The sequence below is a fragment of the Fusobacterium perfoetens genome (genome assembly GCF_021531595.1).
Taxonomy (GTDB): Bacteria; Fusobacteriota; Fusobacteriia; order Fusobacteriales; family Fusobacteriaceae; genus Fusobacterium_B.
In genome coordinates this window covers 1-57,671 of record NZ_JADYUD010000008.1, presented here as the reverse complement: position 1 = coordinate 57,671, position 57,671 = coordinate 1, and the positions used below count along the sequence as shown (strand labels likewise).

The 57,671-nt window shown below is 29.3% G+C and carries 61 protein-coding genes, 4 tRNA genes, 1 riboswitch and 1 other annotated feature (1 of these 67 running past the window's edge); of the genes, 8 read left to right on the top strand and 57 right to left on the bottom strand.

The features are described 5' to 3' along the window. The 17 genes from I6E17_RS06100 to I6E17_RS06020 all read right to left on the bottom strand — a co-directional run. A protein-coding gene (locus I6E17_RS06100; RefSeq protein WP_176829015.1) for a ribonuclease J crosses the window boundary here: on the bottom strand, positions 1 to 1,549 show its 5' portion. It extends 260 nt beyond the left edge of the window; the window shows 1,549 of its 1,809 coding nt (coding positions 1-1,549); it begins with the start codon at positions 1,547 to 1,549; its stop codon lies off the left edge, out of view. A gap of 29 nt (positions 1,550 to 1,578) precedes the next feature. Then, positions 1,579 to 3,381: a penicillin-binding protein 2 gene (gene mrdA, locus I6E17_RS06095; RefSeq protein ID WP_176829014.1), complete on the bottom strand. Its 1,803-nt coding sequence runs from the start codon at positions 3,379 to 3,381 to the stop codon at positions 1,579 to 1,581. Continuing rightward, complete coding sequence (locus I6E17_RS06090; RefSeq protein WP_235236185.1) at positions 3,378 to 3,797, bottom strand: hypothetical protein; 420 nt, start codon at positions 3,795 to 3,797, stop codon at positions 3,378 to 3,380. Before I6E17_RS06090 ends, mrdA begins: the two co-directional genes overlap by 4 nt. Before the next feature lie 39 nt (positions 3,798 to 3,836). Next, positions 3,837 to 4,826 carry a LytR C-terminal domain-containing protein gene (locus I6E17_RS06085; protein ID WP_176829012.1) on the bottom strand — a complete coding sequence of 330 codons (990 nt, stop codon included), beginning with the start codon at positions 4,824 to 4,826 and terminating at the stop codon, positions 3,837 to 3,839. Then, the gene (mtaB, locus tag I6E17_RS06080; protein WP_235236184.1) at positions 4,816 to 6,129 is read right to left on the bottom strand and encodes a tRNA (N(6)-L-threonylcarbamoyladenosine(37)-C(2))-methylthiotransferase MtaB; all 1,314 of its coding nucleotides are present in this window, start codon (positions 6,127 to 6,129) and stop codon (positions 4,816 to 4,818) included. Before mtaB ends, I6E17_RS06085 begins: the two co-directional genes overlap by 11 nt. Then, entirely contained in the window at positions 6,116 to 6,832 is a 717-nt protein-coding gene (locus I6E17_RS06075; RefSeq protein WP_235236183.1) for an RsmE family RNA methyltransferase, read from the bottom strand. Before I6E17_RS06075 ends, mtaB begins: the two co-directional genes overlap by 14 nt. Before the next feature lie 9 nt (positions 6,833 to 6,841). After that, positions 6,842 to 7,264 (bottom strand): RrF2 family transcriptional regulator, encoded by a 423-nt coding sequence (locus I6E17_RS06070; protein WP_176829009.1) that lies wholly within the window; start codon positions 7,262 to 7,264, stop codon positions 6,842 to 6,844. 5 nt (positions 7,265 to 7,269) lie between these two features. Further along, positions 7,270 to 8,259: a Holliday junction branch migration DNA helicase RuvB gene (ruvB, locus tag I6E17_RS06065; RefSeq protein ID WP_176829008.1), complete on the bottom strand. Its 990-nt coding sequence runs from the start codon at positions 8,257 to 8,259 to the stop codon at positions 7,270 to 7,272. A 17-nt stretch (positions 8,260 to 8,276) separates the two neighbouring features. After that, complete coding sequence (locus I6E17_RS06060; RefSeq protein WP_176829007.1) at positions 8,277 to 8,879, bottom strand: DUF445 domain-containing protein; 603 nt, start codon at positions 8,877 to 8,879, stop codon at positions 8,277 to 8,279. Positions 8,880 to 9,062: 183 nt separating this feature from the next. Next, complete coding sequence (locus tag I6E17_RS06055) at positions 9,063 to 10,553, bottom strand: DHA2 family efflux MFS transporter permease subunit (protein WP_235236182.1); 1,491 nt, start codon at positions 10,551 to 10,553, stop codon at positions 9,063 to 9,065. 9 nt (positions 10,554 to 10,562) lie between these two features. After that, positions 10,563 to 11,765 (bottom strand): HlyD family secretion protein, encoded by a 1,203-nt coding sequence (locus tag I6E17_RS06050; RefSeq protein ID WP_235236181.1) that lies wholly within the window; start codon positions 11,763 to 11,765, stop codon positions 10,563 to 10,565. A 12-nt stretch (positions 11,766 to 11,777) separates the two neighbouring features. After that, complete coding sequence (locus I6E17_RS06045) at positions 11,778 to 13,193, bottom strand: TolC family protein (RefSeq protein WP_235236179.1); 1,416 nt, start codon at positions 13,191 to 13,193, stop codon at positions 11,778 to 11,780. Between the two features lie 148 nt (positions 13,194 to 13,341). Beyond that, a complete protein-coding gene (locus I6E17_RS06040; protein ID WP_235236177.1) occupies positions 13,342 to 13,920 on the bottom strand; it encodes a YigZ family protein in 579 nt (192 codons plus the stop codon). A gap of 9 nt (positions 13,921 to 13,929) precedes the next feature. After that, on the bottom strand, positions 13,930 to 14,673 hold the full coding sequence (locus I6E17_RS06035) for a site-2 protease family protein (RefSeq protein ID WP_235236175.1): 744 nt from the start codon (positions 14,671 to 14,673) through the stop codon (positions 13,930 to 13,932). 17 nt (positions 14,674 to 14,690) lie between these two features. Continuing rightward, positions 14,691 to 15,995, bottom strand: a complete 1,305-nt coding sequence (locus I6E17_RS06030) for a ComEC/Rec2 family competence protein (RefSeq protein ID WP_235236173.1) — start codon at positions 15,993 to 15,995, stop codon at positions 14,691 to 14,693. Positions 15,996 to 16,015: 20 nt separating this feature from the next. After that, positions 16,016 to 17,308 carry an MFS transporter gene (locus I6E17_RS06025; RefSeq protein WP_235236171.1) on the bottom strand — a complete coding sequence of 431 codons (1,293 nt, stop codon included), beginning with the start codon at positions 17,306 to 17,308 and terminating at the stop codon, positions 16,016 to 16,018. A 2-nt stretch (positions 17,309 to 17,310) separates the two neighbouring features. Then, positions 17,311 to 18,501, bottom strand: a complete 1,191-nt coding sequence (locus I6E17_RS06020; RefSeq protein ID WP_235236170.1) for a nucleotidyltransferase — start codon at positions 18,499 to 18,501, stop codon at positions 17,311 to 17,313. A gap of 128 nt (positions 18,502 to 18,629) precedes the next feature. On the opposite strand from I6E17_RS06020, the gene I6E17_RS06015 reads away from it, so the two are divergent. Continuing rightward, entirely contained in the window at positions 18,630 to 19,415 is a 786-nt protein-coding gene (locus tag I6E17_RS06015) for a type III pantothenate kinase (protein ID WP_176828999.1), read from the top strand. A 132-nt stretch (positions 19,416 to 19,547) separates the two neighbouring features. Here I6E17_RS06015 and I6E17_RS06010 read toward each other — a convergent pair whose 3' ends face one another. The 6 genes from I6E17_RS06010 to gdhA form a co-directional block, all read right to left on the bottom strand. Continuing rightward, positions 19,548 to 20,510 carry a hypothetical protein gene (locus I6E17_RS06010; protein ID WP_235236168.1) on the bottom strand — a complete coding sequence of 321 codons (963 nt, stop codon included), beginning with the start codon at positions 20,508 to 20,510 and terminating at the stop codon, positions 19,548 to 19,550. A gap of 89 nt (positions 20,511 to 20,599) precedes the next feature. After that, positions 20,600 to 21,460: a MerR family transcriptional regulator gene (locus tag I6E17_RS06005; RefSeq protein ID WP_235236167.1), complete on the bottom strand. Its 861-nt coding sequence runs from the start codon at positions 21,458 to 21,460 to the stop codon at positions 20,600 to 20,602. A gap of 269 nt (positions 21,461 to 21,729) precedes the next feature. Further along, complete coding sequence (locus I6E17_RS06000) at positions 21,730 to 21,978, bottom strand: hypothetical protein (RefSeq protein ID WP_235236165.1); 249 nt, start codon at positions 21,976 to 21,978, stop codon at positions 21,730 to 21,732. Positions 21,979 to 21,996: 18 nt separating this feature from the next. Then, entirely contained in the window at positions 21,997 to 22,302 is a 306-nt protein-coding gene (locus tag I6E17_RS05995; protein WP_235236164.1) for an AzlD domain-containing protein, read from the bottom strand. Then, positions 22,292 to 22,990, bottom strand: coding sequence for an AzlC family ABC transporter permease (locus I6E17_RS05990; protein WP_176828994.1), 699 nt, complete (start codon positions 22,988 to 22,990; stop codon positions 22,292 to 22,294). The genes I6E17_RS05995 and I6E17_RS05990 overlap by 11 nt, the downstream gene beginning before the upstream one ends. 317 nt (positions 22,991 to 23,307) lie before the next feature. Further along, on the bottom strand, positions 23,308 to 24,654 hold the full coding sequence (gdhA, locus tag I6E17_RS05985; protein ID WP_235236163.1) for an NADP-specific glutamate dehydrogenase: 1,347 nt from the start codon (positions 24,652 to 24,654) through the stop codon (positions 23,308 to 23,310). A gap of 243 nt (positions 24,655 to 24,897) precedes the next feature. Here gdhA and I6E17_RS05980 point away from each other — a divergent pair, with 243 nt between their 5' ends. Further along, the gene (locus I6E17_RS05980; protein ID WP_235236162.1) at positions 24,898 to 25,872 is read left to right on the top strand and encodes a biotin--[acetyl-CoA-carboxylase] ligase; all 975 of its coding nucleotides are present in this window, start codon (positions 24,898 to 24,900) and stop codon (positions 25,870 to 25,872) included. A gap of 15 nt (positions 25,873 to 25,887) precedes the next feature. Beyond that, positions 25,888 to 27,201 (top strand): sodium:solute symporter family protein, encoded by a 1,314-nt coding sequence (locus tag I6E17_RS05975; RefSeq protein ID WP_235236161.1) that lies wholly within the window; start codon positions 25,888 to 25,890, stop codon positions 27,199 to 27,201. Between the two features lie 68 nt (positions 27,202 to 27,269). Here I6E17_RS05975 and I6E17_RS05970 read toward each other — a convergent pair whose 3' ends face one another. From I6E17_RS05970 to I6E17_RS05895, 16 genes are all read right to left on the bottom strand, one after another. Further along, positions 27,270 to 27,509: a hypothetical protein gene (locus I6E17_RS05970; protein ID WP_176828990.1), complete on the bottom strand. Its 240-nt coding sequence runs from the start codon at positions 27,507 to 27,509 to the stop codon at positions 27,270 to 27,272. A 118-nt stretch (positions 27,510 to 27,627) separates the two neighbouring features. After that, positions 27,628 to 28,290 (bottom strand): B3/4 domain-containing protein, encoded by a 663-nt coding sequence (locus I6E17_RS05965; RefSeq protein WP_235236160.1) that lies wholly within the window; start codon positions 28,288 to 28,290, stop codon positions 27,628 to 27,630. Between the two features lie 120 nt (positions 28,291 to 28,410). Beyond that, positions 28,411 to 28,686 (bottom strand): PTS sugar transporter subunit IIB, encoded by a 276-nt coding sequence (locus I6E17_RS05960; RefSeq protein WP_176828988.1) that lies wholly within the window; start codon positions 28,684 to 28,686, stop codon positions 28,411 to 28,413. A gap of 17 nt (positions 28,687 to 28,703) precedes the next feature. Next, entirely contained in the window at positions 28,704 to 29,021 is a 318-nt protein-coding gene (locus tag I6E17_RS05955; protein WP_235236158.1) for a hypothetical protein, read from the bottom strand. 149 nt (positions 29,022 to 29,170) lie between these two features. Further along, positions 29,171 to 29,244: transfer RNA gene (locus I6E17_RS05950), tRNA-Cys, on the bottom strand. 20 nt (positions 29,245 to 29,264) lie between these two features. Next, a tRNA-Phe gene (locus I6E17_RS05945) sits at positions 29,265 to 29,340 on the bottom strand. 7 nt (positions 29,341 to 29,347) lie between these two features. After that, positions 29,348 to 29,424 (bottom strand) — tRNA-Asp (locus I6E17_RS05940). A gap of 4 nt (positions 29,425 to 29,428) precedes the next feature. Continuing rightward, positions 29,429 to 29,504 (bottom strand) — tRNA-Val (locus I6E17_RS05935). 187 nt (positions 29,505 to 29,691) lie between these two features. Beyond that, positions 29,692 to 30,609: an ATPase gene (locus I6E17_RS05930; RefSeq protein ID WP_235236156.1), complete on the bottom strand. Its 918-nt coding sequence runs from the start codon at positions 30,607 to 30,609 to the stop codon at positions 29,692 to 29,694. Positions 30,610 to 30,611: 2 nt separating this feature from the next. Then, positions 30,612 to 31,643, bottom strand: coding sequence for a rod shape-determining protein (locus tag I6E17_RS05925; protein ID WP_176828985.1), 1,032 nt, complete (start codon positions 31,641 to 31,643; stop codon positions 30,612 to 30,614). 1 nt (position 31,644) lies between these two features. Then, on the bottom strand, positions 31,645 to 32,028 hold the full coding sequence (locus tag I6E17_RS05920; RefSeq protein WP_176828984.1) for a Mini-ribonuclease 3: 384 nt from the start codon (positions 32,026 to 32,028) through the stop codon (positions 31,645 to 31,647). After that, the gene (gene cysS, locus I6E17_RS05915) at positions 32,016 to 33,440 is read right to left on the bottom strand and encodes a cysteine--tRNA ligase (RefSeq protein WP_176828983.1); all 1,425 of its coding nucleotides are present in this window, start codon (positions 33,438 to 33,440) and stop codon (positions 32,016 to 32,018) included. Before cysS ends, I6E17_RS05920 begins: the two co-directional genes overlap by 13 nt. A 17-nt stretch (positions 33,441 to 33,457) precedes the next feature. Next, positions 33,458 to 34,639, bottom strand: coding sequence for a hypothetical protein (locus I6E17_RS05910; protein WP_235236154.1), 1,182 nt, complete (start codon positions 34,637 to 34,639; stop codon positions 33,458 to 33,460). A 24-nt stretch (positions 34,640 to 34,663) separates the two neighbouring features. Next, on the bottom strand, positions 34,664 to 35,473 hold the full coding sequence (locus I6E17_RS05905) for a nitrilase-related carbon-nitrogen hydrolase (RefSeq protein ID WP_176828981.1): 810 nt from the start codon (positions 35,471 to 35,473) through the stop codon (positions 34,664 to 34,666). Continuing rightward, entirely contained in the window at positions 35,470 to 36,180 is a 711-nt protein-coding gene (gene ispD / locus I6E17_RS05900) for a 2-C-methyl-D-erythritol 4-phosphate cytidylyltransferase (protein WP_176828980.1), read from the bottom strand. Before ispD ends, I6E17_RS05905 begins: the two co-directional genes overlap by 4 nt. Then, the gene (locus I6E17_RS05895) at positions 36,156 to 38,495 is read right to left on the bottom strand and encodes an endonuclease MutS2 (RefSeq protein WP_235236152.1); all 2,340 of its coding nucleotides are present in this window, start codon (positions 38,493 to 38,495) and stop codon (positions 36,156 to 36,158) included. The genes ispD and I6E17_RS05895 overlap by 25 nt, the downstream gene beginning before the upstream one ends. Before the next feature lie 210 nt (positions 38,496 to 38,705). On the opposite strand from I6E17_RS05895, the gene rpmB reads away from it, so the two are divergent. After that, the gene (gene rpmB, locus I6E17_RS05890; RefSeq protein ID WP_176828978.1) at positions 38,706 to 38,963 is read left to right on the top strand and encodes a 50S ribosomal protein L28; all 258 of its coding nucleotides are present in this window, start codon (positions 38,706 to 38,708) and stop codon (positions 38,961 to 38,963) included. Positions 38,964 to 39,064: 101 nt separating this feature from the next. On the opposite strand, the gene I6E17_RS05885 is transcribed toward rpmB, so the two are convergent. The 12 genes from I6E17_RS05885 to I6E17_RS05830 form a co-directional block, all read right to left on the bottom strand. Continuing rightward, positions 39,065 to 39,817: an IclR family transcriptional regulator gene (locus I6E17_RS05885; protein WP_176828977.1), complete on the bottom strand. Its 753-nt coding sequence runs from the start codon at positions 39,815 to 39,817 to the stop codon at positions 39,065 to 39,067. 20 nt (positions 39,818 to 39,837) lie between these two features. Continuing rightward, positions 39,838 to 40,389, bottom strand: a complete 552-nt coding sequence (locus tag I6E17_RS05880; protein WP_235236150.1) for a LemA family protein — start codon at positions 40,387 to 40,389, stop codon at positions 39,838 to 39,840. A gap of 29 nt (positions 40,390 to 40,418) precedes the next feature. Further along, positions 40,419 to 42,281, bottom strand: a complete 1,863-nt coding sequence (locus tag I6E17_RS05875) for a DUF2207 family protein (protein WP_235236148.1) — start codon at positions 42,279 to 42,281, stop codon at positions 40,419 to 40,421. 112 nt (positions 42,282 to 42,393) lie between these two features. Next, entirely contained in the window at positions 42,394 to 42,918 is a 525-nt protein-coding gene (locus I6E17_RS05870) for a GNAT family N-acetyltransferase (protein WP_176828974.1), read from the bottom strand. A 4-nt stretch (positions 42,919 to 42,922) separates the two neighbouring features. Beyond that, positions 42,923 to 43,297, bottom strand: coding sequence for a thioesterase family protein (locus I6E17_RS05865; protein ID WP_176828973.1), 375 nt, complete (start codon positions 43,295 to 43,297; stop codon positions 42,923 to 42,925). A gap of 141 nt (positions 43,298 to 43,438) precedes the next feature. Next, on the bottom strand, positions 43,439 to 44,962 hold the full coding sequence (gpmI, locus tag I6E17_RS05860) for a 2,3-bisphosphoglycerate-independent phosphoglycerate mutase (RefSeq protein ID WP_235236146.1): 1,524 nt from the start codon (positions 44,960 to 44,962) through the stop codon (positions 43,439 to 43,441). Between the two features lie 41 nt (positions 44,963 to 45,003). Then, entirely contained in the window at positions 45,004 to 45,759 is a 756-nt protein-coding gene (tpiA, locus tag I6E17_RS05855; RefSeq protein ID WP_235236144.1) for a triose-phosphate isomerase, read from the bottom strand. 175 nt (positions 45,760 to 45,934) lie between these two features. Next, positions 45,935 to 46,582 (bottom strand): ComF family protein, encoded by a 648-nt coding sequence (locus tag I6E17_RS05850; RefSeq protein WP_176828970.1) that lies wholly within the window; start codon positions 46,580 to 46,582, stop codon positions 45,935 to 45,937. After that, positions 46,554 to 46,781 (bottom strand): hypothetical protein, encoded by a 228-nt coding sequence (locus I6E17_RS05845; protein WP_176828969.1) that lies wholly within the window; start codon positions 46,779 to 46,781, stop codon positions 46,554 to 46,556. Before I6E17_RS05845 ends, I6E17_RS05850 begins: the two co-directional genes overlap by 29 nt. Next, entirely contained in the window at positions 46,765 to 47,133 is a 369-nt protein-coding gene (locus I6E17_RS05840) for a YraN family protein (RefSeq protein WP_176828968.1), read from the bottom strand. Before I6E17_RS05840 ends, I6E17_RS05845 begins: the two co-directional genes overlap by 17 nt. Beyond that, positions 47,126 to 47,743, bottom strand: coding sequence for a ribonuclease HII (locus I6E17_RS05835; RefSeq protein WP_235236142.1), 618 nt, complete (start codon positions 47,741 to 47,743; stop codon positions 47,126 to 47,128). The genes I6E17_RS05840 and I6E17_RS05835 overlap by 8 nt, the downstream gene beginning before the upstream one ends. A gap of 1 nt (position 47,744) precedes the next feature. Continuing rightward, the gene (locus tag I6E17_RS05830) at positions 47,745 to 48,689 is read right to left on the bottom strand and encodes an RluA family pseudouridine synthase (protein WP_235236140.1); all 945 of its coding nucleotides are present in this window, start codon (positions 48,687 to 48,689) and stop codon (positions 47,745 to 47,747) included. Positions 48,690 to 48,813: 124 nt separating this feature from the next. Then, positions 48,814 to 48,990: riboswitch (Lysine riboswitch) on the top strand. A 120-nt stretch (positions 48,991 to 49,110) separates the two neighbouring features. Here I6E17_RS05830 and I6E17_RS05825 point away from each other — a divergent pair. The 3 genes from I6E17_RS05825 to I6E17_RS05815 all read left to right on the top strand — a co-directional run bounded on the left by I6E17_RS05825 (position 49,111) and on the right by I6E17_RS05815 (position 53,843). Further along, positions 49,111 to 50,640 (top strand): Na+/H+ antiporter NhaC family protein, encoded by a 1,530-nt coding sequence (locus tag I6E17_RS05825; protein WP_235236138.1) that lies wholly within the window; start codon positions 49,111 to 49,113, stop codon positions 50,638 to 50,640. A 212-nt stretch (positions 50,641 to 50,852) separates the two neighbouring features. Further along, positions 50,853 to 52,097, top strand: coding sequence for a pyridoxal phosphate-dependent aminotransferase (locus I6E17_RS05820; RefSeq protein ID WP_235236136.1), 1,245 nt, complete (start codon positions 50,853 to 50,855; stop codon positions 52,095 to 52,097). A gap of 21 nt (positions 52,098 to 52,118) precedes the next feature. Beyond that, positions 52,119 to 53,843 carry a phosphoenolpyruvate carboxykinase gene (locus I6E17_RS05815; protein WP_235236134.1) on the top strand — a complete coding sequence of 575 codons (1,725 nt, stop codon included), beginning with the start codon at positions 52,119 to 52,121 and terminating at the stop codon, positions 53,841 to 53,843. Between the two features lie 173 nt (positions 53,844 to 54,016). Here the strand turns inward: I6E17_RS05815 and I6E17_RS05810 are convergent, their stop codons facing one another. From I6E17_RS05810 to infC, 5 genes are all read right to left on the bottom strand, one after another. Next, a complete protein-coding gene (locus I6E17_RS05810; RefSeq protein WP_176828963.1) occupies positions 54,017 to 54,700 on the bottom strand; it encodes an outer membrane beta-barrel protein in 684 nt (227 codons plus the stop codon). A gap of 179 nt (positions 54,701 to 54,879) precedes the next feature. Then, entirely contained in the window at positions 54,880 to 55,059 is a 180-nt protein-coding gene (locus I6E17_RS05805; RefSeq protein WP_176828962.1) for a dihydrolipoamide acetyltransferase, read from the bottom strand. A 156-nt stretch (positions 55,060 to 55,215) separates the two neighbouring features. Further along, positions 55,216 to 55,566 carry a 50S ribosomal protein L20 gene (rplT, locus tag I6E17_RS05800; RefSeq protein WP_176828961.1) on the bottom strand — a complete coding sequence of 117 codons (351 nt, stop codon included), beginning with the start codon at positions 55,564 to 55,566 and terminating at the stop codon, positions 55,216 to 55,218. Positions 55,567 to 55,601: 35 nt separating this feature from the next. Then, on the bottom strand, positions 55,602 to 55,808 hold the full coding sequence (gene rpmI / locus I6E17_RS05795) for a 50S ribosomal protein L35 (RefSeq protein WP_176828960.1): 207 nt from the start codon (positions 55,806 to 55,808) through the stop codon (positions 55,602 to 55,604). A 29-nt stretch (positions 55,809 to 55,837) separates the two neighbouring features. Then, complete coding sequence (infC, locus tag I6E17_RS05790; protein WP_176828959.1) at positions 55,838 to 56,350, bottom strand: translation initiation factor IF-3; 513 nt, start codon at positions 56,348 to 56,350, stop codon at positions 55,838 to 55,840. A gap of 18 nt (positions 56,351 to 56,368) precedes the next feature. Continuing rightward, positions 56,369 to 56,501 (bottom strand) — a sequence feature (ribosomal protein L20 leader region). Between the two features lie 170 nt (positions 56,502 to 56,671). Between infC and I6E17_RS05785 the strand changes: the two genes are divergently transcribed. After that, the gene (locus tag I6E17_RS05785; protein WP_176828958.1) at positions 56,672 to 57,340 is read left to right on the top strand and encodes a YoaK family protein; all 669 of its coding nucleotides are present in this window, start codon (positions 56,672 to 56,674) and stop codon (positions 57,338 to 57,340) included. Between the two features lie 59 nt (positions 57,341 to 57,399). On the opposite strand, the gene I6E17_RS05780 is transcribed toward I6E17_RS05785, so the two are convergent. Further along, positions 57,400 to 57,671 (bottom strand): FCD domain-containing protein (locus tag I6E17_RS05780; protein ID WP_235236132.1); only part of this gene is annotated, 272 nt, incomplete at its 5' end.

The following is a 57,671-nucleotide window of genomic DNA, read 5'->3' as shown; positions in this document are numbered from 1 at the left end:
CTACAATAATTACTCCGTCCTGTGAAAGTTGCTGTCTGTCTCTTAAAACAGTCTGTCCTATATCTCCAACTCCAAGTCCGTCTATAAATGTTGCTCCTGCACTTACTTTTCCTTTTATTTTGACACCACTCTGTGTTATTTCTATTTTATTTCCATTAAGCCCAAGAAGTGTATTCGCTTTAGAAATTCCTGTTGCAATAGCTGTCTCTATATGTGCCTTAAGCATTTTATATTCTCCGTGAACAGGCATAAAATATTTAGGCTTTATAAGATTAAGCATAAGTTCCTGTTCTTTTTTGCTGGCATGTCCTGATACATGAATTCCTGCAACTTTTTTAAATATAACTTCTGCATCATATTTTAAAAGATTATTTATATTTTTTGAAACTGCTTTTTCATTTCCAGGAATAGGAGTTGCAGATATAATTACTGTATCTCCTTCTTTTATTTTTGTATGCTTATGTATATTCTGAGCTATTCTTGAAAGAGATGCCATAGGTTCTCCCTGTGTTCCTGTACAAAGAATAACTACCTTATTATCTTTTTCATTTTCTACATCAGAAAGAGGAATCATCGTATCTTTTTTTATTTTAAGATATCCCATTTTCTGTGCAACCTCAAATACTTTTACAAGACTTCTTCCATCTATAGCTATTTTTCTTCCATAAGATTCTGCTATTGTTACAATTTGCTGAAGTCTGTGTATATGTGAAGCAAAAGCTGCAACAATTATTCTTCCCTTAGCCTTTGCAAATTCAAGCTGAAATGCAGCACCTACTGTTCTTTCAGAAGGTGTGTATCCTTCTACTTCAGAGTTTGTTGAATCTGCCAGAAGAAGATCAACTCCTTTTTCTCCTATCTGTGCCAGTCTTGCAAGGTCAGTTCCAAGTCCATCAACTGGAGTAAGATCTATTTTAAAATCCCCTGTAAAAAGAGCTGTTCCTGCTGGAGTTGTTACAAGAATTGAATAAGAATCTGCTATTGAGTGTGTTACTCTTATAAATTCTACATTAAAATATTTTCCTACTTTTACTTTTGAACGGTTTTTAACCTCTCTCATCTTAGGAAGATCTCTCATTTTTAAATTTTCAAATTTTCCTTCAATAAGAGCTAAAGTAAGTTTTCCTGAAAAAATTGAAACTTCTTTATCTATTTTTTGATAAAGATATGGTATTGAACCTATATGGTCTTCATGTCCATGAGTTACAAAAAGCCCTTTTATCTTACTTTTATTATTCTCTACATAAGAAAAATCTGGAATTACAAGATCTATTCCTAAAAGTCCTTCTCCAGGAAATCCAACTCCACAGTCTATTATAATTATCTCATCTCTGTATTGGACAAGAGTCATATTTTTTCCTATTTCATCTAGTCCTCCAAGAGGAATAACATACATTTTTTCCTCTTTATTTTCTTTTATTTCTTTAATCTCTTTTATATTTTTTACCTCTTTTATTTCACTATTTTCAGAAAGATAAACTGCTTTTTTTCTATTTTCTGAAACTTTTCCTTTTCTACTTTTCTGCTGTTTCTTTACTGTCTTTTCCATTTTGCTCCCTTTTATCTCGTAAATAAGAATTATTTTTCACCATATAGGGATAAATACTCATCTATAAATGCTTTTGCTACACCTCCAGCAACAGCTCCTCCACTTCCTGCTCCTTGAAGAAGCACTACAAAAACTATTTCTGGATTATCTGCTGGAAAATATCCAGCAACCCATGCATGGGTTTCTTTAAATTGTGAGTTCTGTGCTGATCCACTCTTTGCAGCAATTTTTAAACCTTCTGTTCTCAGTATTTTCCCTGTTCCATTCTTTTCTTCCACTACTCCTATCATTGCATTTTTAAGTAATCTATAATATTCCTTAGGATATTTGACATCTACATTTTTTATTTTTTCTGTTTCCTCTTTAGTTTGTCCATCTGTTATGTAATCTACAAGCCTTGGTCTGTAAGCATATCCCTGATTAGCTAAAACAGAATAAGCCTGTGCTACCTGAAGAGGTGTTGCTGTCATATATCCCTGTCCTATTGCAAAGATAATTGTATCACCTGTATACCATCCTTCTTTAAACCTTTTCTTTTTCCATTCAGGAGATGGGACAAGACCACTTTTTTCTCCAGGAATATCAATTCCTGTTGGTCTTCCAAATCCAAAATTTTTAACATTTTTTGTTATTACTCCAGAGCCATATTGATGAGCTGCTCTATAGAAATAAACATTGGCAGATTCAATAATCGCTTTTCTTAAATCAACATAACCATGTCCTGTTCTTTTCCATGATCTCCACTGCCATTCACCTATTCTGTAAGCTCCATCATCATAAAATTTTTCATAAGGATCTAATCCTGCTTCTAAAAATGAAAAAGCCACAAATGGTTTAAACACTGATCCAGGAGGATATTCTCCTGAAATAGATTTATTTGTAAGAGGTTTTCTTTTGTCATAAAGAATTTCATTCCATAAGTCAGAAGGAATTGTAGAGCTGAAAGTATTTAAAGGATAAGTTGGATAACTTACCATAGTAAGAACTTTTCCATCTTTTGGATTTAATGCAATCATACTTCCAACAAGTTTTCTTTCCTTAAATACATTTTCCATATATCTCTGAAGTCTCATATCAATTGTCAGATGAACATCTTTACCTTTTACTGATGGCTTATTTTTTATAACCTTCTGGACAATTGATCTTGCATTTACTTCAAAATATTCAAACCCTTTTTCTCCTCTTAAGACTTTGTCATATTCTTTTTCTATTCCCTCTTTTCCAATGACATCTCTGTCATCATATCCCTCATCTTTTAAAATTTCATATTCCTTATTTGAAATTTTTTTAACATATCCTATAACATGAGAAGCTGTTTCATCTTCTATATATTTTCTTTTGAAATATGTTTCTATATTAAGATAAGGAAATTCATTTTTTCTTTCAAGTATCTTGTGAGCAGTTTCTTCGTCTAAATCTTCCATTATGGTATTTTCTCTTGTGTACATAGAAATTTCCCCATACTTTATTCTTTTTTCAATATACTCCTCACTGCGACCTGTAAGAGAACTTAAATCTTTTAAAATTTTATCATTGTATTTTCTTTCATTCAGATAATTAAGCCTGTAACCTATTTTATTTGTAGCAACTATTTCTCCATTTGCATCAACAATATTTCCTCTTAAGGCATCAACTCTTACAAATTTTACACGGTTATTTTCAGCCTTGTATTTATACTCTTCTCCCATGTAAATCTGAAGATAACCCATTCTCACTACAAGCAGAAAAAATATCCCTACTATTGCAATTTTCACTATCCAGCATCTGTCAGAATTATTTTCTCCCAGTCTCACATGCTTCATTTTTCTGCTTTTTAAATCTTTCAGTCTCATTGTTTCACTGCACCTGCTTTAGTTTTTTTATACAGTTTCATAAAAAGTAAATTGAAAAGATTATAAAAAACAAAAGGAACAAAAATTCCAATGTAATCTAAACCTTTTTCAAAAACCAATGCCCATAAAATCTGTTCTGCAACAGAAAATATCACAACATTTATATAGGTATATTCCAGATGCTTTAATATCTGATAAAAAATTATATAAAACAGAGCAAAGAAAAAAAGTATTTCAACTATTCTTTCAGTCTGAAGAGAGTAAATAACTCCCATAACAGCTGCCAAAATAATTGATTTTTCTGTTTTGAGATTTGTCAGATACAATAAATAAGGCATAATAAATATTCCATTAGATATTTGTATGGAAATGCTTCCCACTATAAAAATTAAAATCAGGTAAATTATATCCAGCATTCTCTTTTCCCTCTGCTCTTTATTTTAAACTTACATAAATTATTCAACAACTACAACAATTTTGTTTTGTAAATCATTTTTTTCAACAAATTTGTCAATTCCAAGTTTTTTTCCTATTTTGTATGCTATATAGTAATCCTCTTTATTGTAGTTAATAAGAGTATCTGTACCTTTTACTGCTTCTTTTTTCTGTGTTACATCATTATAACCATCTTTTTTAAGAGTATCTGCATAAATACCTGCCGTTGCACTGTCTCCAACTACTTCAACATTAAATATTTTTCTTTCTTCTTTTCCAAGAACAAACACAACATTAGCAAGTGTAGGTATTGTAGCATCTTCTTTTATTTTAAAATATTTTTCATTAATAGACATTACAAGCTCTTCAACTTTTTCTTTTGGAAGATCATTTACTATAACATAACTTTGTTCCCCGTTTGTTTCATAGTTTGCTGCATTAAATTTAACTCCCAATTCTTTACGAAGCTTTTCTCCAGTTCTTCTTGCATGTCCTGCTCTTCCATTTGCATTTAATATATCAACTATTATATTTTCATTTGCAATATTTTTCATATCTTTCTCTCTTAAAAGATCATCAAACATAGATTCCATATTTGAAGTTAAAATATGTCTTCTGTCATTTATCATAACTTCTGGAATATTTCTTGCATTTTTAACATTAATGTCTACTTCTCCAAACTTTATAACTTTATATTTTTCAACTTTTTCAGGAAGAACTCCATTTACTCTGTTTAAAATTTCTTCATAGTTTTTAACTTTTATTAAATCTCTGAAACTTATATCTTTATCAACTTGAATGTCAAAAGGAATTTTTATTGCAAGTTTATCTTCATAAACTACAAATATATTATCCTTTCCTATAATCATATATCTGTCCCACTCTTTTATATCTTTGTTTCCACTTATAAGATTATAAATTAAAGTTCCTGTAAGCACAACTAAAACAATGAAACCTCCAAGAACATATTTTACTCTTGGATTTGACGATTTATTTCTGTTAAATTTCACCTGTCAACAACTCCTTTTCACACCCAGTAATTTTTACATTAACTTCATCATTTACATTTAAAATTAAATCTTCCCTATCTTTTATTTTTACTCTCAGATAATTTTCACTGTATCCATAGTATCCGTTTCCTTTTTTCTCTTCAATAAGAACATTCAGAACTTTTCCTATATACTTTTTCCTTACCTCTACAGCACTTTCTTTTTCAGAGTTTTCTAAATCTGCTGCCCTTCTTTTCTTTTCAGCAGGAGATACTTTATTTTCAAAAGAAGCTGCAAGAGTATTTTCTCTTTCTGAATAAGGAAACACATGAAGTGTAGAAAAACCTATTTCTTTTATCATCTGTTTGCTGCTTTCATACATTTCTTCTGTTTCTCCAGGAAAACCTACAATAACATCTGCTGTATATTCTATATTAGGTACATTTTCTCTTAAAAGAGAAAGTCTTTCTCTTATAAGCGATGTTCCATATTTTCTTCTCATTCCCTTTAAGACTTCATCATTACATGACTGAAGAGATATATGAAGATGTGGCATTATTTTTTTATTATTTTTCATTATTTCAACAAATCTGCCATTAATCTTATCAGGATACATAGAACCTATTCTTACTCTTGTAATTCCTTCAACTTTAACTACAGCTTCAAGAAGATCTTCAAAAGTTATCTTTTCATCAAAATCTTCTCCATATGCACCAAGATTTATTCCTATAAGAATTATTTCTTTAAAACCTTCTGCTGCTAATTTTTCTGCTTCTTCTATTATATTTTCAAGTTTTCTTGATCTGCTTTTTCCTCTTCCAAAAGGAATTTTGCAGTATGAGCAAAAATTATTACATCCATCCTGAATCTTTATATAAGCTCTTGACATTTCTCTGTATGTTGAAAATTCAAGTTCTTTATACTCATTTTCTTTAAAAATATCACTAAGCACAACATGAGAGGAAGATGATTTCCCCTCTATATTTTCTATAAGGTCTATAACCTCTGTTTTATTACTGTTTCCTACAACATAATCAACTTCATCTATTTCAAGAAGCTCTTTTCCATTTGTCTGAGCATAACACCCTGTAACAATAACTTTTGATTTGTCGTTTGCTTTTTTAGCTCTTCTTAGAATATTTCTTGTTTTCCTATCTGCTACAGATGTAACTGTGCATGAATTTATAACATAAAAATCTGCACTTTCTTCAAATGGCACTTCTTCATATCCAAGTTTTATAAGTTTATTCTTAAGGCTCTCTGTTTCATATTGATTTACTTTACAGCCTAAAGTATAAAATGCTACTTTTTTATTGAAACTCATTTACTAATATTCCTCCTACTACGATAGAAGCTGTCTCTGCTCTCAATATATTTTTTCCAAGTGTAACTATTCTTATATTTTCAATTGATTTCAGATATTCTATCTCGCTTATATCAAAGCCCCCTTCAGCTCCTATTAAGTACAGAACTTTCTTTGGTACAGTTTCAAGTCCTTTTAAAAGATTTTTTAAACTGTACTCCTCCTCACATTCATAAGGAACAATTACCAAATCATACTGTGAATAATCTACATCTTTTAATTTTTTTATATTTTCTATTTCAAGAAGCTTTACTCTTTGACATTGTTTTGTTGCTTCTTTTACAATAACATCCCATTTATCTTTTTTCCCATTTAGTTTTACAATTGTTCTTTTAGTTTCAAGGGGAATTATTTTATCAACACCTATTTCTGTAAGTTTTTGAATACTAAGCTCCATCTTATCATTTTTGATTATACTTAATCCAGCTGTTATTTCTGTATTTTTTATTGTTGTATCTTTCTTTATCTCAACAATATCAAGAGTGATTTCTTTTTTATCAATAACAGCTACCTTACAGATATATTCATTTTCACCATCAACAGCTCTTACAGTTTCTCCCTCTTTAACCCTGAAAGAGTTTTTTAAATGATTAACATCATTTTTATCATCTATTATAATTTTATCAAGATTAATATTTTTACTCTCTATTATAACACTTATCACAATAAACTCCTATATCATATCTCTGTTTTTTATAAGTTCTGCCAGTGTTGTACTTTTTAAAATTTCTTTCATAGCGCTGTCTAGTTTTCTCCAAATGCAACTATTATTGCAATTTTCTTCATTACAGTCCTTTGTTTCTTTTACATTTTCATTGCAGTTTATAACTTTTGTGTCATCATCAAGAATTTTATAGAGCTTATAAAGAGTTACACTTTCAGGCTCACTCATAAGTCTGTATCCTCCGTTAGGCCCTCTTTTTCCCTCAATTATATTTTCATTTTTAAGTTTATAAAGAATCTGTTCAAGGTATTGAACTGAAATATCCTCTTTTTCTGAAATTTCTTTTATTCTTACAAGTCTTCCTTTAGAACTTTCATCTGCTATATAAACAAGTGCTTTTAAACCATATCTTACTTTTGTACTTATTTTCATTTTTTCTACTCCTTAATTTCAAAATGTTCCTTTGCTTTATTGGTTACCATTCTCCCTCTTGGAGTTCTTTTTATATATCCTGTTTTAACCAAATAAGGTTCATAAACCTCTTCTATTGTTCTTTTATCTTCTCCTAGAAGGAGTGAAAGAGTCTCTATACCAACTGGACCTCCTCCATAATTTTTCATTATTGAAAAAATAATATTTCTGTCAAGTTCATCAAGACCTTCATTATCAACTCCTAAAAGTCTTAACGCTTCTCCTGCTATTCTTTTTGTAATAATTCCATTTCCTTTTATTTCAGAATAATCTCTTACTCTTTTTAAAAAACGATTTGCTATTCTTGGTGTTCCTCTGCTTCTTCTTGCAATCTCAGAAGCTCCTTCTCTTTCTATTTCTACTCCTAAAACTTTTGCTCCTCTTATAAGAATCTGTATAAGTTCTTCTTCTGTATAATATTCCATTCTATGACTTACACCAAATCTGTCTCTCAACGGAGAACTTAAAAGCCCTGCTCTTGTTGTTGCACCTATAAGAGTAAATTTTGGAAGTTCTATTCTTATAGATCTTGCAGCTGGCCCTTTTCCAATTATTATATCCAGCTCTCCATCTTCCATAGCAGGATAAAGAATTTCCTCTACTGAAGTATTAAGCCTGTGTATTTCATCTATGAAAAGAATGTCATTTTCTTCAAGAGATGTAAGTATAGCAGCTAAATCTCCTGCCTTATCAAGAACAGGACCTGAAGTAATTTTAAGATTTACATTCATCTCATTGGCAATTACACCAGCAAGAGTTGTTTTTCCAAGTCCTGGAGGTCCATATAAAAGTGTATGGTCTATACATCCTCCTCTTCTTTTGGCTGCTTCAATAAATATTCCCATTTTTTCTTTTAAATTTGTCTGACCTATATATTCTGAAAATCTTTTTGGTCTGAGACTTTTCTGAGAATCTGTTTCATTGGCAAGCTCTTTGTCTGTAACTATTCTGTCCATTAAAAATCTCTGCTCCTTTAAATAAATGTTACAACAGCAAACTGTACAAGTCCTATTACTCCTCCAAGAACTGCTCCTATATACTCAATATGCTTTAATTCTTTCTTTGCAAGAGTAATTATTATTTCCTCAATTTTTTCCAAAGAAAAAGCATTTACTTTTTCAACTATAATACTTTTAATATCTACTTTACTTTCAAGATATTCTGCAAAAACTGTCATCATCTCATCTTTATTTTCTAAAATGCTTTGTTTTATAATATTTCTTATTTTATCAAGCATAGACTCACTCAAAAAAAATGCTGCCATTGGAAAATTTTTAATAATCTCCTCTTTCAGCCTTGATTCAAGTATTCTATCTACAACAGCACCTATATTTTCTTCTATATCTTCAGATGATATTTTTGATATTATATCTTTTATAGACACAAGTTCATTATTAACAACTTCTGCAATGCTATTTCCTATTTCATTTCTTCTTTTAGGAAGCAGTCCTTGTATTTTGAAAAAAATTAAATTAACTTCTTTATATGGTCTGAAAAGCATTTTGATAGCAATAAAATTAGTTATCCATCCTATCAATGCTCCTATTAAAACCAGTAAAAAACATTTAAGTATCATTTTGCCATATTCTCCCATTATATTCTTTATCTATTTTATAAATTATTATATCATTTAACACTGTTTTTTTAAAGTTTTTTATTGGGTTTCATTACTTTTATAAAATTATTTTTTATTTCATTTCTGATTTCAAAAAATAAAAAATCACAGGCTCATATTTTTAAATCAGAGCCTGTGAAAATTTTACTTATTTGTTTTTCTTGCAAGCATTACAAGAGGAATTAAAAGCAGAATAAGAACTCCACTTCCAATTATTATATCATTTACTCCCATTATAGCAGCTTGCTCTGTAATTATATTATTTATTACAACAAGTTTATCTTGAAATGTTCCTGCTGTATTATGAAGATAAGATATAAAATTTGGATTTCCTGTATTTACTGCTGCCACCATATCCTGATGATGTATTGCCATTCTGTGATTCCAAAAATTTACAGAAAGAGATGTACCAAAACTATTTCCTATATTTCTCATAAAATTATAAAGTCCTGAAGCTCCTGCCATTTCTCTGTCTGAAATTTCAGAAAGAGTAATTGTATTAAGAGGCAAAAAGAAAAAACCAAGACCTATTCCTGAAAGAAATCTTGAAAAAGCTATATACCCTGCTGTTACATCTGGAGTGTAGTTTCCTGTTGCAAAACTTGAAATTGTAAAAGATATAAATCCAAATACAACAACCTTTCTTGCATCAAATCTATTAAGCTGTGTTCCAAGAATTGGAGCTATAAACATTATAGCTATTCCAAGAGTTGAGGTTGCCATACCACTTTTAAAAGCTGTGTATCCCATATAGTTTTGAAGCCATAAAGGAATTACCACAACAGAAGCGAAAAAAGCAGCTGATCCTATTGAAATACTCAGTGCTCCAACAGTAAAATTCCTGTTTAGAAAAAGTTTTATATTTACCATAGGATCTTTATGATACCATTCCCATATTGTAAGAAGAGTTAAAAATACAAAAGCCAGTATTGCAAGAACTACTATTGTTTTACTTGAAAACCAATCAAGGTCATTTCCTTTATCAAGCATTATTTGAAGAGATGATATTCCTATTGTTAAAAATATAAGTCCTACTATATCTATAGGAGCTTTTTCTGTTTTATCTTTATATCCTCTCTTCTTAAAGATATAATAAACTACATATGTAGATAAAATTCCAAAAGGCACATTTATATAAAAACATCCTCTCCATGAAAACGAATCTGTTATCCATCCTCCTATCACTGGACCAAGAACTAGAGCAAGAATTATTGTCATAGACCATATTCCAAGAGCAACAGCCTTTTTATCTTTAGGATAAAATCCCATCATAAGAGTTTGTGAAAGAGGAATCATACTTGCTCCAACTATTCCTTGAAGTACTCTTGCAAAAAGAAGAAATCCAAAGTTAAAACTTATTCCACATAAAACACTTGCTATTGTAAAAAAAAGTGTTGCCATTATATATTGTCTTACTATTCCAAATCTTTTTGTAAGCCAGCCTATAAGAGGAAGAAAAATAGCTTCAGATACAGCATAAGATGTTATAACCCATGTCCCCTGTGTTGGAGCAACAGCAAAATCTCCTGCAATATGTGAAAGAGAAACATTTACAATGGTACTGTCAAGAACATTCATAAAAGATCCTATTGAAAGAGCAACAGTTGCCAGTATAATGTCTAATGATATTCCCATACCAGCCTCCTACTTTTTTCCTATATTATTTTTTATTATTTTATCAATTTCTTTATTCATTTCAGTTTCATCAACTGTATAAAGATTAGATTCTTCTCTTTCATAAGGAACTATATTTTTATTTATTATATCTGTATTTATTTCAACCGTCATAGAACTTCCAACAGGAATATTTCCATTTTCTTTGAGACTGTCCTCATCAAAAACTACACGGACTGGAACTCTCTGAACAATTTTTATCCAGTTACCTGTTGCATTCTGAGCTGGAATAAGAGAAAGTGCACTTCCTGTTCCAGCTGAAATTCCTTGAATATATCCACTGTATATTTTGCCATTTATATCACTTTTCATTCTTACTCTGTCACCAATTTTAATATTTTTCATCTGAGTTTCTTTAAGATTGACATCTACCCATATATTTTTTAAATTAATAATAGTCATAAGTTCTTGGGAAGGATTAACTTGTTGTCCTAAAAAGACTGATTTTTTTACTATTTTTCCACTTTCAGGGGCATAAACTTTTGTTCTCATAAGATTTACATAAGCATTTTTATAAGCTGCAATTGCTCTTTGAACATCAGGGTGATTATAGATAGAACTACTTTCTGCCTGAGTTTTAGCATTTATAAGAGCTTTTCTACTTTGATTTACCGCAGCCTGAGCTATTCTAAAATTATTTTTGCTTGTTTCATATTGAAGTTTACTTATAAGTCCTGCATTATAAGAGGCTCTGTCCATAGCAAAATCTGTCTCTGCTTTCTTTAACTGACTTTCTCTTGAAATCAGTTCATCTTCTATTTGTCCTGCATTAGAAGTTAAATTAAAGTAAGCACGGACTGATTTTCCTAAATCAGCCGCTGCATTTTCTAAAGCTATTTTATAATCTGTATCATCTATTGAGGCTATCAGCTGACCTTTCTGAACTTCCTGAGTATTTTCTGCAGCTATTATTTTTATACGCCCTGATGTCTGTGCTGTAACAACATTTTGACTGCTGTTTACATAAGCATTTTCTGTTTTAACATAACGCTTTCCATAAAATACCCAATAAGCTCCATAACCTGCACCTATTAATATTAAAATAAAAATAAACAAAGACATTTTTCCCAAAGCTTTTTTCCTCTGTTTATTATCCTGCTCTTTTTTATCTTTTTCATCTATATAATTTTCTGCTTTTTTTATATTTTTTTCATCAATTTTATTTTCATCCATGTTAATTTCCTCCTACTTTCTATATGATCCCCCTGCTGCATTTATTAAATTTAACTGCTGCACATAATATTTTAAGTGTTTCTGCTTATTTGAAAGAATCTTTTCTGTAAAATTATATTTATCTAAAAGATATTCATATTCTGATTTTGTTCCTATTTTAAGTCTCTTTTCATTTTCATGAAGTATTTTTTTCTCATTTATAATATTCATATCTGAATTTAAAAGTGATTTTTTTAAAGTTTTTGTCTTATAAAGTTCATTGCCTATTTCATTATAAGCATTTATAACAGCTTTATTATATTCTTCAATAAAGATATTTAAATCTATTCCTGCTATTTTATAATTACTTCTTATACTTCCTTCATGAAAAATAGGAAGATAAATACTTGGTCCTATAAATCCTAAAATAGATCCCTTTTTAAGAACATTATTAAAATTAACTGCTTCAAATCCATATGATCCGTTTATACTGAACCGAGGATAAAAATCAGCTTTCGCTGATTTTAAATGTTCTTCCTGAGCATTTATAAGCATTAAATAATATTCTATATCAGGTCTGGAAACTATTATATCTGAATTTATACTTTGAGGTATTTTTACTTTTTCTGCAAAAATAGTATCCATACTACAAGTGTTCTGTGATAATATCTCCTTTATTTTCTCTGAACTCTCATTTCCTGCAAGAATATTTAAATTATTTAAAGTTATCTGTTTGTTCATATTGTTCTCTTCTATAAGAGAATCTAAAAGTCTTATATTATTTTCAAGAGTCCATAAATTTTCTTCTGTTCCTGTTCCTATTTTTATTGATTTTTTATAAAGATTTTTTACTTTTACCAATATATTTTTTTGCTCTGTAAGATTTTTTTCTTCTTCCTGCAAATATTTCCAATAAACATAAAGTTTTGCTATCTTTCCTGCAACATTGATTTCTATCCACTTTGAATTTATTTTCACTGCTTCAGTACGATATTTTTGTTCTTCAGCTAAAGATTTAAACTTATTGAAAATATCAGCATCATATCCAGCTTCCAGTCCAAGAGTTCCTATATTAAATATTTTTCCACCAAAAGGAGGAAGCACTGTTCCATTTTTACTTGTCTTTTCTCTTTTAAAATTTCCTGAAAAGTCAATATGCAGTCCCCCTTGAGCCTCTGCTAATTTAACAGCTTCATTTGATTTTTCTATATTAAGCTGTGCTATTTTTAAATCATTGTTTTCTGATAAAACTAAATTTATAAGACTATTTAAAGTTTCATCATCATAAATGCTCCACCAGTTGTCTTCTGTAAAAATAAGTTTTTCCTGTTCTTCTGTTCCTGTAATAATATCCTTTGCTCTCACTAGTTCTCTGGTTTCTGTTTTAGGTATCAAAGAACATCCTGCAAAAGAAATCATTAAAAACATAAAAATTATTTTTTTGTTCATTCTTCTGTTTTTTCCTCCTTTTTCTTTAAAAAATTTATACCCTAATTAGAAGTAAAAAATCCTGCAAAAGTTTAAATAAAAATAAAAAAAAGAGCAGTCAAATAGTTAAAAAATAATTTTTTAACATATTTAAATGCCCTTTTCCCTTTTATACATCTATCATTACAATGTCCCGTTTTTCTATAAGCTCTTTTATACTTTCTTCTGAAAGAGATACTTTATAAGTTACTCTATCATGATATCCTTTTTCTATAATTTCATCTCCATTTTTATAAATTACTTGCTCTACCTCAGCTGTTTTATCATATCCAAAATCAAGTATATAAACTACTTTTTTAACATAATCAACTATTCCTGCTTCCTGAATCGCAAGTTTTGCAGTTTTAGCATAAGCTCTTACCAATCCTCCTGCACCAAGTTTTATCCCTCCAAAATAACGAGTTGCAACAACTGCAAGATTTTCTGCCTCCATATAAGTTATTATATCACCCATTGGTTTTCCAGCTGTCCCTTTTGGCTCTCCATCATCATCTACTTTAAAATATTCCTGTCCATTATCAGTAACTTTATAAGCTGAACAATTATGAGTAGCATCACTGTGCTTAGCTTTTATCATTTCTATAAATTTTTCTGCTTCTTCCTTTGTAGATATAGGTTTTATATAACCTATAAATTTTGATTTTTTTTCTTCAAATTCAATAACACACTCTTTTCCTACTGTCCTCATCGGCTCTCCCTAAAAAATAATAAGATTTATTAAAAAATATACTCCTTTTGACAAAGTATAAATCATTCTTCCTAAAATTCCTGTCCATGCAAGAAAAATTATAAGAATTAAACCATATTTATCATAATCAAAAACCTTATATCTTAAACTTTCATCTCCCATACTTGCTATTATTCTTGAACCATCAAGAGGAGGAATCGGTATAAGGTTAAAAACTCCAAGAATTATATTTATATGTATAAAATATCCTACAATATCTGCCCCTACATAAGTTGTAAATGGGTAATATTTAAAAATAATACTTCCTATTAATGCAAGTAAAAAATTTACCATAACTCCTGCAGAAACTACAAGAAATTCTCCCTTTCTCCCATTTCTCAAATAATTATAATTTACAGGAACTGGCTTTGCCCACCCCATTATAACAGGAAAACCTCCTAAAATCAAAAGAACTGGAAGAATTGTTCCTAAAGGATCAAGATGTTTCAAAGGATTTAATGAAAGTCTTTCATAATATAAGGCTGTATTATCACCACATAATTTCGCCATATATCCATGTCCTAATTCATGAAGGAGCAAAGAAAATATTAGAATAAAAATATATATAAGAATATATGGTCTAAATATTAAATTAAAACCAACATTATATATAAAAAATACAAAAATAATTATTCCAAGTATTTTTACACCTATTGGAAATCCTCCGTTTTCATACTTTAATCTTTCAAAATATCTTTTAATTTCATCAAACATATTTTTCCTTCCTTAACTTATTTTTTTCTATATAATTTCTTTTTTAAAAATAAGACAGCTAATATTATATAAATAAAAATTATAAATTTCAATGTTAAATCACCATCGTACTTTATTATTAGATAGGGAATCTTACTGAAAAAGTTTAATAATACCTCTATCATATTATAAATTCCTTGAAGCAAAGGAGAGACTGCCAAAATAAATATCTCTGGAATAAAAAAACTTATAAATCCAAGTGTTACAAAAATCATTCCAATAGGAGTAAGAATAAAATTTGTAAAATATGAAAGAAAAGGAATCGTTCCAAAGAAATAAACTGATACTGGAGTTATAAAAATTTGAATTATTCCTGTAAAAATTAAAAAATTTAAAATATTTTTATATTTTATTTCTTTTACAATACGCCATTCAGGATATATGTATACGATTGAAAATAAACAAAGATAAGAAAATATAAAAGATAAATTTCCGAGAGACACAGGATTTATAATAAGATTTATTATAACTGCAAGAGCAAGCGATTTTCTTATATCACTTTTTTCATAAAATATTTTCCCTGTAAGAAAAACAGCTCCCATTATATAGGCTCTGAAAGCTGAAGGACTATCTGTTATTCCAAGCATATAAAATGTAAGAAAAATTAAGGCAAGACCATATTTAATTTCTCTCTTCATTTTAAAAATATTTAATATAAAAAGAATTATCCCTGTAACAACTCCTATATGAAGTCCAGATATAGCAAGAAGATGAGCTGTTCCACAGTAAGTAAATTTCTCTCTTATATTATCATAAATATACCTTCTTTCTCCTAAAACTACTCCTTTTAAAAAATTGCTGCATCTATTAGATAGATATTTTTCTAAAGTTTGAAATCTTTTTTCAAAAAATACTTCAAATCTATTTAAAGGAATTTCTTTTTTATCTTTTACTTTAAAATCATAAAAATTATACTTATCAGAAATTTTTTCTCCAAATCCATAGAAAATATATTTTCCATCAGGTATATTTTCAACGGAAATATAAATATTTTCCAAAGGAAATTTATTTTCTATTTTTTCTACCCTCCCTCTTCCATTTACTATATTACTTTTAATTTCAATCATTCCTTCTCTGTTAAACCCTTCAAAGTCAACAGATAATAAAACTCTTAGCAAAAATATAATCAAAACTATATAATAAACAGGCTTTCTTATTTTAAAACCAAAATAAAGATAAAGAAGAAAAAATGCTGACATAAAAAATAATGTAAAAAAAGGGACAAAGTATAACCCTGCCCCTGCTGTTAAAATTTCAACTGCTGCCAATATTATGCTGCCCATAACCTGCCCCTTAAAAACTTTTAATTTTCCTTATATTTATAATAAAAGAAAAATGCCGCTATAAAAGATAATGCAGAAAAAATTGCTGTTCCATAAATCCCATATTTTGTTACAGCTCCTGCTGTTCCTCCCAAAACCAAAATAAACGGAAGAATAAGAATTGAAAGCATAAATGCCATTTTTAAGAAAAATCCTTGTATTCCAAAGCATATTCCTTCTATTTTATTTCCTGTTCTTTCTGTAATTCTGCTGCTTATTTCACTAAGCATTGCTGGAGGGAATATAAATGCTCCACCTGCCACAGGAATTCCTATAAGTCCAAAAAGAATAAATCCAAATGAAACAGGAATGATTTTCCCAAGAAGAAAAAGCATTATTGTAAATATTGTAAGAAGACTTAAACACCCTAGCATTACTTTTCTATATCCTATTTTTTTAGAAAGTATGTTTGTTGGATAGAAAAACAGAGCTGAAACTCCGAAAAGAATAGCTGAAGCTATTGTTATCTGACTTTTTCCATATCCCATTATATCTTCAACATAATAATTCATAGTTGCTCTTAAAGTATTAAAACCTACAAAGAAGAACAGAAGTCCAAAAAGATAATATATAAAATTTTTGTCTGCTGTTATTACTTGCATTGTTTCTTTAAATGTTATTTTTGATGTTTCCCCTTTTGAATAATTTTTTTCAGATACACCAAAAACTGTTATAAATCCTCCAAGAGAAGCAGCTATACTTAAAATTATTACCATTCCTCTTATTCCTAAAACTGTATCTCCATCTCCTATTATTTTTATAAGAACTCCTGGAATTATCATTGCCACTGCTGTGTATAAAAGTCTGAATACTGACTGCCAAGTTGAAAGATCCAATCTCTCTTCCATCGTAGTTCCTATTTCAGGGATAAGAGCATTATATGGTGCTCCTACTATTGTATAAAAAGTAAAAAACAGAGAACCTATTACAGCAAGATAAATAAATGTAATTGTATCATTTCCTAAAGGAGGATAAAAAAATGCAACTGTTGCAAGTCCTAAAGGAATGCTTCCTGCTGCTATAAAAGGAATCCTTCTTCCCCATCTTGTATTTATTTTATCTGAAATATATCCCACTGCTGGATCTGTAATCATATCAACAATTCTTGAAATTGCAAGAGCTATTGAAATAAGAACTGGAGCCATAACAGGTTTTAAGCCCGAGCTCTCTGGAGGCAGATAAAAATATAAAATCCACTGTGCAAAAATTTGGTCAGCTATTGCATAGCTTACACCCATTCCATAAAATATTTGTGTCTTTTTAGATAAGTTCATTTTTACTCTCCCACTCCTTTGAAATTCATCAAAGGTATTTTTCTATTTACATATGGATTTATTATTCCATATATTTTTCCTGCTTTTTCATTAAATTCAAGATATTTTCTTTCATCTTCTGAAAGAATTTTTTGAATGTTTTTTAGTGAAGTTATAATTTTTATATTTTCTTCATGTTTTAATTTCTTTAAATATTCTCTTCCTCTTTCAGAAAATCCCATAATTCTTATATACGGAATTCTTCTTTTTGCATCCTCTGTTATATCTTTTGTAATTCCAAGAAGTATATGAATCAGTATTCTTTGAATTCTTCCTATTGTAAATCTTCTTGTCATTATTCTTTTTAAAAATTCTTCATAATTTTCACATATAAAAGCAGCTTCATAAAGTCTGTTATCAAATCCCTCTTCCATATCCTGAATATTTTTTAGATTTTCTTTCTGAGATAAAATTCCATATCTTATAAGATTATAAAATTCAGAAATTTTTACTGTTCTTTCTTCAGAAACAGCCTTTAAAATTATCTCTAATGATTTTTCAGGAATAAACTTTCTGATTTTTTTTACATCTTCTTTATTTTCAAACATCTTTCTTATTCCTGTTGCACTTGCAATATTTTCATCATACTCATGAGAATGATAATCTACACCCTCTCTTTTTAATGTATAAGGAATTATTTCAGATTTCCAAAACTCTAAAGCTCTTAAATATTCTATTCCTAAAATATCATTTGATTTTACTGTGTATTCTTTTCCCATAAAAATTTCTGCAGCTTTACTATAAGCAGTAGGATAAGAATCTCCCTGTTTTAGATATTTCTGAAGCTCTTCTATAAAATCTTTATTTTCTTCAAGCTGTATTATTTTTTTTAATTTGTCAATATCACTGCTTTCTGAACCAAAAATCATTTTTGAAACTTTTAAATAATTTAAAATTCCTACAGCTCCTCTTGCAAAAATTTCTGCACTTTGAACAGAATAAAAAACAGGAAGTTCAGCTACAATATCCACACCTTCTGCAATAGCTGATTCTGCTCTTTCCCATCTGTTTAAAAAAGCAGGTTCTCCTCTTTGAACAAAGTCTCCACTCATGACAGCTATTACTACATCGCCTTTTTCCTTAGCTTTTTTTAAATGATACTTATGTCCATTATGAAAAGGATTATACTCAACTACAATTCCTACTCCTGTCATGACATCTCCTTCCAAATTTTCATTCTCACTATAATATACCACAAATTTTTAAACTATTCTTTGTATTTTTTTTTATTTTATACTATAATTGAGTATGTTAATATAATCCAAATCGGAGGAAAAAAATTATGCTTATAACTTGTGATATAGGGAATACTCATATTGTTACTGGAGTTTTTGACAATACAGGGAATATTCTTCTTACATTTAGAATAGCAACAAACGAAAGAATGACTGAAGATGAATTTTTCTCATACTTCAGAAATATTTCAAAATTTAATAATATTAAAATTCAAGATGTAAATGGTATCATACTTTCATCTGTTGTACCTAACCTTATTACAATATTTCAGTTTTTTGGAAGAAAATATTTTAACATTGAACCTATGATAGTAAGCCTTGATAAAAAACTTCCGTTCACATTTGCACCAAATATAAACCCAACTGGTTTCGGAGCTGACAGAATAATAGATATTGTGCAAGCTTTAAAAGATTTCCCAGATAAAGAAACTCTTATAATTTTTGATCTTGGAACAGCAACTACTTATGATGTTCTTCAAAAAAATGTCCGTATAGGAGGAGGAATCCTTCCAGGAATAGAAATGGGAATAAATGCTCTTTGCAATAATACTGCAAAACTTCCAAAAGTTAAGTTCACTTCTCCTGAATCAGTTCTTGGAGTAGATACAATAACTCAGATTCAGGCTGGTATATTCTATGGATATGCAGGACAAATAAAACATATCATCAAAAAAATAAAAGAAATTGTAGGAGAAGATGCTTATGTAATTGCAACAGGAGGACTTGGAAAAATTCTTTCTGCTGAAATTGAAGAAATTGATGAATATTGCCACGATTTAAGTAGTAAAGGACTTTATAGTATTTATCAAGATAATAAAGATGAAAATAATTAAAAAACTGACTGCTGCAAATAAAATGCAGCAGTTTTATTTTTACTTTTAAAACAAAAACAGGTGCTGAAATCAACACCTGTTTCTGTATTTATCTTTTAAGTCTGGATTGGTTAGTTAATTTTTTAACTCAAACTAGAATGTATAAGTCCATCCAATGTAGAATTCTCCGTAGTATTTGTCTGAATCTTTACTTCCTGTATCGTTTCCTCCATTTTTAACATAAGAAGTTCCATTTCCTTCTTCTTCCCATTCAAACATATCATATTCATAGTATCCAGAAATTGTTAAGTTTTCTGTTACAGCATAAGATGCATTTAACCATAAGATATGAGAATTGTTGTCATGTTTTAAAGTATACGCATTTGTTGTATCTTTTCCATCTATTTCAATATCATTAGCAAATTCCCAAGCATATTGAACACCAACATTTAATTTTTCTCCTTGATATATTGGCATAGATGCTCTTAATTGATGTCTGTACCAGTGGTCAATTCCTGCTGCTGTTCTTTCTCCTTCTGCAACTATATTAGATTCAGTTTTGAAATAGTATCCTAAAGTAACTGGTCCAACTGTTACTGCAACTGGAGTTGCTTCAACATAGTATCCATCTCTTCCTGACTCTGCATCATTAGTTGATTGGTATGCAGCATCAATATTTCCTGAGAACATTCCATAGTTATATTTAGTTCTTAAGTAATATCTATCCATATCTTTTTCTTGTCTCCATCTAGCTCCAACAGATAGATTATCATTTACTTTTTTCCAAGCATCTAAATCTATTCTGTAAGATCCATTTGAATGGATTCCTTCATCAGAGTCAACAGACCAAGATTTTCTTGCCATTAAATCAAATGTCCAATCATCATATGCTAATCCAACATAGTTAGAGAAGTGCATTCCTTCTGCAACATCTAATCCTCCAGAAGTATTATCAAATTCTAATCCTTGTCCAACATATGTAACTGTTAAAGCTGGTGCTGCAACTGGTGCTTCTTCAACGACAGTAACTTCTTCTACTGCAGGGACTACTTCTTTTGTATAAGCAACTGAAGATACAAGTGATAATGCTCCTAATAAAAGTACTAATTTTTTCATAATAAAATCCTCCCTCAAATATTTTCTCAAACATAAAATATATAAAAAATTATATACTCTATGATATGTAAGTATTTTAAACCTCTGTGTTACTCAGAGGTCAAGGATTTTATAGGAATTTTTAATACTCTCATTTCTGGTTCATTTTCTTCTTCAAAAAGAGAAATATTTTCTATAAAAAGATCTCCTGATATTTCATATCCATTTTCTTTTATCTTTTCCATAAGTTCTTCTATTGCTGAAGATCTTGTTCTATCCTTTTTCAAATATAAAAGAGCATATTCTCCTTCAGGAAAAATGTATTTATCAGGATAGCTTTCTATATCTGCTTTTATTATAAATCTATCACATCTATAATTTTCTTTTAAAATATTTTCCTTTGATATTCCTTTTCCACAAAATTGTTTTTTAAGCCAAACAAAATCTCTCTTATATCTTTTTAGTTCTTTTTCCACAAATCTTTTATGATTCTTTTCAATATCCTCAACATCTATAAAGATTCCCTTTTCTTCTTTACAAGTTTTTATGCAAAAGAAATCTTCTTGTTCGTCATTAAAATTTTCTTTTTGTTTTTCCTCTTCCATATCATTAAGATATTCCATATATTTTTCATGACTTTCTAGAATTTTCATATTTTTTTCAATTTCTTCTATCTCTCTTTTACTTTCTTCTATTTTATTTTTCATTATTTCAAGAATAGAAGGATAATTTTTTTCTTCCACATATTTTCCCATTTTTTTTATTGTATCAAGTGAAAATCCTAATTTTCTAAGTTTTAATACTATTTTAAAATTTTGAATACTGTTTTTATCATAATATCTGTAATTACTATCATCATTTCTTATAGCTCTTATGACTCCCTCTCTGTCATAATGAAGAATTGTATTTTTATTTACTCCCAATATTTTTGCCAGTTCCCCTACTGTAAATAATTCCGTTTTACCTTTCATAACCAAATGCCTAAAAATTTCCTTTCTTTTTTAAATAAATAATATAAAGGACTCTCTGACAGTTGAGAAGGCTGTCTCAGAGTCCTTTTGAGAAATTATTATACTAAAAGGTTAGCACTTTTAATATAAATCAATTTTAAAGGTCTGAGTCGCTCACAAGTCAACCTCTTTTTTTATATCACTTTTAATTTAAAAAGAAACTATTTCATAAAAAAATATCTGTAAAATTTATTTTTACAGATATCTATAATAATTTCGTTGTTTCTGATTTATTTCTCCTCTGTTTTTTTCTCTTCCTCTTTTTTAAAATCAATTTCTTTTAAAAACCATTTTTTTGCTTTTAAAATTACAACTAAAAGAATAAAATAATGAATGTATTTAAATTGTTCAAATCTTTTTCCAAAAATTCTATCACAGATAAAAATAAGAGCTGCCCAACCTAAAAAAATTAATATTAATATTCCTACAAATTTAAACCATGATTTCCAGAAAGTATTTTTTTCTCCACTGTTTTCCATTTTATTTTTTACCTGCCTTTATAAAATTATTACAAGATACACTGCTGCTATAGATCCTATAACTGTCAGAATCATATTTTTAAAAATATATGTTAAAACCACTGCTGTAACTGCTCCTATAAAAGATGCAATGTTATTTCCCTCTACAGCTCTGAATACATCGGGAAGAATTAAAGCCCCCAATGCTGAATAAGGAATACATTTCAAAAACAAAGTCATTCTTTTAGAAAGATTCATTTTAGAAACAATATGAAAAGGAAGAAGTCTTGGTATATATGTTACTACAGCCATTCCTATTATAACAAGTAAAATTTTATTTATCATTTTCTTTCTCCTCCTTTTCTAATAAAAAGCTTCCTGCAAAAGATGCCGCTATTATTGCAATAATTATGCTCCAACCTTTTGGAAGAAAGCTCATTTCTTTTGCTCCCCAATTAATAACTCCAGAAAGAATTACAATAGCTGTCACATATTTTGATTTTTTCATCTGAGGAACTATCATTGCTATAAACAAAGCATAAATTGCTATTCCCATGCTTACACTTAAATCTTTTGGAAGAAATTCTCCAAAAATATATCCTAATATACTAAATCCCCACCATGCTAAATGAGTTATAAACTCAAGAGAAAGCATATATTCAGCTTTTATTTTTCCCTCTGTAAGAGAGGCTATTGAAAATGATTCATCTGTTATTCCATATGCAATAACAGGAATTAATTTTTTGCAATTTTCATCAAGCCTTTTACTTATTGCAGAACTCATAAGAAAATGTCTTAAGTTTACTAGAAAAGTAGTAAAAATAATACTTCCTGAACCTACACCAAGCATTATAAGATTTACTCCCATAAACTGACTTGCTCCAGCAAAAACAAAAAATGAGAAAGCAAAAGTTTCAAAAAGGGAAAAACCTCCTGATTTACAAATAAGTCCAAAAGTTGCTGCCACAGGTGCATAACCTATAACTACAGGAAAGCCCATTTTAAATCCTTTTTTTATTTCATCAACATTCATAAAAATCCTCCCCATATCCCCAAAAATAATACTTAATTATACCATAATTTTTTATAAAATAAGAAATAAAATATATATAAAATAAAAGAGAGATGACTAAATCATCTCTCTTTCATAGGGACTACATATTTTAAACTTTAGGGTAGGGTTATATTTATGATTTCTTATTCATCATGGTTTAATTATAGAGGATGTTTGTGTCATAAATATGTCAAATAAAAATTTTTTTAAAAAACATTTAATTTTTTTACTTTTTTTATTTCCCTTTAAATTTCAATGATATATTCCCTTATTCTTTCTATTAAATTACATTTTTATTAATAAATTCCTTGTGCAAGCATTGCGTCTGCCACTTTTTTAAATCCTGCAATATTTGCTCCTGCTGCAAGAGTTGTATTGTATTCAACACTCATAGCTTTTGCTTTTGCATAGATTCCTTTCATTATTTGATGAAGTTTTGCATCTACTTCTTCTGCTGTCCATTGATATCTCATACTATTTTGGCTCATTTCAAGAGCAGATACTGCAACTCCTCCTGCATTAGCTGCTTTTCCAGGAGCATGAGGAATTTTATTTTCATCAAATAATTCAACAGCTTCTGGAGTACATGGCATATTTGCTGCCTCACATACAACTTTTACTCCATTTGCAACTATTTGTTTTGCATCTTCTAGGTTTAATTCATTTTGAATTGCACATGGTATTACTATATCAACTTTTCTTTCCCATGGTTTTCTTCCAGCAACATATTCTATATTAAATTTTTCAGCATAATCTTTTAGTGTAAGATTTGTATGTTCTCTTAAATAAAGCATGTATTCTATTTGTTCTTCTGAAAGTCCTTCAGGAACATAAACATATCCATCTTTTTCAGAAATAGTTACTACCTTTCCTCCTAGTTCTGTAACTTTTTTACATACTCCCCATGCTACATTTCCATATCCAGAAACTGCTACAGTTTTTCCTTCTATGCTCTCTCCCATGTCATTTAATATTTCCTGAACAAAATATGTAACTCCATATCCTGTTGCTTCTGGTCTTATTAAACTTCCTCCAAAATTTATATTTTTACCTGTAAGAACTCCATTTTCAAAAGCTCCTTTTATTCTTCTGTAATGTCCATATAAATATCCTATTTCTTTTCCACCTACACCAATATCTCCTGCAGGTACATCTACATCAGGACCTATATGACGATATAGTTCTGTCATAAAGCTTTCACAGAATCTTCTGATTTCTCTATCTGATTTTCCAATAGGATCAAAGTCACTTCCACCTTTTCCTCCTCCAATTGGAAGACCAGTTAATGAGTTTTTAAAAGTCTGTTCAAAAGCTAAAAATTTCATTGTTCCTATTTTTACTGCTGGGTGAAATCTAAGTCCTCCTTTATATGGACCAATAACACCATTAAACTGCACTCTGAATCCTCTGTTTACTTGGATATTTCCGTTGTCATCTTCCCAAGGAACTCTGAATATAATTTGTCTTTCAGGTTCACACATTCTTGCTAAAAGGTTACTCTCTATATATTGAGGATTTTTTTCTATGAAAGGGATTAAGCTCACAAGAACTTCTTCTACAGCCTGAATAAATTCACTGTCATTTCCATCTCTTTTCTTTACATCTTCAATAACTTGTTCTACATATTCTCTTGCTGATACCATATGTGATTCCTCCTTAAATTTTATATTACTGTTCTATTTAACAATAAATAGCCCTTCCAGTCAATATTTTTTTATTAATATTCTATATTTCTTTATTATTTTTATATTTATAAAATATATAAATTTTTAATTTTTATTATAAATATACTAAAATATAAAATTGTTAACCTTCAGAAAAATAAAAGTTGATAATAAGAATTTTCAATGATACCATTATAGAAAATATATTTTGAGGAGATTTTTATGACAAAATATAAAATTCTGGAAATTTTAAGAAATAATAGTAAATCTTTTATTTCAGGAGAAATATTAAGCAGTAAACTTGGAGTAAGTCGTACTGCAATTTGGAAAGGAATTAATTCTCTTAAAGAAAAAGGTTACAAAATTGAAGGAATAAATAACAAAGGGTATAAACTTATTGATGATAATGAAGATATTATATCTGAATATGAAATTAAAAAAAATCTTTTTTCAAAAGAACTTGGAAAACATATTTATTGTTTTGAGAAAATAGATTCTACAAATACATATGCAAAACTACACAGTTTCTCTCTGGAGCATGGTGATGTTATTATCGCTGAAGAACAAACAAAAGGAAGAGGAAGATTTGAAAAACTTTTCTACTCTCCAAAAGAGTCTGGAATATATATGACTGTAATCTTTAAAAAAAATGTATTTCAAGACTCTCTTAGACTTTTCTCTGCTGCTGTTTCTCTTGCTGTCTTTAATGCAATAAAAAAATACACTGGCTTTTCTCCTACTCTTAGTTGGAATGATATAAATATATCAGGAAAAAAAATCTGTGGTATCCTAACAGAATGTTCTCTTGAAGGAGAAACAGGAAAAATTGAATATGCTGTCACAGGTATTGGAATAAATGTTAATAACAGTAATTTTCCTAAAAATTTAAAAAATAAAAATACCTCTTTAAAAATAGAACTTAATAAATCTATAAATAGAGCTGGGCTTATTTCAGCTGTTCTAAATGAAATGGAAGATTTTGTTTGTTGTAGAAAATATATTTCTAACAGAAAGAAAATTTTAAAAGAATATATGGAAAGAACCAATCTTCTTAACAAAAATATTGAAATAAAAATTCCTGAAAAAAAAATCACAGGAAAAATTATAGGAATAAATGATACTGGAGGACTTATTATTTTAAAAGAAAACCAAAAAATAAAAACAGTATATAATGGAGAACTTAAAATTCTTTCTTAAATAAAGGAGCATAAATTGAACGAACTTATATTATTTTTTTATTTTTTTATTGTAATCATTATAGGAATTTTATCTTTTAAAAAAGTTAAAAATAACAGTGATTTTTTTGTTGCAGGAAAAAAAGCAGGTGTTTTACAAGTTTCAGGAAGTCTTTTAGCATCTATTCTAGGTAGTTCTGCAATAATTGGAAGTGTTGATTTTGCATATATCAGTGGCTGGGCAGGAAGTTCTCTTATGCTATGTGCTGCTTTTGGTCTTATTCTTCTTTATCCTCTTACTAATTATATAAAAAATTTCAAAGGATATAATCTTCCAAATATGCTTGGAAATTTTTATGGTGAAGAAGTTCAAAAAATTTCATCTCTTCTTATACCTGTAGCATGGCTTGGAGTTATAGCTTCACAAATAATGGGAGCAGCAAAAATTATTACAATTCTTTCATCATTTACATACACTCAGGGAGTCTGTATTTCAGGAGCTGTTTTTATTTTTTATACAATTCTTGGAGGACAGCTTTCCATTATAAAAACAGATTTTGTACAGTTAATTTTTATTCTTTTAGGAATAATTCTTACATTTTCATACATTGCACCTGAGCCTATTTCTGAAACTGTCCCTCAGTTTATAAATGAAAATTTTACATACTTGGATTTATTTATTATGATACTTACTTATTCAACTACATATCTTGTAGGGCCTGACATTTATTCAAGACTTTTCTGCTCTAAAAATGAAAAAGTCATGAAAAATTCAATTATTGTCTCTGTATGTTTTCTTATTCCATTAGCTTATATTTTTGCTAGAATTGGAATATATGGTTCACAAATATTTGAAAGTTCTCAAGTAGGAAAAGAATCTGTTCTCCTTATGATAGCAGATAAAAAACTTCCTCATTTTATTTCTTTTAGTTTATATTTTGGGCTTCTTTCTGCTGTAATTTCATCAGCAGACACAACTCTTTTAACAGCCTCGTCTCTTGCTGCACAAGTCTTTTTAGAGGATTTAAAAAGTAAAAAAGCTATTTTTATTACCAGAATACTAACTATAATTTTGGGAATTGCTGCTGTTATTATTTCATTAAAAATGAAATATATACTTTCTACTCTTCTTCTAGCTCTCGCTGTCTATTCAGGAGCTTTTATTATTCCTGTTCTTGTAGGTATATTTGGTTTCAGAACTAGAAAAGAAGTAGTTATATCAGCTATTATTTTAGGAGGAATAACTGCCCTTATAGGAAAATTATATGGAGGAGACATAGGAAACTTTTTAGCAGCTGGAGCTTTTTTAATAAATGGAGGTATTTTATACCTAGGAAATAAATTAAAATAAAAAAGGGCTGTTGCATTTTCTAATTTACAAAATAAAATTTTATAAATTTGCAACAGCACCATATATTTTTAATCTAAATCTTCTTCAACTAAAAGATTTATCTCATGCCAGTCATAATATTCCTGCATTTTAAAAGGTATAGTATTATTTTTATAAGCAAGAGCTATCATTTCATCAGCATCTAATTTATAAACTATATGATGATTTTCAAAATCATCATTTATCATTTCATGATATGCTTCATATTTTCCATTTTTCTTCATTTCATCTATTATATTTTTAATTTCTTTTTCTGTTAATCTTTCCATAAGTCTCCTTTCCAAAATCTATATATAAAAAGTTTATTTTTTTACTCAACTATATTTATACCATATTTCAGAAAAGATGACAAGTTTTCTATTCTTCTTTAATTCTTCATTATATTTTTTATTCAATTACAAATGTTTCTATATTTTCTGCATCTGTATATTCTTTCAAATATTCTGAAGATTTCTTTAAAATTTCATCTAAATTTTCACAAGATGTAAAACAATAAATAACTGTCAGTATTTTTTTAGACTTCAATGTTACCATAGCTTTTGTTGAATCACTTGTAGGGCTTCCAAAAGCTCCCTCTTCGTCTGTAAGGAGAGGAAGATTTTCTATATTTATATCATCTTTTCCTATTCCTTTGTATACTTCCCCTTCTTCTCCCTTTCTAAGAATTATATTCCCCTTTATATTTTCTAAATCATAAGATCCTACAGAAAATCCAGTTTCAAGAGATATAAGGTTATTAACATCTACAACTGTATTTATTTCATATAGACCTTTTCCTTGCTTTATTCTTCTGTAAAGAGCTTCTGATGAAACTCTGTAACGGTTAGGATCTTTTCCTAAAAGTTTATAAGCTTTTTTAGAGCATGATATATTTTCTATCCCATTAATTCCTTTTTCTTCAATTTCTGCAATAATTTTAGGAAAAATTTCTCCCTCTAATTTTTCCCATAATTTTTCATTTTTTTCTTCAACTTTTACATCATAAACCAAACATCCAAGTCTTATGCTTTCTACTTTTTCTTTTACTGTACCATCAATTTTTATTTCCATTTTTATATCTCCTTTTATAAATTTTGTTCTAATATTATTTTAAATTCATAAAAAAACGGACTGTTGTAATAAATGATTAACATCAGTCCCATTTTAAGATAAATATATTTTTTTATTTTATTATAAAAGTCCTCTGTTTTTTAATTCTGCAGATAATTTTTCTCTAATTTCCTCTAAAGATATTATATTTGATAAAGTTATTTTGCAAGGAACAGAAACTTTATCATCAAAGCTTTTTGACATTACAAATATGTCTGCATCTTCTGGAACTACTGTAGCCAAATCTTTATGCCCTACTTCTGCATTTATTCCTAACTCTTTAAGAACTTTTTTTATGTTCATCTCAAGCATAAAGCTGCTTCCTAATCCTGAACCACATACTGTAATTATTTTCATAACAAACCTCCCATTTTTTATTTAAATATCTCTTCTGTTATATCTTTAACAAAAAATCCAGGATATTTTTCATTAACAAACTTTTCTCCATAAGTTTGTGTCTCTTTTATGAATCTTGAAACAAGTTTGTAATCTCCCAGTTGTCTTACAGCTGTTTCCACTACAAGAATTTTTGCTGTGTCTTCTTTTTTTATCTTTTCTCCCTCAATAAAAAATTGACCTTCAGTTAAAAATGGAGTACATACTTTTTCAATAACCTCTTCTCTGCTTGAAAGATTTAATAATTTTTTTACATCAGAGTTGCTTTTCATTTCTACAAAAATACTGTAATACATATTATACCTCCATTCACTTTCTTTTAATCATACTAAGATTTTCTAGTCTAAGTATATATTTTTTGCTTTCAATTGTCAATAAGAGGACAAATAAAAAACCACTCAGTTATGAGTGGTTTATAACTTCCTGCTTGGAAGATTTTATACATTGGAGGCGACGACCAGATTCGAACTGGTGGTGGAGATTTTGCAGACCTCTGCCTTACCACTTGGCGACATCGCCCTCCGAAATTAAATTGTACATGGTGCTCAGAGGCGGAATCGAACCACCGACACGGGGATTTTCAGTCCCCTGCTCTACCGACTGAGCTATCTGAGCATCATTATGGCGGGAGTGACGAGATTCGAACTCGCGACCTCCTACGTGACAGGCAGGCGCTCTAACCAACTGAGCTACACCCCCATAATGGTGGTCACAATAGGACTTGAACCTATGACCCCCTGCTTGTAAGGCAGGTGCTCTCCCAACTGAGCTATGCGACCCACATAAATTAGTATACTAAATATTATGAATTTTTGCAAGCACTTTTTTACTTCAATTTAAAATTTTTTATATTTTTAAAAGAAAATTTAACATTTTCAATAATCTTTTTGTTCATTTTCTTTGTATGCACAAAGAAAATGAACAAAAGAAAACTATAATTCTAATAAAAATATTATAATTTTTTATCTAGTAAATTTCATTTATAAAAACTTTTAGTAAAAGTTTTAAGTTCACAGGCATTTTCATCATATTTTTTACAGATATTAAATTTTCAACTCTATCGTAATTTTTTATAAGATGACACATATAAGTATATATTTCCTGAGCTATAATTCTATCATTTTCTACTGAAAAATAAATACTTTCTGCAAAAGATAATTTATCTATTTCATTTATATACTTTCTGTTTACAAAAAAATCTCTTAAGGATTTATAAATTTTTATTTTATTTTCAATAACAGGATTTTCTATATAATTTTTTATAAAATTTCCTATTTCATCATATGGTTCTCCTGTTTTTAAATCAATTCCACTTTCTTTATATTCAAGAATTTCTTTTCCTTTTCCTAGAAAAAAATCATATTCAGAAGAAGAAACACCCAATTCCTCTGCACTTCTCATCTTGATTTTTAGAAATATAGATCTTGATTTGATTGTAGGAAGAATATTAAGATTATTTGCCAGAAGAATGAAAAAATTACCTTTTTCAGGCTCTTCTATCATTTTTAAAAGAGCATTAGCTGCTTCTTTTTTCATCTTTTCAATATCCTTAAGAATAAATATTCTATTTCCTCCTTCATAGGAAGTCGTTGAAATTCTATAGGCTATTTCACGAATCTGATCTATCTTTATTCCACCAACATCTTCATAAATTTCTAAATCTCCATGTGTAAGGCTGTCCATTCTTATACAGCTCTCACATACTCCACAGAAATCGTTCTCAGCATTTCTGCAAGTAAGTGCTTTAGCATAGCTGAGAGCAAACTCTGTCACAAGATCTCTATCTTCTCCATAGAAAATATAAGTCCCTTGTTCCCTTTTACTCTTAAGCTCATTTATTAAAAAATTTTTTGCCTCTTCATTGGAAATTATATCTTTAAACATTTCTATCTTTCTGCTTTCTCTATTTTCTTTAATACTTTAAGCTGATCCATGGCCATTCCTGCTCCTATAACCACACTTAAAAGAGGATTTTCTGCAAGTCTTACACTAAGATGTGTATGCTGAGATATAAGCACTGGGAAATTTTTTATAAGAGAACCTCCACCTGCCATAACTATTCCTCTGTCAACTATATCTGCTGCTAGTTCAGGAGGAGTCTTTTCAAGAACTTCTTTTACACACATAACTATTTCCATAAGAGAATCAGATATAGCTTCCCTTACTTCTTCTGATGTTATTGTAATTGATTTAGGAAGTCCCATTATTAAATCTCTTCCTTTTACTACAAGGCTTTCTTCTTCTTCTAAAGGAATAGCTGTTCCTATTTTAATTTTAATTTCTTCAGCTGTTTTATCTCCTATAAGAAGATTATGAGTTTTTTTAATGTATTTTATTATATCCATATCAAAATTGTTGCTGGCAGTTCTTATTGTCTTACTTACAACAGTTCCTCCAAAAGAGATTACTGCCACATCAGTAGATCCTCCACCAATGTCAACTATCATATTCCCTGTAGGAGCTGATATATCTATTCCTGCTCCAAGAGCTGCAGCTCTTGCCTCTTCAATAAGATAAGCTCTCTTTGCTCCTGCTGAAAGTGCTGCTTCCAAAACTGCTCTTTTTTCAACACCTGTTACATCTATAGGAACACATATCATTACATCAGGCATGAAGATTGTGTTTCCAAAGACTTTTTTTATAAAGTATTTTATCATAGCCTCTGTTACATCGTAGTCTGCTATTACACCTTCACTTAAAGGTTTTATAGCAACAATTGAATCAGGTGTCTTCCCTATCATTTCCTTAGCTTCGTTTCCTACTGCAAGAACTTTTCTTGTTTCTTTTTCCACTGCTACAACTGAAGGTTCATTTAAAACTATCTTCTTTTGTTTTTTGCTGTAAACAAGAGTATTAGCAGTTCCCAAATCAATTCCGATACCTTTTCCTGAACCAAAACTAAAATTAAATAATCCCATGCTATTTATCCTCTCCATCCAGATTTTCTTTTATAATCTCTTTTATTTTATCAATGTTTCCATCAATATATAATGCACCTATATAAGCTTCAAAACCTGTTGCTTCTCTGTACTCTGTTACAGAGCATGATCTTGGAAATGTTTTAATATTTCCATTTTTACTTCTGTTTATTAGCTGTTTATATTTTTCATCAACATTTTCAATAATATTTTTTAATATTCTGCTTTGAGTTTTTGCATTTACAGAATTAACCACATGCTTGTTAAGGTTTCTTATATTATATCCTTTAAGTATAAAATATTCTCTTACATAAAGCTCCCATACAGAGTCACCTAAATAGGCAAGCACTACTCCGCTGGTTTCTCTTAAATCTATAGAGACCATGTAGTTTTATCCTTTCCATCTTTTATTTTTATTCCCATTTCTCCAAGTCTGTCTCTTATTTTATCTGAAAGAGCCCAGTTCTTTTCAGTTCTTGCCTCTCTTCTAAGCTCAAGAATGAATTCAACAAGTTCTGAAGTAAGATTTCCTATATTTTCATCATTTTTTAGAAGAACTCCAAGAACTTCCTCCATTATATATCTAATATAAGTTTCTGCTGCTCCTAAATTTTTCATTCCTTCTTCTGAAACTTTTTCTGTATCAACATATTTATTAACTTCTTTAACAAGTTCAAAAATTGCTCCAAGTCCTTGAGCTGTGTTAAAATCTTCATCCATAGCTGCTATAAATTTATTTTTAGTTTCTTCTAAATATGCTGCAAGTCCTTTTAAATCATCTCCATCTTCACTTGCTTTTTCAGAAAGTTTTTCTTTTATTCTAAGCACAGCATTATCTATTCTTTCAAGTCCTGCCTTACTTTGAGTAAGTTCTGCATCTGAAAAATCTATTGGTTTTCTGTAGTGAGAACTTAAAACAAAAAATCTTATTACTCTTCCTTCATAATGTTCAAGAACTTCTCTTAAAAGGAAAAAGTTTCCTAAAGATTTTGACATTTTTTCTCCATTTACATTTATATAACCATTATGCATCCAATATCTTGCATATTCCCCATGGCTGCTACATCTTGACTGAGCTATTTCATTTTCATGGTGTGGGAATATTAAATCTTGTCCTCCTCCATGAATGTCAAAAGTATCTCCAAGATATCTGCTTGACATAGCTGAACATTCTATATGCCATCCTGGTCTTCCTTTTCCCCATGGAGAATCCCAGCTTGGTTCTCCCTCTTTTGCTTTTTTCCAAAGAGCAAAGTCAACAGGAGAGCGTTTTATATCGTTTACCTCTATTCTTGCCCCTGCTTTAAGATTTTCTATATTTTGTCCTGAAAGGCATCCATAGTCATCTTTATCTTTTTCCACTTCAAAATATACATCTCCATCAGCTTCATAAGCATAACCATTATCAATAAGATTTTTTATTATTTTTATCATATCTCCAATATGTTCTGTTGCTCTTGGTCTAATCATTCCTTCTTCTTTAAGATTTACTTTTTTAGTATCTTCAAAGTAAGCATTTATATATTTATGAGCTATTTCTTTAAGAGATACTCCTTCCTGATTAGCTCTTGCTATCATTTTATCATCTACATCTGTAAAGTTTTGAACATAAGTAACTTTATATCCTCTATATTCAAAATATCTTCTCACTGTATCAAAAAATATTGCTGGACGGGCATTTCCAATATGAATATAATTGTATACTGTCGGTCCGCATACATACATTGAAATTTCATTTTCTTTTAAAGGAATTAATTCTTCTATTTTTTTGTTCATTGTATTGTATACTCTTATCATATCTTTCCTCCTGATGTTTATTTTTCTATCTCTATCTGAGCATTTATTCTTAATCTTTCAGGGTCATAATAACCATTTGCTTCAATTTTTCCATAATAAGTAGTCATCTTTCCTGATAAAAATTGATTATTTTCTATAGATTTTATATTTTTCTGTGGAACAAAAGTATCTCCTCCAATGCATATATAAATATTTCCTGCTGAATCTTTTTCAATATTTATATTTTCATCATTTTTAAAGTACTCAGCAAAAGTCTCTGCATCTTCTGAAGATTTAAGACCTAAAAGATAATTTCCATTTTCAAGATCCACAACCATTTCGCCATTAAGTTCTGACATAATATCTGCAAAACCTCTTGCAAAAAGTTCTCCTATAAGATTCGCTTTTTTAGTACTGCTTGCTTTATAAGATATAGCTCTTAAAATAAATGTATCAAGCTTTCTTAGATTAGCTGTTGAAATATATAACATATTATCTGATATATACTTATTCATTCTTCTTTCTGTAGGCTGGATACTTAAGTCTTTTATAATTTCATTATCTCCATATATAAAACCTTCAAATAAAATTTTATTTCCTTTTGTATCTCCAGAAACTACTATTCTATCAATTCCGAAAAGTCTTTCCCTCTCCTGATTAAATACAAGAGTTCCAAGGCCATCATCAGCACATTCATTTAATATTTCTATTGTCTTAAGACTTTTCTTATCCTGACTGCTGTGAATGACTTTATCAATTGCTCCTGTATCTGTTCCTGCAAAAAATAATCCTCTGTAAGGTTTAACATATATTTCATCAGAATTTGGTATCCCAATCTCTTCTTTATATTCATCTTTCAGTTTATAGAAGCCATCTTTTACATCAAAATATTTTTTTATTTTCATAAACATAACAGGATAATATAGTCCTGTATCAGCTATTCCTACCACATTTATATCACTGCTGTATATTTTGCTTTGTGATAAAAGGCAGATACTTTTTACTTTTTTCAAAATTTCTTTTTCTGTTATATTTTCTATATTAAAAGTCTCTTCAAATTTTTTAAGTTTTTCTCTGTTTATATTTTTATTGCTGTAAATAAAAGTTGTCCTGTCAGTTATAAAATCATCTGATGTAAGTTTATAAGAATATTCAAAGATCAGAATTCCTGATACAGCTATAGCTGCCAGAAATAAAACTGCTTTTACTATCTTTTTCATTAATCCTCCTGATCAAACTGTCTCTTAATTTTTTTCCATTACTCTTTCAAGTTCTTTTTTTATAATTTCAAGATTGTTTTCATTATCGTATTCTGAGATGCAATATGCTTTTTTTATATCTTTTAATTCTACATTTATTATACTTAATTTTTCATTAAATTTCTCAATTTTTTCTATTATTTTTCCATAAGGAGAAACTGCAAACGAACCACCTGCAAAAACAACACCGTCTTCTGTTCCTACTCTATTAACTGTTACTGCAAAATTTTTATTGTATAATGAACCTGCAATTGAAGCTGTTTCATATAAAGAATTTTCCTCTGATGAAACTGCACTTTCATTTATAAGATTAAATATTATTTCTGCCCCATCAGCTGAAAGAACTCCATTTACTAGAGGATTAAGACCTTCCTCTCCAAGAGTTATTCCTAAAATACCATTTTTACTTTTAAATGTTTTTATATTCTTTCCTCTTGTAAAATATCTTGCTTCACTTCCTCCATTGCTTTTTGAAAGAAATACTTTTTTATGCTCTCCTATAACATTTCCATCTTCAAGACAGAAAGCACAGTTATAATATTTATTCTTTTCTTCTTTAACTGCGCCAAAAATAACTGTTATTTCTCTGCTTAGTTCTAAAAGTTTTTCTGGTACTTTCAAAACAGCTGTTTCATATATAAGATCTTCAAGAAGAGTTCCATTCAATGAAAGTTCAGGAAAAACTACTATATCACATTTCTCCTTTATTCCCTCTTCTGTATATGATATTATCTTCTGCAGATTCTTTTCAACATTCCCTAAATAAGGCTTCATCTGCGAAATTAAAATTTTCATTTTATTTCTCCTTCCTGCTTAAGAAAACTTATATCTTCTATTGTTGTTATTTTTATATTTCCATAATCTCCTGCTGATATTTTTATTTTTCCTCCATATTTTTCCACAAGAGAGGAATCATCAGTCCCAAGAAATTTTTCTTTTTCAGCTTTTTTATAGGCATCTATAAGAATTTTTCCTCTGAATACCTGAGGTGTCTGTGCTGCTACAAGAGTAGATCTTACAGGTGTTGATACAACTATTCCTCTTTCATCTACAATTTTTATTGTATCTTTTACAGGAACTCCTATTACGACTCCATCAATATCTTCATTGCTTTTAAGTTCATTAAAAGCATCTTCAAGATAGCTTTCTTTAAAAAATGGTCTTACTCCATCCTGAACTGCAATAAAAGAATTCTCATCACAAAACTTTAAAGCATTATATATTGAATCTTGTCTTTCTTTTCCACCTTCTGCTATAAATTTAACCTTCTTTATTTCAAATTTTTCACATGCAGCTTTTACTTCATTTATAAGTTCTTTTCCTGTCACAATTACAATATCTGTTATCAGTTCAGATTTTTCTCCTGTTTCAAGAACATTAATAAAAAGTGGTTTTCCTTTATATTCTAAAAATTGTTTTGGATAAGAAAGTCCCATTCTTTTACCTACACCAGCTGCTGCAACTATAAGTGTATATCTTATTTCAGAGTTACTACTGAACAACCTACACCACCTTCACCTTGTCCACCGAATCTAAATTCTTTTACATATCTGCATTTTTTCAAATATTCAACTATGCCTTTTCTTAAAGCTCCTGTTCCGTTTCCATGAATAACTTGAACCTCTTTATATCCATTCATCATAGCTCTGTCAAAGTATGACTCTAATTCATATATAGCTTCTTCAACCATTTTTCCTCTTAAATCTATTTTCGGTTTTACGCTTGTTCTGCTTGATGTTGAAGCAGCTCCATACACTTTTTCCTTTTTCTCTACAATCTTTTTAAGGTCATCAAGAGGAACTTCAAGTTTTAGAATTCCTGCTTGAATAAATGCTGTTTCTTTTGATGGATTTATTTTAAGAACCACAGCATATTGTTTAAGACTCAAAACAAGAACTTTTTCTCCCTCTTTAATATCAATTTTTCTAACTGTTTTAGGTTTTTGCTCTACATTTGCTTTTTTCTCTTGATCAAGGCTTGATCTAAGCATATTAAGACTCTTCTGAACATTTTTCATATCATCTTTTTTATTTTCTTCAGACTGAAGCTTTTTAACAAGAGCTGCAGCTTTGTTCTGCATATCTTTTATCATTGTATCAGCTTTCTCATAAGCTTCTTTTAAAATATTATTCTTTTCTATTTCTAGCTGTCTTAATTTTTCTTCATATTCTTCCTGATCTTTTTTAGCTTTTTGTTTAAGTCTTTCAACTTCAACTTGCATAGCTTCAAGTTCATCAGCTTTATCTTTTATATTAGAAATCATTTTTTCTACTTTTTTATTTTCATCACTTATATATGTTTTAGCTTTTTCTATTACTTCATCACAAACACCAAGTCTTTTTGCAATAGTAAGTGCATTACTTTCTCCAGGAATACCTATAAGAAGTCTATATGTAGGAGAAAGAGTATCAGAATTAAATTCCATTGAAGCTGTTTCTATTTCTTCTTCATTATATCCATAAGCTTTAACTTCACTATAGTGTGTTGTTATCATTGATTTTACTTTTCTTTCTTTCAGATAATCTATTACAGCCATAGCAAAAGCTGATCCTTCAACAGGATCTGTTCCTGAACCAAGTTCATCAAGAAGAACAAGAGAGTTTTTAGTAACACTTGATAAAATTTCCTGAACATTTTTAAGATGTGCCGAAAAAGACGAAAGAGATTGCTCTATACTTTGTTCATCTCCAATATCTGCATAAACACCTGAGAAAAATCCTACACTTGAATTTTCTTTAGCAGGAATAGGAATACCTGCAAGTGCCATAAGAGTAAGAAGTCCAGCTACTTTAAGAGCTACTGTTTTTCCTCCTGTATTTGGTCCTGTTATAAGAAGAGTATTATATTTTCTTCCTATTTCAAATGTAAGAGGAACTACTTTATCTTTTTCAATGAAAGGATGTCTTCCTTCAACAATATTAAGTTGCTCTCTCGCATTAATTTCTGGAATTATACAGTTATTATCAATAGCATATTTTGCTTTTCCATTTAAGAAATCAAGTTCTAAAATATTTTCTCCAATTTTTCTCACATCATCTACATTCATTCTTATTTGATCTGTTATTCTTAAAAGAATTTTTCTTATTTCTTCCCTTTCTCTTGCTTCAAGCTCTCTCATTTTATTATTAAGAGAAACTATTGAAAGAGGTTCTATAAAAACTGTCTGACCACTTGCTGATCTATCGTGTTCAATTCCTTTTATTAATCCTTTAAAATCAAGTTTTACTGGAATAACACTTCTTCCGTCACGAACAGTTACTATTTTTTCCTGAATAGCTTTTGAATAAGCTTCATTTGAAAACATATCATCAAATTTTCTTTTAATATTTGCAGATAAAAGTTTTTTCTGTGCTCTTATATCTCTTAAATCAAGAGAAGCTTCGTCCTGTATCTTTTTTTCATTGTCTATTGTTTTATTAATTATATCTTCTATAAATTTTACAACAGGGACAGATATAAATTTTCCTTTTAACTCTTTATATTTATCAAGATCTTCTAATCTATTTTTAAATAATCTGAAAAGTCTTAGGTTCTGATTAATGTCATAAAGTTCCTCAGGCTCAAAATACATTCCCATAAGATCACATTTTCTAAGAATGTCTAAAATATTTTTCATTCCTGCAGTTTCAATTCCACCATCATATTTAGAGAAATCTATAAAGTCTCTTATAATTTCAAAATCTTTTCTTAAAGAGTTTATATCTTTGTATATTCCAAGTTCTTCAACTCTTTCTTTGTTTTTTTCTATAACCATATATTCATTTAAGCTGTCTTTTAGTTTATTAAATTCTAATATATTATGGCTGTGAGTATTCAATTTTATCACCTTTTTTTATTTTAATTTTCATTATATTATATCATAATACAGAGAAATATTAATAACACTTTATTCATTATTCAAATTTTTCAGACGGAATTTATTTTATTTTTTTACATTTCTTTCTAATTTCTTTAAAAAGTCCTTGATATATTTTCTATATAATGATATAATAATTTGCAATAATTATTTTAGGGGGAGGTGCTCTCAATGCAAAGATGTGAAATTTCTGGTAAAGGAATCACTTTTGGAAACCAAATATCTCACTCTCACAGATTAACAGGAAGAGTTTGGAAACCAAATTTACAACCAGTTACTGTTGTTATCAACGGACAAACATTAAAAATTAAAGTTTGTACTAAAGTTTTAAAGACTATAAAAGGTGCTTCTGAAACTGAATTAATGCAAATTTTAAAAGCAAACGCTAATACTTTAAGTCCAAGAATTACTAAAGCTTTAAGCAAATAGTAAAAACTTTAAAACTTATATGTATTAAAAAAAAGACAGCTTGTTTTACTTAACAAAGCATGTCTTTTTTTTATACTTTATTTTTTATAAAAAACTGGAGTTTAAAAATACTCCAGTCTCTTTCCTATTTCGCTACAAGCTTTTTCCATAGCCTTTGCTATTTTTCCCATTCTTTCTTCATTCCATCTTTCTGGAAAACATGGACAACTCATTGCAGCAATTATTCTATTATTTTTATTAAGTACAGGAACTGCAACTGCTTTTATTTTTTCCGAGTGTTCCATATTATCAAAAGATATTTTTCTGCTGTTTATTTTAATAAGTTCTTTTTTTAGTTCTTCTCTGTCTGTTATTGTATTTTCAGTATATTTAGGAAGAGTTTTTTCTAAAAGTTTATCAAGTTTTGCATTACTCAACTGGCAAATCAAAAGTTTGCTGGCAGCGCCTGCATGAAGAGGGAAAATTGCATTTTCTGACACAGGTATTTTTATAAGATCACTGCTTTCAACTTTTGCTATAGTTCTTATTTTATCTTCCTCAAGTATATTCATTTTAAAAGTCTCTTTAAATTTAAGAGAAAGTTCTTCAAGATAAGGACGGGATATATTTTTTATAAGAGTGTATCTTTCATATTTATTTGCAAAGAAATAAAATTTTTCCCCAAGAGAATATTTTTTATCTTCTATACTTAGATATCTTAACTCTAAAAGTAAGGAAAGAAGTCTGTTTACAGATGCTTTTGAAATATTAAGTTCTCTTGCTATTTCAGCTTGAGTTGCAGCTTCATTATAATACAGATAATTAAATATTCTGTCTGCTTTTTCTACTGCAGGAACTTTGCTTTTATTCTCCATATTCTACCTCATCTTCTTTTTTAAAATTTCACTTTAGGAGTTTCTTTTGCTCCTTCTTCAGCTTTAAAAAGAGTTTCTTCTTTAAAGTTAAATATTCCTGCAAAAATACTTCCAGGAAGCATTTTTACAGCTTGATTATAGGATGTAACAGTATCATTATAAAACTGACGGGCAAAACCTATTTTATCTTCTATTTCTTTAAGCTGTTTCTGAAGTTCAAGGAAATTTATATTTGCTTTTAAATCAGGATAACTTTCCGACACAGCCATAAGCCTTCCTAAAAGTCCACTTATTTCCCCATTTATTTTCATTTTTTCCTCTGTTCCCATAGCATTTATATAACGGTTTCTAGCTGAAATAACAGCATCAAGAGTTTCTCTCTCATGAACTGCATATCCTTTTACTGTTTCTGTAATATTAGGTATTAAATCCATTCTTTTTTGCAACTGTACATCTATTTGACTCCAAGCATTTTTCACTCTTTCATGAAGAGTTACAAATTTATTTTGATAAATTATAGTTATTACTATTATAAAAAGAATAATAGCAATCAAAATAATTATACCTTTCATACTAATCATCTCCTTTTTCAGTTAATTTTCTAAAAAGCACCTCCGCCTCCACGGCCTCCTCCACCTCCGGAAGAACCTCCGCTGAAGCCTCCTCCTCTTCCTCCTGCTGAAGAATGATTTGATTTTGAAACTTCTCTTATTGAACGATTTGCAGCTCCTGATGTTGCTTTTTCTATACTGTGAAATGCACTGCTGTATATATAAGCATTCATTATAGAAGGTCTATAATATCTGCCAACTTCTGTTCCTCTGTTTTCACCTCTTAAACTTTCTATCTTTTTATATCCTTTTGCTACTTTTTCTGCAACTCCAAGAGCTACAGCATAAACAAAATAGTGTTCCCAAATATAAATTGAAGCTGTTTTTGCTTCTTCAAGATTACTATAATCTATTAAAAATTTTTTAAATGCACTCCATTTTGCATAAGCTTCTTCAGCTATTTTAGAAAGTTTTTTTCTTGAAATTATAAATACAATGAAAGGAACTGCTATAAATGTAAATAACATAAATTTTGAATCTCTGAAAACTCCTGTAAGAAAAACACCTCCAGGAAACATAAGAAATCCAGTTACAACCCCCAAAAGAACAGGAATTTTTTTATTTTTTTCTCTCGTAAGACCTTTTTCCTCTAAATCTTTTTCTACTTTTCTGCACCACTCCTTATATTTTGAATAAAAAGCTTTGGCATTTTTCTTTCCTGAAATATAGCTTTCAACATCCTCCATTACAACTTCTGTTCCATCACCCATTTCATTAATATACCATTGAAAGACATATTTTTCATACTCTTTAAGACTAGAAATATCTTTTTCTTCTATTTTTCTTAAAATAGTCCTATGTTCCTTTTTCCCGTTTGAATTTATTATATCTTCTTCTGACATTTGAAAGAAATCTTTTCTTACTAAATCCATAACTGTAGCAAAAAGATGTTCTGGTTTTATTGTAAGTCTTGCTGATACAGCTCCTGCAACTGCTGGTGTATAGTCATCAGGAAGTTCTCTGAAATATTCTCCATATGGAGCTTGTACTTTGTATCTCTTTCCATTTTTTATATATACAAAACTTCCTACAAAAAATATCCAGCATATTACAGCACCAAAAGCTGTCCAGCTAAAGATTGTCATTCTTACAGCTTTTTCTCTTTCTCTATTTGCTTCCTCTGCTAAATTTTTTTCCAAAGCCATAATATCATCAAAAGCTTTATAATTCTTTATATATTTTTTATTTATTTCAGATATTATTTCTTTTGGAAAAAGAATATTTGTCTCAATAAACTCCCCTGGATAATAATTTTTTAAAGAATATTTTATCTTCCTTCCATTTACTATTTCAATATTTCCTGTAAGCGGTCCATGTCCAAAAGCATATATTTTTTCTTTTAAGGTTTCTTCAGGAAGTTCTATTGTTACTTCTATATTTTTTATATTATTCTGCCAGTTTCTTCCCACCATTTTTCTATTGAACTGTGCTGTATCTTTATAAACAGAAATACCTTCAGGAAGAATATAGCTTATAATAAAAGTTTCTTTTTCATTATACAAAGGATAATAAAGCTTTATTTTATAAAGTCCTTCTTTTTCACTTAAAGAATAATATCCTCTGTTTGTTCCTCTTTTTCTTACAGCTTGTATATATTCTCCGTCTTTTTCATAAAATATACTTATATCTTTAGGTTCTCCATAACCTTCTGCATCTATATTATAAATAATTCCATTTATTTTTTCAGCCTTATAAACAACTTGTTCTGTTACTTTAACACTTCCATCTTTTCTTATTTGTGCCAAGATTTTTAAGTCATTTATTTTATAAGATGCTGAAAATAATGCCGAAAAAATTGTAAGAAAAAGTAATGTAAAAATAATTTTTCTCCAAAAATACCTGTATTTTCCCATAAACTCTCCCTCCATATTCAATGTATATTTTTATCTTATCACAACAAACATTAAACCACAAATAAAAAAATCCCCTTTGATATCAATAATCAAAGAAGATTTTTATTTTTTATTATTTTTTTAGCTCCATTATAATATCAAATTTTTCAGGATATTCTTTTCTGCCTGTTTCATAAAATCCAAGACTTTTATAAAAATTTACAACTTTTATATTTTTGGAGCTATCCTCTGTTTGAATTTTAAATATTCTTTTTCCTGAAAGATATATAAATTCCTTTGTATTTTCAAGAAAATATGTCATAAGATATTTTCCTAAGCCATATCCCTGATAATCTTTATGTACAGATATTTCATTTATATAAAAGCTGTTTTCAGAGTACAAATTATTATTTTCTTTTTTTCTTTCATATCCAATAAGAACTCCTACTATCTTATCTTTATCAAATAAAATAAGGCTGTGCTCCCATTTTCCATAAAGAATTCTTTCTCCTTTTTTCTCTCTTATAACATCAGAAATTTTATAATTTGATTTCGGTATAAGATTCAAAAGAGAAACTATTTCTTCTTTATAAAGTTCTCCTGTTTCTTTATCTAGAATATAAAGTGAAAATCCTTTATATTCTCCTAGAAATTTCATGGTTCTATCCTAATTTTGAAAGGAATTTTTCAACATTGATTATAAATCTTTCGTGAGTTCCTTCTCCTACAACAGTTCCATTATGAGTTACTTTAACATCAAATACTAGTCTTCTTCCGTCTATCTTTGTAAGAGTTGACTCACAAACAACTTCGTCTCCTATTTTATTAGCTTTGTTATGTTTTATATTTACAGATATACCAACTGTTGATTCTCCTTCTGCAAGTTCAGACTGAACTAACTCAAAAGATGTTTTCTCCATAAAAGCTATCATCATTGGTGTTCCATATACTTCCAATGTTCCTGAAGCTACTTTTGCTGCTGTTTCTTCTGGGCTTACTGTTCTTGTGTAAGATAATTTCATTCCTTCTTTTAACATATTAGGTGTATCCTCCTGTTTTTTATGATTTATTACAAATATATTATTTCATTAATTGCAAAAATAGTAAAGAAAAATATAAAAGAAAAGAGAGGAAATTTTTTCCTCTCTTCTCAGAAACTATTAGATGTAATTAAAAAACTATTTTACTATTAAATTTTCTCCTGTCATTTCTGCAGGTTGTTTGATTCCTAAAATATGAAGCATTGTTGGAGCTATATCTGCAAGTTTTCCATCTTTTAATGAAACTCCTTCAGTATGATTTGATACATATATAAATGGAACTTCATTTGTTGTATGAGCAGTAAATGGTGCATTAGTTTCAGGATCTACCATAAGTTCTGCATTTCCATGGTCTGCTGTGATTAATACTGTTCCATCAAGAGAAAGAACTGTATCAACAAGTGTTTTTACACATTGATCAACAGCTTTTATAGCTTTTTCAGCTGCTTCTAAAACTCCTGTATGTCCAACCATATCAGGATTTGCAAAGTTTAAAATCACTACATCAAATTTTCCTGATTCTAAAGCTTCTTTTGCTCCTTCAGTAACTTCAAAAGCTGACATTTCAGGTTTTAAATCATATGTAGCAACTTTTGGAGATGCAACAAGTTTTCTTTCTTCTCCAGGATACTGAGCTTCTACTCCTCCATTGAAGAAAAATGTTACATGGGCATATTTTTCTGTTTCTGCAGTTCTTAACTGAGTAAGACCTGCTTTAGAAATTACTTCTCCGAAAGTATTTACTATTTCATCATCTTTATAAATAACAGGTGCATCTATTGTAGAATCGTATTGTCTCATACAATAAACTTTTATTGGATCAATATTTCTGTCAAAGAAAGTAAATTCTTTGTCATTAAATGCTCTTGTTATTTGTCTTGCTCTGTCAGGTCTAAAATTAAAGTTTATTAAAACATCTCCTGATTTTACAAGTCCTTCTTTATCAATAACTGTAGGTTTTACAAATTCATCTGTCACTCCAGCTGCATAAGAAGCTTTTATAGCTTCATCTGCTGAAGACGCCTCTATTCCATTTCCTAAAGTCATATTATCATAAGCAAGTTTTGTTCTATCATAGTTTTTATCTCTGTCCATTGCATAGTATCTTCCAGAAATAGTAGCTATTTTTCCTACTCCTATTTCAGCCATTTTAGCTTCAACTTGAGCTAAGAAGTTTACAGCTGATGATGGAGGAGTATCTCTTCCATCTAAGAAAGCATGAAGATATACTTTTGTTAGTCCATAATTTTTAGCCATTTGAAGAAGTCCATATATGTGGTCTACATGTGAATGAACTCCTCCATCAGAAACAAGCCCTGCAAAGTGAATTGCAGAATTATGTTCTTTTGCATAAGAGAATGCTTCTTTTAAAGCAGGAATTTCATAAAATTCCCCATCTCTTATATCTTTTGTTATTTTTACAAGGGGCTGATAAATTACTCTTCCTGCACCTATATTTAAGTGTCCTACTTCTGAGTTACCCATTTGCCCTTCAGGTAATCCTACTGCTTCTCCTGATGCTTCAAGTCTTGAATGTGGATATTTAGCTAAAAGCTCTGAATATTCTTTTGGATCAGCATTTTTTATAGCATTAACTTGGTTGTCGTGAGTATTTATCCCCCAACCATCTAAAATCATAAGCATTAATGGTTTTTTATTCATTATTTATTTTCCTCTCTAAAATTTTCAAAATTATTAGTTAATTACATTCCAGCTTTTACTATCTTAGCAAAAGATTCTGCTTCAAGAGAAGCTCCTCCAACAAGTCCACCATCAATATCAGCTTGAGCAAGAAGATCTTTTGCATTATCAGCTTTCACTGATCCTCCATATTGGATAGTAATTTCTTCAGCTGCTTCTGCTCCAAACATTTCAGCTAAAACTTTTCTTATAGCTTTATGAGTTTCTTCTGCAATTTCTGGAGTAGCAGTTTTTCCTGTTCCTATTGCCCATACTGGTTCATAAGCAACAACAACTTTAACAGCTTCTTCTTTAGTTAAACCTGCAAGTCCGCCTTTAACTTGAGTTTCGTTTACAAGATCAGTTCTTCCTGCTTCTCTGTCTTCTAATTTTTCTCCTACACAAAGAATTGGAGTTAATCCATAAGATAAAGCACATTTAACTTTTTCATTTATAAATGCGTCTGTTTCGTGGAAGTATTCTCTTCTTTCAGAGTGTCCTAATATTACATATTCAACACCTATAGCTTTTAACATTTCAGGAGAAACTTCTCCAGTATAAGCTCCAGATGCTTTTGGATACATATTTTGAGCAGCAATTTTTATATTTGAACCTTCAACAGCTTTAACTGCATCAGAAAGAGCAGTAAAAGGAGCTCCTATAACGATTCCCACATTTTCAACACCTGCAACAGCTGCTTTTAATTCAGTAAGCATAGCCACTGCATCAGCATTAGTTTTATTCATTTTCCAGTTTCCTGCAATAATAGTTTTTCTCATTTGAAAATCCTCCTAAATATTTTAATTAATATCTCAATATTTTTGCTTTAATGTTTTCATCTTATATTCTAACATAAAATACAATAAACTTCTAATTTACTATAAGTCAATAAATTGATTTTTTGTGATTAATTTTTAAGCATTTTTGATTTTTTTATTTTTTAATATTTTACTTCTATAAAAACTTCTTATAAAAAGAAGGGGCTGCTGATAAAGAAAAAATATAAATATTTTCTGGCTCTCCAGCTTCTTTAATAGCTTTTATCATTTCAAAAACTGTTGCTCCTGTTGTTATTATGTCATCAACTATAAGAATATTTTTACTTTTTGTGGGAAAATCACATCTGAAAGCTGATTTTACATTTAATTTTCTAAGATTCTTTTCTGAAATTCCATGCATAGGAAGTGTATTTTTTCTTCTCTCTGCTTTTTCATAAGATATTCCTATTTCATCAAGAATAAGTTCTACTTGATTAAATCCTCTTGAAAAATATCTTTCTTTGCTCATAGGAACAGGAATAATTGTATCTATATTTTTTTCTCTTATTATTTTTTTTAAGTCACTTTCTATAAGCTTACTTATAAATATACATATATCTTTTCTCCCATTAAGCTTATAATCAATAATAAGATTTCTTATATCGTTTTTATAATCAAAAAGATAAAAAATATTCTTTCTTACATGAAGAATTTTTTTCTTTTCAATTTTTTCCCTACATTCTCTGCATATATAAATTTCATCTTCTTCAACTTCTTTTTTGCATATAGAACATCTTGAATCAAAGAAAAACTTTCTAAGAATTTGATTGAGTTTTAGGCTCAAGATTATTCTCCTTTTCTTTTTTCTTGTCTTTATTAAGAATTTTTGCAGAATACATCTCTGTATATCCACACTCAGCACATATTTTCAGATAGTATGTTCCCATTTCAATTTTTAATCCAGCTTCTTTTTCTGGCACTACAGCCGTTCTTACATAATATTTTTCACATCCACATTTAAGGCATTTAAAATCCAATTTCATCACCCCATATTATGTTTTTTATCCAATTACAAGGTGTTTTTCCCCTGCCATTAAAGATAACAGCATCAAACCTTATGTCATAGTTAAAATATCTGTTTTCTGAAATAAATTTTAGAGCACTGTAATACATATTTCTTTTTTTTCTATAGTCTACTGCATATTCTCCTCTTCCAAAAACATCATTTGTTCTTTGCTTTACCTCAACAAAAACTATTGTTTTATCTTTTTTCATTACAAGATCTATTTCTCCATGTTTTGTAAAATAATTTGCTGTAAGAAGTATATACCCTTTCCTTTCAAGAAATTCTGCAGCATAACCTTCAAAAAGTGCTCCTTGTTCTCTTTTATTCATAAGTAGTATCTGACTTTAATATTTTCTTTAAAAAAGTTTTTCTGTGTATTGGAAGAGGTCCTTTTTCAAGAAGAATTTCTCTGTGAAGTTTTGTTCCATATCCCTTATGTTTTTCAAAAGCATATTCAGGATATTTTTCTGCATTTATAAGCATTATTCTGTCTCTTGTTACTTTAGCTATTATTGAAGCTGCAGCTATTGAAAGGCTTTTAGCATCTCCTTTTACTACTGCCTCCTGCTCTCCTTCATAACCTTTTATTAATTTATTTCCATCAACAAGAACTTTATCAAACTCTGTTCCCTCTTTTTTTATATCTTCAAGAGCTCTTGTCATAGCAAGAAATGTTGCATTTAAAATATTTACCTCATCTATTTCTTCAACTGTTGCTATTCCGACTCCTACATTGCAATAAGCTAAAATTTTATCAAAAAGAATTTCTCTCTTCTTTTCAGAAAGTTTTTTAGAATCATTAATCTCTTCAAAAAAATCATGATATTCATTAATTTTTACTGCTGCAGCAACAACAGATCCTGCAAGAGGTCCTCTTCCTGCTTCGTCAACACCTGCTATATTTCCTTTTTCTCTGTCAAATTCATATAATTCTTTCATTTTACTTTTCACCAATCTCTGTTATTTTTTCTCTGTTAAACCTTAATTTTTTTATAATGTTTTCAAAATCCCCAGGAAGTTTCCCTTTTACTTTTATACTTTCTTTTGTCACAGGATGAATAAATTCAAGCATATATGCGTGAAGCATCTGCCTTTCTGCAAGCTTTGAAGGAGAACCATATGTTGAATCTCCAAGAATAGGATGATTTAAAAATTTCATATGCACTCTTATCTGATGAGTTCTACCTGTTTCAATATTTACTTTCATAAGAGAAAAATCCTGAACTTCATCAATTACTTCATAATTAGTTATAGCAGGTTTTCCATTTATCTCAACAACTGCCATTCTTTTTCTCTCATAAGGATCTCTTCCTATAAGATTTTCTATTCTTCCTGATTTTTGACTAAAATTACCCTTACAAATAGCTATATATGTTTTTTTCATATTTTTACTTTGAAACATTTCTACTAATTTTTCATGTGCTTCATTTGTTTTAGCAATTATTATAAGTCCACTTGTATCCTTATCAAGTCTATGAACTATTCCAGGTCTTATATTGTCTTCATTTATATTTGAAAGACTTTTAAAATGATATAGAAGAGCATTTACCAAAGTCCCTGTATAAATATTCTGTGCTGGATGAACAGTCATATTGCTTGTTTTATTAATAACAGCAATATATTCATCTTCATATACTATATCTATAGGAATATTTTCTGGTTTAAGTTCAGGTACTTCTTCTTCAGGAATTTTTACCTCAACTATTTCATTTCCTTTTAATTTTGTTCCTGCTTTTTTTATATCTTTTCCATTTACTTTTACAAGTCCATCTTCTATAAGTTTCTGAACTCCTGCTCTGCTCATTTCTTCAAGCATACTCTGCAGAAAAATATCAAGTCTTTTTCCTATGAATTTTTCTTCTGCAGAAAATTTTAATTCTTTCATAAAATACCCCGCAATTATACCTTTATACCATAATTATAGCACCCATCAAACAATTTTAAAACCTAAAATAATTGACATAAAGTTTTAAAAATGATACCATATTCTGTACGAACAATGAAATATATATTTAGGTAGAGGTTGCGGAAAACAAGATTAAGCTGAAACAGCACGACAAAGCATTGAAGTCAGCCCAAAGGGAATTCCGCCGAAAGATTTAATTTGTCAGATTAAAGTCTTGGGCATACAGAAAATATCTGTATGACTGACATTAGTTTACTGCTGATGTAGAGCTATCAATTTTATCAAAATTATTGTTTAATTTGATATTATTATTAACATCTGCCATGAAAAAAATCCCATGGCAGTTTTTTTTACCTAAAATTCATTGTTATTTAATATTTTTAGGGAGGATTAATAAAAAATGAATGAAAATTTAAATGAGAGAAGAGGTTGGTTTATAGAAATATTAAAACTGTCTCCTGTTGTTATTTTAGGAGTACTTATGGTTGCTGTAGGACTTGATGTTCTTGTTGCTGCTCCTATTGCAGTAATGTTTGCTGCACTTGTTGCATTCATCACTGAAAAATTTACTTTCCAAAAAATAGTTGATTCCGCTGTTGACAGCGTAAAAGAAATTCAACTTGTTTTCTTTATTCTTATGCTTGCTTATGCTATGGCTGAAACTTTTATGGCAACAGGAGTTGGAGCTTCTATTATCATTATGTCTCTTAACTTTGGACTTACTGCAAAGACAATAGCTGTTACTGGAATTATTGTAACAAGTCTTTTATCTGTTGCAATAGGAAGTTCATGGGGAACATTTGCTGCCTGTGCACCTGTATTTTTATGGCTTAACCATATTGTAGGAGGAAATATCCTTCTTACTACAGCAGCTATTGCTGGAGGAGCTTGCTTTGGAGATAATATAGGACTTATATCAGATACAACTGTAGTAAGTTCAGGTATTCAAAAAGTTGAAGTAATAGACAGAATAAAGCATCAAGGTGTTTGGTCTCTTTCATGTCTTGTTTTAAGTATAATAACTTTTTATGGTGTTTCTGTTTTTATGGGGCTTCCTGATACTGTAGGAAGTGCAAGTGAAGCTATAAATAATATTCCTCAGTCTGTATGGTCTGCTCTTGCAGCTGAAAGAGAATCAGCAGTAACTTTACTTAAACAAGTTCAAAGTGGTATCCCTGCATATATGGGAATTCCTCTTCTTCTTGTTCTTGCTGCTGCTGTAAAGGGACTTCCTACTCTTTTATGTTTGTTCCTTGGAATATTTTCTTCTCTTATTTTTGGAATTTTTGCAGGAACAATTACAATAACTGCTGAAGCTGCTCAAGCTGCTGCAGAAATGGGAAAAACAGCAATAGATCTTAAAGGTTTCATTGAACTTATATATACTGGATTTTCAGGAGCAGGAGCATGGGTTATTGTTATGATGATGTGGATTGCTGCTTTCGGAGGAATTATGGGAAGCATGAATGCCTTTGAACCTCTTTCAAGACTAGTTAAAGGTATGGCAAAAAATGTAAGACAACTTATGTTCTATAATGGAGTTTTCTCTATTCTTGGAAATGCTGCCTTAGCTGATGAAATGGCACAGATAGTTACAATAGGACCTATTATAAGAAATCTTGTAGATGAAAATGTAGAGGGCGATGAAAAAGCTATGTACAAGCTAAAACTTAGAAATGCCACTTTCAGTGATGCTCTTGGAGTTTTTGGTTCTCAGCTTATTCCATGGCATGTTTACATAGGATTCTATATAGGAATTGCAAAAGTTGTATATCCTTTACATGAATTTGTTCCTATGGATATTATTAAATTTAATTTTCTTGCCATGATTTCTGTATTTTCTATTCTTTTCCTTACTATAACAGGATTTGATAGATTCATTCCTCTTTTTGGGTTAGAGACAGAACCTAAAGTCAGATTAAAAAAATAAATTTTAAAGCTATCATATTTTATGATAGCTTTTTTATTTGTACTAAATTTTTGAAAAACAATCTATTTTTTAAATAATTAACTAACAAATCATTGATGGATTTAATTATTATTATTAAAATTATATTGACTTATTAAATATTCTCATGTATACTTAAGCATATTTAGAACTTTGTTCTCATGAGAGATTAAAAAATAAAGGGGGAGAGTCATTTGATAGCTGAAAGAATGATTGGAAAAGCTCTTGGAAAAGGTGTTTTTGAAATATCAAAAGAAGTTAAAGAAGCTGAAACAGAGTTTGGAAAAGATAATGTTATAAATTCCACAATAGGAACTTTCTATGGAGAAGATGAAAATCTTTCTGTACTAAAAACTGTTGAAAAATATTATAAAAATCTTCCTGCTGTTGAAATTTTTGGATATGCTTCAGGTATAAGTGGAAGCAACGAATATAAAGAAGCTGTTAAAGAAAATGTTTTAGATATATATAAATCATCATTTGATAAATCATATATAGGAGTAACTGCGACTCCCGGAGGAACAGGAGCTATTCATAATACTCTTAAAGCGTATATGGACTGTGGGGAAACTGTCCTTCTTCCTGAATTTATGTGGGAAGCTTATAAAAGTCTTGCTGCTGCAAATGGATTAAAATATGATACATATACTCTATTTGATGGAAATGCTTTTAATATTTCAAGCTTTTCTGAAAAAGTTTTAAAAATGGCAAAAAATCAACATAAAGTTCTTGCTGTTATAAATGATCCATGTCAAAATCCTACAGGATACTGTCTTTCTTTTGAAGAATGGAAAGCTGTCATAGAAGTTTTAAAAGAAGCTGCAAAATATGCTAAAGTAATTCTTTTAAATGATATTGCATATATAGACTATGATTTCAGAGGAGCTGCAAAATCAAGAGAATATATGACTCTTTTCAATGGACTTCCTGAAGAGATTCTTGTAATTATGGCATTTAGTATGTCAAAATCATTTACAAGTTATGGACTTAGAGTTGGAGCACAAGTTGCTGTCTCTTCCAGCAAAAAAATTATAGATGAATTTGATACAGCTTCAACTTTCCTTTGTCGTACAAGCTGGTCAAATACAACAAGAGGAGGAATGAAACTTCTTTCTGATATATATAGTGATGAAAAACTTCTTAAAGAAGTTGAAGACGAAAGGGAAGAAAAAATAGTCCTTCTTGAAAAAAGAGCTGAAATCTTTGTAAAAGAAGCTGAAAAATCTGGACTTATTACTTGTCCTTTCAGAAGTGGTTTCTTTGTCACAATACCTCTTAAAGAAAATGCCAAAGAAATTATTGCAGATTTAAAATCACAAAAAGTATTTGTTCTTCCTGTTATTGGAGGAATAAGAATTGCTCTTTGCAGTGTACCTTGCAGAAAAATAGAAAAATTACCTGAAATTATAGCTCAGTCAATAAAAAAATTCAACAGATAAATATTCTAGGGGGAGATTAATTTGAAACAAGAATTTTCAATCAACAGAAACAGTGTTATGCTTAACTTTACTGCTAAATATTGTACTACATCAGATGAACTTTTAAGCAGTGTAGGATTCAGAAAAATATTAAACTCTTATGTTTTAAAAATAACTAAAAAAGATACAGAAGTTTACAGACATCTTAAAGCACTTGCAGGAGATGAAGATATAACTGAAGAAGTTACTCGTCTTTTTAAACTTCTTATAGTTTTCAATCTTGAAGCACTTGAAAAACTTGATGAAAGATATGTAACATTTTTCAGTAAAAAAGATATTGTTATTGAATTTATAGAAGAACTTTACACTTACTGGAGACAATTTGAAAGATATGCTATTATAAGAAATAAGAAATTTGAAGCTGGACTTCAAAATGCAAATTTCTTTAATTCAATGAATAATTTTACAAATCTTATTCTTACTACATACAGAAAAATAGAAGAAACTGTTATGGGAACAAAGCATAGAGTATACAGACAGCTTCCTGCTGGAGCAAATCTAGGAGTTATTGTAAGCAATGTAAACTGGAATATTCCTAAAGAATATTATGCTCTTGAAAAAGTAAACTTCATAAACTCTGTAATTTTACAGCCTCCATTTATTACATATCCTAAACAAAACACAAGAAAAGGAATTTTCAAAGAAGTTAATGAAAACCCTATTGAAGGAATGTATTTAAACTCTGAAGACTGGCTTTGCTATCCTGCAAAAGTAGGTTCTCTTCTTGCATTTATATATTTCAATAAAGATTTTATGGCTCAGGGAGTTACTCTTTCAAATCTTTTTGAACTTGCTGAAGAAGAAGAATATGCAAATAAAAAACCTGATATTGTTTTTGTATATGGAGCAAGAGACTTTGATCCTAAAATGAAAACTCTTTTCTATAATGACAAAATAAATGATATCATGGTAGGATATATAAATTACAGTGAAGATATTGACTATTTTGGATATGTTAAGAAAATGACTCTTACTCTTCATAACTTAAAAATGATTGAGCAAGGAGGACTTCCTATTCATGGAGCTATGGTAAATGTTACTATGAAAACAGGAGATAGCTTCAATATTATCATCATGGGAGACAGTGGTGCTGGTAAATCTGAAAGTCTTGAAGCATTTAGAATTTTAAGTGAAGAATATGTAAAAGAAATGAAAGTTATTTTTGACGATATGGGAGTTTTAAAAATAAAAGATGGAAAAATTCTTGGATATGGAACAGAGATAGGAGCTTTCGTAAGACTTGATGACCTTGATTCAGGTTATGCTTACAAACAAATGGACAGAAGTATCTTTATGAATCCAAATAAAATTAACTCAAGAATAGTTATTCCTATTTCATCATACAATACAATAATGACAGGTTTCCCTGTTGAATATTTCCTATATGCTAATAACTATGAAGAAGGAGCTGAACTTGAATTTTTCAATTCTCCTGAAGAAGCAAAAGAAGTGTTTGTTGCAGGAAAAAGAATGGCTAAGGGAACTACAAGTGAAAAAGGACTTGTTACTTCTTATTTTGCAAATCCATTCGGACCTGTGCAAAAACAAAAAGAAACTGATATTCTTATTGACAAATTCTTCAATAAGATGTATGATGACAAAGTTGTCGTTGGTCAAATAAGAACTATGCTTGGTATCAAGGGAAAAGAACATGAAGGGCCAATTAAGGCAGCTGAAAAATTATTTAATCTTATTATAAAAAAATAGCCTTAAATATTAAAATTACATATATACAAAAAAGGGAGCAGAAAATTCTGCTCTCTTTTTTGTTTTAAAATTATTTCTCACATTTTTCAAATTTATAAATTTTTTAATTATTTTTACACAAAAAAAGAAAGCCAAAAATTCAGCTTTCTTTCATGTTTTCTTTAATATAAATATTAGAAATTAAATTTATATCCAAATGATAATGTTACTCTTGAATAATCATAATCTTTTTTAGTTTTTGCATCTAAGTCAGAAACAGTTATTTCTGCTTCAGCTTCATTAACTTGATACATTAAATCCATAGTGAAATTGTTATATTCAAATCCTGCACCAATTCCATAATATAACCCATCATCTATTTTAACATTTCCTTTAGCTTTCCCTTCTAATGTACCATCTTCACTTAACCCTGACATTTTGAAATCTCCATCTCCATCATTAAATGAATATCCTAAATTTGCTTTAACATATGGTACAAAATTATTAATTGCATCAAAATTATATTTCGCTGTTAAATATAATGGAATTGAAGTATATCCAGGCATTTCAAATTTTGTATCAAAAATAATATCTGGTAAACCATCAAATTCTACAAAATCATTACTAGATTTAGGGTCTCCATGTTTTTGGTAAGCTAATCCAAGTCCTAATTCAACTTTTGGATAAATTTCTCTTGTAGCTTCAACAGCTATTTCCCAAGAAAAATCATCAGCCTCATCTTTATTAAGTTTTAGATCATAATATGAAACAGTATCAAATTCTCCGTTTAAATCAGCCCCTGCTCTTAAATAAAGATTTGTTTCTGCAGCCATTGCTACAGTTGATAAAGCAAATAAACCTAATAAAACTTTTTTCATAAAAATCTCCCTCCATAATAAATTTTATTTTATTAAATTTGTATTTTGGAGCAGATATTGTATAATATACTTGTCAGAGTGTATTTATACACATATCTGCCCCATTTTCAACTGACATTCCTTACTGCCAATAAGGAAAGCAGTTATTAACTGTGTTGGTTGGAAATGGGATCTAACTGTTAATCTTTCTTTTCTATGACAATTTTTTTTATTTTTTCATCATAGTTTAATTCTATCCACGGTTCATCTGGTGTTATATTCATATCTTCAAGCCACTCTTTTTTTAAAATTATTCTGCCTGATATGCTCCCTGAACCATTTCTATTAAAATTAACAGCTTTGATATCTTTTAATTTCATAAAAGACCTCCCAAGCTCCTCTTAAAAGCGTTATTATTGTACGCTTTTAAATAGTATATATCTTTTTCAATTAATAGTCAATAACATTTGCAAAATAAAAAAACAGGAAGATTTCTCCTCCTGTTCATTATCATTTACAATTATTTTTACGAATAATTATAGAGCAGCTTTTGCAGTTTCTGCTAATTTAGCAAATTCAGCAGCATTGTTTAGAGCCATATCAGCAAGAACTTTTCTGTCTAATACGATTCCAGCTCTTTTTAATCCGTTCATTAATGTAGAGTAAGTTAATCCATTGATTCTTGCTCCAGCATTAATTCTTATGATCCATAATTGTCTCATTTTTCTTTTCTTAACTTTTCTATCTCTTGTAGAATAAGCTGCAGCTCTCATTGTAGCTTGTTTAGCTTGTTTTATAACATCTCCAGAAGCACCTCTGAACCCTTTAGCAGCTCTTAAAACTTTTTTATGTTTTCTTCTTCTTACTATTCCAGTTTTAACTCTCATTACATCCTCCTAAATATATACTCAAAAATCGGTTATTATCTTCCTACTCCATATGGTAATAAAGCTACCATATCTTTTTTATGAATATCTAAAACAACAAAGTCTTTCTTTAATCTATTTTTTCTTTTTCTAGTTTTTTTAGTTAAAATATGGCTTGTTCCTGAATGTTTTACAACATATTTTCCTGTTCCTGTTACTTTTACTCTCTTTGCTGTTCCTCTGTGAGTTTTCATTTTTGGCATTGTGTGTTCCTCCTCTCAATCTATTAAAACTATTTTTTTGCCGATAACATCAAATATTTTTGACTTTCTTTATATCTTTTTTCAACTTCAGCAACTCCATCAAGCTGTTCTGCAACTTGATCAAGAAGTTCAATTCCCATATCTTGATATGATTTTTCTCTTCCGAATTGTACTAAAGTTACTTTAACTTTATTATCTTTTTCCAAGAATTTTTTAATCGCATTTACTTTTGTTTCAAGGTCATGGTCGTCTATTCTTGTTCTAAGTTTAACTTCTTTAACTACTACTACTTTTTGCTTTTTCTTAGCATCTTTTGCTTTTCTTGTCTGCTCATATTTGTATTTTCCATAATCCATTATTTTACAAACTGGTGGAACTGCAGCAGGAGAAATCTCAACTAAATCTAATTCTTCTTTTCTTGCTGCTTCAAGAGCATCAGCTATAGACATAATACCTAATTGCTCTCCTGTACTGGAAATAATTCTAAATTCTTTCCCTTTAATTTTTTCGTTAATTCTAACCTTATCTGAAATAATTAACACCTCCTAGTTTAAAACCCTATATACATAAAAAAACAGAGTACATAACATACCCTGCATATATCTCAACTCTAAATTAATTAAATTCAAGTTATTTACCTTATGTAAGCCATCTGCCCACAAGGTGAGAAACAGGGAGTTTCTTCTTGATATAAAAAATCTTACTTTATTAGTATATACAATTTTCCTTTTAATGTCAAGCATTTTTAGAAAAATTTATACATTTTAATTTTTTTATTTTTACAAGGAAAAAAAATAATAGTATAATGTAAAAGTAATTTTTTTACATTTAAAACATAAAAAAATTTTAAAGGAAATATATCTATGAAAATTAAAAATGAATTTGAAAACCAGATATCAGACTCAAGAAGACTAGCTTTTTTTCTTTCCCTTGCAGGAGGATTTCAAGATGCTTATTCTTATATATGTAGAGGCAATGTTTTTGCAAATGCTCAAACTGGTAATATTGTCCTTTTAAGTGGTCATCTTATATCTGGTCAGTTCATAAAAGCTATCCATTATATTTTTCCTATTTTAGCTTTTCTAAGTGGAATATATTTAACTGAGTGGATACAATACTTATATAAAAAAAATAGAATCCTACATTGGAGACAAATTATTCTTTTTTTTGAAATTGTTGCTATGGTTTTTGTTGGATGTCTTCCTAGCTCTATGAATGTTTTAGCTAATATTATCTTATCTTTTTCATGTGCTATGCAAGTAAGTAGTTTTAAAAAATTTAGAGGAATAACATTTGCTACCACTATGTGTATAGGTAATATGAGAAATGCAACAGAATTTCTTGCTCAGTACCATATTTATTCTCAAAAAGAAAGTATTTATAAAAGCTTACACTACTATGGTGCTATAGCTATTTTTTCTCTAGGTTCATCTTTAGGATTTATTTTTTCAAAACTATTAGGACTTATTTCTATATGGATTGCTGCTCTTTTTTTATTCATTGGTTTTATACTAATGCTTATAAAAGAATAAATCTTTATTATTCATTTAAAAATAATTTGAAACTTATTAAAAAATAAGTTTCAATATTTTTATCCTAATTCCTTTATATGTTCAAGTAATAGTCTTTCTGTTTTTTCTAAATGACTCTCTATAAGCGCCTTAGCTTCTTCTTTTTTCCCTTCTACAATATATTCATACAATTTTTCATGCTCTTGCATTGAAAGTTCTTTTGAATCTTCAAAATAAAGTGACATATCTCTATGTAATCTTTGGATTTCAAATCCTAACATCATAAACTCTCTTAGCATCTCATTTGTTATATATTTATATGTTATATAATGAAATTCTGTAAGTTCTACTG

Excerpts from the sequence above, each read along its gene's own strand:
- mrdA (WP_176829014.1), bottom strand. The coding sequence starts at position 3,381 with ATGAGACTGAAAGATTTAAAAAGCAGAAAAATGAAGCATGTGAGACTG.
- I6E17_RS06090 (WP_235236185.1), bottom strand. The coding sequence starts at position 3,797 with ATGCTGGATATAATTTACCTGATTTTAATTTTTATAGTGGGAAGCATT.
- mtaB (WP_235236184.1), bottom strand. The coding sequence starts at position 6,129 with ATGAGTTTCAATAAAAAAGTAGCATTTTATACTTTAGGCTGTAAAGTA.
- I6E17_RS06070 (WP_176829009.1), bottom strand. The coding sequence starts at position 7,264 with ATGAAAATAAGTACAAAAGTAAGATATGGTTTAAAAGCACTTGTTTAT.
- ruvB (WP_176829008.1), bottom strand. The coding sequence starts at position 8,259 with ATGGACAGAATAGTTACAGACAAAGAGCTTGCCAATGAAACAGATTCT.
- I6E17_RS06060 (WP_176829007.1), bottom strand. The coding sequence starts at position 8,879 with ATGATACTTAAATGTTTTTTACTGGTTTTAATAGGAGCATTGATAGGA.
- I6E17_RS06055 (WP_235236182.1), bottom strand. The coding sequence starts at position 10,553 with ATGGGAATATCATTAGACATTATACTGGCAACTGTTGCTCTTTCAATA.
- I6E17_RS06050 (WP_235236181.1), bottom strand. The coding sequence starts at position 11,765 with ATGGATGAAAATAAAATTGATGAAAAAAATATAAAAAAAGCAGAAAAT.
- I6E17_RS06045 (WP_235236179.1), bottom strand. The coding sequence starts at position 13,193 with ATGAACAAAAAAATAATTTTTATGTTTTTAATGATTTCTTTTGCAGGA.
- I6E17_RS06040 (WP_235236177.1), bottom strand. The coding sequence starts at position 13,920 with ATGAGGACAGTAGGAAAAGAGTGTGTTATTGAATTTGAAGAAAAAAAA.
- I6E17_RS06035 (WP_235236175.1), bottom strand. The coding sequence starts at position 14,673 with ATGTTTGATGAAATTAAAAGATATTTTGAAAGATTAAAGTATGAAAAC.
- I6E17_RS06030 (WP_235236173.1), bottom strand. The coding sequence starts at position 15,995 with ATGGGCAGCATAATATTGGCAGCAGTTGAAATTTTAACAGCAGGGGCA.
- I6E17_RS06025 (WP_235236171.1), bottom strand. The coding sequence starts at position 17,308 with ATGAACTTATCTAAAAAGACACAAATATTTTATGGAATGGGTGTAAGC.
- I6E17_RS06020 (WP_235236170.1), bottom strand. The coding sequence starts at position 18,501 with ATGACAGGAGTAGGAATTGTAGTTGAGTATAATCCTTTTCATAATGGA.
- I6E17_RS06015 (WP_176828999.1), top strand. The coding sequence starts at position 18,630 with ATGCTTATAACTTGTGATATAGGGAATACTCATATTGTTACTGGAGTT.
- I6E17_RS06010 (WP_235236168.1), bottom strand. The coding sequence starts at position 20,510 with ATGAAAAAATTAGTACTTTTATTAGGAGCATTATCACTTGTATCTTCA.
- I6E17_RS06005 (WP_235236167.1), bottom strand. The coding sequence starts at position 21,460 with ATGAAAGGTAAAACGGAATTATTTACAGTAGGGGAACTGGCAAAAATA.
- I6E17_RS06000 (WP_235236165.1), bottom strand. The coding sequence starts at position 21,978 with ATGGAAAACAGTGGAGAAAAAAATACTTTCTGGAAATCATGGTTTAAA.
- I6E17_RS05995 (WP_235236164.1), bottom strand. The coding sequence starts at position 22,302 with ATGATAAATAAAATTTTACTTGTTATAATAGGAATGGCTGTAGTAACA.
- I6E17_RS05990 (WP_176828994.1), bottom strand. The coding sequence starts at position 22,990 with ATGAATGTTGATGAAATAAAAAAAGGATTTAAAATGGGCTTTCCTGTA.
- gdhA (WP_235236163.1), bottom strand. The coding sequence starts at position 24,654 with ATGGTATCAGCAAGAGAATATGTAGAACAAGTTATTGAAGATGTAAAG.
- I6E17_RS05980 (WP_235236162.1), top strand. The coding sequence starts at position 24,898 with ATGACAAAATATAAAATTCTGGAAATTTTAAGAAATAATAGTAAATCT.
- I6E17_RS05970 (WP_176828990.1), bottom strand. The coding sequence starts at position 27,509 with ATGGAAAGATTAACAGAAAAAGAAATTAAAAATATAATAGATGAAATG.
- I6E17_RS05965 (WP_235236160.1), bottom strand. The coding sequence starts at position 28,290 with ATGGAAATAAAAATTGATGGTACAGTAAAAGAAAAAGTAGAAAGCATA.
- I6E17_RS05960 (WP_176828988.1), bottom strand. The coding sequence starts at position 28,686 with ATGAAAATAATTACAGTATGTGGTTCAGGATTAGGAAGCAGCTTTATG.
- I6E17_RS05955 (WP_235236158.1), bottom strand. The coding sequence starts at position 29,021 with ATGTATTACAGTATTTTTGTAGAAATGAAAAGCAACTCTGATGTAAAA.
- I6E17_RS05930 (WP_235236156.1), bottom strand. The coding sequence starts at position 30,609 with ATGTTTAAAGATATAATTTCCAATGAAGAGGCAAAAAATTTTTTAATA.
- I6E17_RS05925 (WP_176828985.1), bottom strand. The coding sequence starts at position 31,643 with ATGGGATTATTTAATTTTAGTTTTGGTTCAGGAAAAGGTATCGGAATT.
- I6E17_RS05920 (WP_176828984.1), bottom strand. The coding sequence starts at position 32,028 with ATGGTCTCTATAGATTTAAGAGAAACCAGCGGAGTAGTGCTTGCCTAT.
- cysS (WP_176828983.1), bottom strand. The coding sequence starts at position 33,440 with ATGATAAGAGTATACAATACAATGAACAAAAAAATAGAAGAATTAATT.
- I6E17_RS05910 (WP_235236154.1), bottom strand. The coding sequence starts at position 34,639 with ATGAAAAAGATAGTAAAAGCAGTTTTATTTCTGGCAGCTATAGCTGTA.
- I6E17_RS05905 (WP_176828981.1), bottom strand. The coding sequence starts at position 35,473 with ATGAAAATTTTAATTTCGCAGATGAAGCCTTATTTAGGGAATGTTGAA.
- rpmB (WP_176828978.1), top strand. The coding sequence starts at position 38,706 with ATGCAAAGATGTGAAATTTCTGGTAAAGGAATCACTTTTGGAAACCAA.
- I6E17_RS05885 (WP_176828977.1), bottom strand. The coding sequence starts at position 39,817 with ATGGAGAATAAAAGCAAAGTTCCTGCAGTAGAAAAAGCAGACAGAATA.
- I6E17_RS05880 (WP_235236150.1), bottom strand. The coding sequence starts at position 40,389 with ATGAAAGGTATAATTATTTTGATTGCTATTATTCTTTTTATAATAGTA.
- I6E17_RS05875 (WP_235236148.1), bottom strand. The coding sequence starts at position 42,281 with ATGGGAAAATACAGGTATTTTTGGAGAAAAATTATTTTTACATTACTT.
- I6E17_RS05870 (WP_176828974.1), bottom strand. The coding sequence starts at position 42,918 with ATGAAATTTCTAGGAGAATATAAAGGATTTTCACTTTATATTCTAGAT.
- I6E17_RS05865 (WP_176828973.1), bottom strand. The coding sequence starts at position 43,297 with ATGTTAAAAGAAGGAATGAAATTATCTTACACAAGAACAGTAAGCCCA.
- gpmI (WP_235236146.1), bottom strand. The coding sequence starts at position 44,962 with ATGAATAAAAAACCATTAATGCTTATGATTTTAGATGGTTGGGGGATA.
- tpiA (WP_235236144.1), bottom strand. The coding sequence starts at position 45,759 with ATGAGAAAAACTATTATTGCAGGAAACTGGAAAATGAATAAAACTAAT.
- I6E17_RS05845 (WP_176828969.1), bottom strand. The coding sequence starts at position 46,781 with ATGAAATTGGATTTTAAATGCCTTAAATGTGGATGTGAAAAATATTAT.
- I6E17_RS05840 (WP_176828968.1), bottom strand. The coding sequence starts at position 47,133 with ATGAATAAAAGAGAACAAGGAGCACTTTTTGAAGGTTATGCTGCAGAA.
- I6E17_RS05835 (WP_235236142.1), bottom strand. The coding sequence starts at position 47,743 with ATGAAAGAATTATATGAATTTGACAGAGAAAAAGGAAATATAGCAGGT.
- I6E17_RS05830 (WP_235236140.1), bottom strand. The coding sequence starts at position 48,689 with ATGAAAGAATTAAAATTTTCTGCAGAAGAAAAATTCATAGGAAAAAGA.
- I6E17_RS05825 (WP_235236138.1), top strand. The coding sequence starts at position 49,111 with ATGAATGAAAATTTAAATGAGAGAAGAGGTTGGTTTATAGAAATATTA.
- I6E17_RS05810 (WP_176828963.1), bottom strand. The coding sequence starts at position 54,700 with ATGAAAAAAGTTTTATTAGGTTTATTTGCTTTATCAACTGTAGCAATG.
- I6E17_RS05805 (WP_176828962.1), bottom strand. The coding sequence starts at position 55,059 with ATGAAATTAAAAGATATCAAAGCTGTTAATTTTAATAGAAATGGTTCA.
- rplT (WP_176828961.1), bottom strand. The coding sequence starts at position 55,566 with ATGAGAGTTAAAACTGGAATAGTAAGAAGAAGAAAACATAAAAAAGTT.
- rpmI (WP_176828960.1), bottom strand. The coding sequence starts at position 55,808 with ATGCCAAAAATGAAAACTCACAGAGGAACAGCAAAGAGAGTAAAAGTA.
- I6E17_RS05785 (WP_176828958.1), top strand. The coding sequence starts at position 56,672 with ATGAAAATTAAAAATGAATTTGAAAACCAGATATCAGACTCAAGAAGA.